This window comes from Streptomyces sp. NPDC001828 (assembly GCF_042892175.1).
In the GTDB taxonomy this organism is placed as follows: Bacteria; Actinomycetota; Actinomycetes; order Streptomycetales; family Streptomycetaceae; genus Streptomyces.
The window spans coordinates 1-55,703 of the sequence record NZ_JBIATV010000002.1 but is presented as its reverse complement, the minus strand read 5'-3'; the positions used below and the strand labels follow the sequence as shown (position 1 = coordinate 55,703).

Annotated in this window: 52 protein-coding genes, 1 tRNA gene and 3 pseudogenes (1 of these 56 running past the window's edge); 33 read left to right on the top strand and 23 right to left on the bottom strand. The window is 71.3% G+C overall.

From position 1 onward, the window contains the following. The 13 genes and pseudogenes from ACFYZA_RS07135 to ACFYZA_RS07075 all read left to right on the top strand — a co-directional run. A protein-coding gene (locus tag ACFYZA_RS07135; RefSeq protein ID WP_388488109.1) for a type IV secretory system conjugative DNA transfer family protein crosses the window boundary here: on the top strand, positions 1–744 show its end. It extends 1,044 nt beyond the left edge of the window; only the last 744 of its 1,788 coding nucleotides appear in the window; its start codon lies beyond the left edge, outside the window; it ends in the stop codon at positions 742–744. Further along, positions 741–1,256, top strand: coding sequence for an XF1762 family protein (locus tag ACFYZA_RS07130; RefSeq protein ID WP_388488108.1), 516 nt, complete (start codon positions 741–743; stop codon positions 1,254–1,256). Before ACFYZA_RS07135 ends, ACFYZA_RS07130 begins: the two co-directional genes overlap by 4 nt. An 8-nt stretch (positions 1,257–1,264) precedes the next feature. Further along, positions 1,265–1,792, top strand: coding sequence for a hypothetical protein (locus ACFYZA_RS07125; RefSeq protein WP_388488106.1), 528 nt, complete (start codon positions 1,265–1,267; stop codon positions 1,790–1,792). Between the two features lie 80 nt (positions 1,793–1,872). After that, positions 1,873–2,334, top strand: coding sequence for a hypothetical protein (locus ACFYZA_RS07120; RefSeq protein ID WP_388488104.1), 462 nt, complete (start codon positions 1,873–1,875; stop codon positions 2,332–2,334). After that, entirely contained in the window at positions 2,331–3,101 is a 771-nt protein-coding gene (locus ACFYZA_RS07115) for a hypothetical protein (protein WP_388488103.1), read from the top strand. The genes ACFYZA_RS07120 and ACFYZA_RS07115 overlap by 4 nt, the downstream gene beginning before the upstream one ends. 106 nt (positions 3,102–3,207) lie before the next feature. Continuing rightward, a complete protein-coding gene (locus tag ACFYZA_RS07110) occupies positions 3,208–3,990 on the top strand; it encodes a hypothetical protein (protein ID WP_388488100.1) in 783 nt (260 codons plus the stop codon). A 102-nt stretch (positions 3,991–4,092) separates the two neighbouring features. Continuing rightward, a complete protein-coding gene (locus tag ACFYZA_RS07105) occupies positions 4,093–4,695 on the top strand; it encodes a hypothetical protein (protein ID WP_388488098.1) in 603 nt (200 codons plus the stop codon). A gap of 90 nt (positions 4,696–4,785) precedes the next feature. Then, positions 4,786–5,526, top strand: a pseudogene (gene trpA / locus ACFYZA_RS07100) (tryptophan synthase subunit alpha); the annotation flags it as partial. After that, positions 5,519–5,986, top strand: a complete 468-nt coding sequence (locus tag ACFYZA_RS07095) for a hypothetical protein (protein ID WP_388488096.1) — start codon at positions 5,519–5,521, stop codon at positions 5,984–5,986. The pseudogene trpA and the gene ACFYZA_RS07095, both read left to right, overlap by 8 nt. Before the next feature lie 184 nt (positions 5,987–6,170). After that, positions 6,171–6,932: a hypothetical protein gene (locus ACFYZA_RS07090; RefSeq protein WP_388488094.1), complete on the top strand. Its 762-nt coding sequence runs from the start codon at positions 6,171–6,173 to the stop codon at positions 6,930–6,932. Beyond that, positions 6,929–8,200, top strand: coding sequence for a DNA cytosine methyltransferase (locus tag ACFYZA_RS07085; protein ID WP_388488092.1), 1,272 nt, complete (start codon positions 6,929–6,931; stop codon positions 8,198–8,200). Before ACFYZA_RS07090 ends, ACFYZA_RS07085 begins: the two co-directional genes overlap by 4 nt. Further along, a complete protein-coding gene (locus tag ACFYZA_RS07080; RefSeq protein WP_388488089.1) occupies positions 8,200–9,309 on the top strand; it encodes a DnaB-like helicase N-terminal domain-containing protein in 1,110 nt (369 codons plus the stop codon). Before ACFYZA_RS07085 ends, ACFYZA_RS07080 begins: the two co-directional genes overlap by 1 nt. Positions 9,310–9,371: 62 nt before the next feature. Then, positions 9,372–10,739 (top strand): DUF317 domain-containing protein, encoded by a 1,368-nt coding sequence (locus ACFYZA_RS07075; protein WP_388488086.1) that lies wholly within the window; start codon positions 9,372–9,374, stop codon positions 10,737–10,739. Positions 10,740–10,914: 175 nt separating this feature from the next. Here the strand turns inward: ACFYZA_RS07075 and ACFYZA_RS07070 are convergent, their stop codons facing one another. Further along, on the bottom strand, positions 10,915–11,811 hold the full coding sequence (locus tag ACFYZA_RS07070) for a DUF5655 domain-containing protein (RefSeq protein WP_388488083.1): 897 nt from the start codon (positions 11,809–11,811) through the stop codon (positions 10,915–10,917). 210 nt (positions 11,812–12,021) lie between these two features. On the opposite strand from ACFYZA_RS07070, the gene ACFYZA_RS07065 reads away from it, so the two are divergent. Further along, positions 12,022–12,094, top strand: a tRNA-Arg gene (locus ACFYZA_RS07065). Between the two features lie 115 nt (positions 12,095–12,209). On the opposite strand, the gene ACFYZA_RS07060 is transcribed toward ACFYZA_RS07065, so the two are convergent. From ACFYZA_RS07060 to ACFYZA_RS07050, 3 genes are all read right to left on the bottom strand, one after another. After that, a complete protein-coding gene (locus ACFYZA_RS07060; RefSeq protein WP_388488082.1) occupies positions 12,210–12,908 on the bottom strand; it encodes a TetR/AcrR family transcriptional regulator in 699 nt (232 codons plus the stop codon). Between the two features lie 112 nt (positions 12,909–13,020). Next, entirely contained in the window at positions 13,021–13,395 is a 375-nt protein-coding gene (locus ACFYZA_RS07055; protein ID WP_388488081.1) for a PPOX class F420-dependent oxidoreductase, read from the bottom strand. A 71-nt stretch (positions 13,396–13,466) separates the two neighbouring features. Continuing rightward, positions 13,467–15,029: a cytochrome bc complex cytochrome b subunit gene (locus ACFYZA_RS07050; protein ID WP_388488079.1), complete on the bottom strand. Its 1,563-nt coding sequence runs from the start codon at positions 15,027–15,029 to the stop codon at positions 13,467–13,469. 331 nt (positions 15,030–15,360) lie between these two features. Here ACFYZA_RS07050 and ACFYZA_RS07045 point away from each other — a divergent pair, with 331 nt between their 5' ends. Further along, positions 15,361–16,632, top strand: a complete 1,272-nt coding sequence (locus tag ACFYZA_RS07045) for an aminotransferase class I/II-fold pyridoxal phosphate-dependent enzyme (RefSeq protein WP_388488077.1) — start codon at positions 15,361–15,363, stop codon at positions 16,630–16,632. A 135-nt stretch (positions 16,633–16,767) separates the two neighbouring features. Here the strand turns inward: ACFYZA_RS07045 and ACFYZA_RS07040 are convergent, their stop codons facing one another. Together ACFYZA_RS07040 and ACFYZA_RS07035 are read right to left on the bottom strand one after the other, a co-directional pair. Then, complete coding sequence (locus tag ACFYZA_RS07040; RefSeq protein WP_388488076.1) at positions 16,768–17,637, bottom strand: ABC transporter permease; 870 nt, start codon at positions 17,635–17,637, stop codon at positions 16,768–16,770. Beyond that, positions 17,634–20,243, bottom strand: coding sequence for an alpha/beta fold hydrolase (locus ACFYZA_RS07035; protein WP_382588574.1), 2,610 nt, complete (start codon positions 20,241–20,243; stop codon positions 17,634–17,636). Before ACFYZA_RS07035 ends, ACFYZA_RS07040 begins: the two co-directional genes overlap by 4 nt. Positions 20,244–20,419: 176 nt before the next feature. Here ACFYZA_RS07035 and ACFYZA_RS07030 point away from each other — a divergent pair, with 176 nt between their 5' ends. After that, complete coding sequence (locus ACFYZA_RS07030; protein WP_388488074.1) at positions 20,420–20,848, top strand: GNAT family N-acetyltransferase; 429 nt, start codon at positions 20,420–20,422, stop codon at positions 20,846–20,848. Positions 20,849–21,015: 167 nt separating this feature from the next. Continuing rightward, positions 21,016–21,876, top strand: a complete 861-nt coding sequence (locus tag ACFYZA_RS07025) for a hypothetical protein (RefSeq protein ID WP_388488071.1) — start codon at positions 21,016–21,018, stop codon at positions 21,874–21,876. 10 nt (positions 21,877–21,886) lie between these two features. Here the strand turns inward: ACFYZA_RS07025 and ACFYZA_RS07020 are convergent, their stop codons facing one another. The 7 genes from ACFYZA_RS07020 to iolC form a co-directional block, all read right to left on the bottom strand. After that, complete coding sequence (locus ACFYZA_RS07020) at positions 21,887–22,660, bottom strand: maleylpyruvate isomerase family mycothiol-dependent enzyme (RefSeq protein ID WP_388488069.1); 774 nt, start codon at positions 22,658–22,660, stop codon at positions 21,887–21,889. 21 nt (positions 22,661–22,681) lie between these two features. Further along, on the bottom strand, positions 22,682–24,079 hold the full coding sequence (locus ACFYZA_RS07015; protein WP_388488067.1) for an APC family permease: 1,398 nt from the start codon (positions 24,077–24,079) through the stop codon (positions 22,682–22,684). A gap of 470 nt (positions 24,080–24,549) precedes the next feature. Then, on the bottom strand, positions 24,550–26,052 hold the full coding sequence (gene mmsA, locus ACFYZA_RS07010) for a CoA-acylating methylmalonate-semialdehyde dehydrogenase (RefSeq protein ID WP_388488065.1): 1,503 nt from the start codon (positions 26,050–26,052) through the stop codon (positions 24,550–24,552). 14 nt (positions 26,053–26,066) lie between these two features. Further along, positions 26,067–27,950, bottom strand: a complete 1,884-nt coding sequence (gene iolD, locus ACFYZA_RS07005) for a 3D-(3,5/4)-trihydroxycyclohexane-1,2-dione acylhydrolase (decyclizing) (RefSeq protein WP_388488063.1) — start codon at positions 27,948–27,950, stop codon at positions 26,067–26,069. After that, complete coding sequence (gene iolB, locus ACFYZA_RS07000; protein ID WP_382588572.1) at positions 27,947–28,762, bottom strand: 5-deoxy-glucuronate isomerase; 816 nt, start codon at positions 28,760–28,762, stop codon at positions 27,947–27,949. The genes iolD and iolB overlap by 4 nt, the downstream gene beginning before the upstream one ends. Before the next feature lie 17 nt (positions 28,763–28,779). Then, entirely contained in the window at positions 28,780–29,667 is an 888-nt protein-coding gene (locus tag ACFYZA_RS06995; protein ID WP_388488061.1) for a deoxyribose-phosphate aldolase, read from the bottom strand. Further along, on the bottom strand, positions 29,664–30,713 hold the full coding sequence (gene iolC / locus ACFYZA_RS06990) for a 5-dehydro-2-deoxygluconokinase (RefSeq protein WP_388488059.1): 1,050 nt from the start codon (positions 30,711–30,713) through the stop codon (positions 29,664–29,666). The genes ACFYZA_RS06995 and iolC overlap by 4 nt, the downstream gene beginning before the upstream one ends. Positions 30,714–30,845: 132 nt before the next feature. Between iolC and ACFYZA_RS06985 the strand changes: the two genes are divergently transcribed. The 5 genes and pseudogenes from ACFYZA_RS06985 to ACFYZA_RS06965 form a co-directional block, all read left to right on the top strand. Next, complete coding sequence (locus ACFYZA_RS06985) at positions 30,846–31,748, top strand: sugar phosphate isomerase/epimerase family protein (protein WP_382588339.1); 903 nt, start codon at positions 30,846–30,848, stop codon at positions 31,746–31,748. Between the two features lies 1 nt (position 31,749). Further along, positions 31,750–32,757 carry a Gfo/Idh/MocA family protein gene (locus ACFYZA_RS06980; protein ID WP_388488057.1) on the top strand — a complete coding sequence of 336 codons (1,008 nt, stop codon included), beginning with the start codon at positions 31,750–31,752 and terminating at the stop codon, positions 32,755–32,757. A 277-nt stretch (positions 32,758–33,034) separates the two neighbouring features. Continuing rightward, on the top strand, positions 33,035–33,235 hold the full coding sequence (locus tag ACFYZA_RS06975; protein ID WP_382588335.1) for a helix-turn-helix transcriptional regulator: 201 nt from the start codon (positions 33,035–33,037) through the stop codon (positions 33,233–33,235). A 180-nt stretch (positions 33,236–33,415) separates the two neighbouring features. Further along, the gene (locus ACFYZA_RS06970; RefSeq protein WP_382588333.1) at positions 33,416–33,727 is read left to right on the top strand and encodes a heavy-metal-associated domain-containing protein; all 312 of its coding nucleotides are present in this window, start codon (positions 33,416–33,418) and stop codon (positions 33,725–33,727) included. 68 nt (positions 33,728–33,795) lie between these two features. Continuing rightward, a pseudogene (locus ACFYZA_RS06965) lies at positions 33,796–34,020 on the top strand (hypothetical protein); the annotation flags it as partial. Positions 34,021–34,442: 422 nt separating this feature from the next. On the opposite strand, the gene ACFYZA_RS06960 reads toward ACFYZA_RS06965, so the two are convergent. Both ACFYZA_RS06960 and ACFYZA_RS06955 read right to left on the bottom strand, forming a co-directional pair. Further along, positions 34,443–35,741 carry a citrate synthase gene (locus tag ACFYZA_RS06960; protein ID WP_100578456.1) on the bottom strand — a complete coding sequence of 433 codons (1,299 nt, stop codon included), beginning with the start codon at positions 35,739–35,741 and terminating at the stop codon, positions 34,443–34,445. Positions 35,742–35,920: 179 nt separating this feature from the next. After that, positions 35,921–38,143 (bottom strand): ATP-dependent RecD-like DNA helicase, encoded by a 2,223-nt coding sequence (locus tag ACFYZA_RS06955; RefSeq protein WP_388488053.1) that lies wholly within the window; start codon positions 38,141–38,143, stop codon positions 35,921–35,923. A gap of 367 nt (positions 38,144–38,510) precedes the next feature. Here ACFYZA_RS06955 and ACFYZA_RS06950 point away from each other — a divergent pair, with 367 nt between their 5' ends. Then, complete coding sequence (locus tag ACFYZA_RS06950) at positions 38,511–39,083, top strand: DUF937 domain-containing protein (protein ID WP_388488051.1); 573 nt, start codon at positions 38,511–38,513, stop codon at positions 39,081–39,083. A gap of 90 nt (positions 39,084–39,173) precedes the next feature. Here ACFYZA_RS06950 and ACFYZA_RS06945 read toward each other — a convergent pair whose 3' ends face one another. Continuing rightward, positions 39,174–39,416, bottom strand: coding sequence for a hypothetical protein (locus ACFYZA_RS06945; RefSeq protein WP_382600425.1), 243 nt, complete (start codon positions 39,414–39,416; stop codon positions 39,174–39,176). A gap of 239 nt (positions 39,417–39,655) precedes the next feature. Between ACFYZA_RS06945 and ACFYZA_RS06940 the strand changes: the two genes are divergently transcribed. After that, on the top strand, positions 39,656–40,798 hold the full coding sequence (locus tag ACFYZA_RS06940) for a CapA family protein (protein ID WP_382600427.1): 1,143 nt from the start codon (positions 39,656–39,658) through the stop codon (positions 40,796–40,798). A 242-nt stretch (positions 40,799–41,040) separates the two neighbouring features. Here the strand turns inward: ACFYZA_RS06940 and ACFYZA_RS06935 are convergent, their stop codons facing one another. After that, a complete protein-coding gene (locus tag ACFYZA_RS06935; RefSeq protein ID WP_388488048.1) occupies positions 41,041–42,084 on the bottom strand; it encodes a LacI family DNA-binding transcriptional regulator in 1,044 nt (347 codons plus the stop codon). A gap of 207 nt (positions 42,085–42,291) precedes the next feature. On the opposite strand from ACFYZA_RS06935, the gene ACFYZA_RS06930 reads away from it, so the two are divergent. The 4 genes and pseudogenes from ACFYZA_RS06930 to ACFYZA_RS06915 all read left to right on the top strand — a co-directional run. After that, the gene (locus tag ACFYZA_RS06930) at positions 42,292–43,446 is read left to right on the top strand and encodes a Gfo/Idh/MocA family protein (RefSeq protein WP_388488046.1); all 1,155 of its coding nucleotides are present in this window, start codon (positions 42,292–42,294) and stop codon (positions 43,444–43,446) included. Next, complete coding sequence (locus ACFYZA_RS06925; protein WP_388488044.1) at positions 43,443–44,597, top strand: dihydrodipicolinate synthase family protein; 1,155 nt, start codon at positions 43,443–43,445, stop codon at positions 44,595–44,597. The genes ACFYZA_RS06930 and ACFYZA_RS06925 overlap by 4 nt, the downstream gene beginning before the upstream one ends. Positions 44,598–44,647: 50 nt before the next feature. Next, positions 44,648–45,445: a sugar phosphate isomerase/epimerase family protein gene (locus ACFYZA_RS06920; RefSeq protein WP_382600435.1), complete on the top strand. Its 798-nt coding sequence runs from the start codon at positions 44,648–44,650 to the stop codon at positions 45,443–45,445. A gap of 241 nt (positions 45,446–45,686) precedes the next feature. Next, positions 45,687–46,355, top strand: a pseudogene (locus tag ACFYZA_RS06915) (sugar phosphate isomerase/epimerase family protein); the annotation flags it as partial. Here ACFYZA_RS06915 and ACFYZA_RS06910 read toward each other — a convergent pair. Continuing rightward, entirely contained in the window at positions 46,318–47,379 is a 1,062-nt protein-coding gene (locus ACFYZA_RS06910; RefSeq protein ID WP_388488041.1) for an EamA family transporter, read from the bottom strand. The pseudogene ACFYZA_RS06915 and the gene ACFYZA_RS06910 sit on opposite strands and share 38 nt — an antisense overlap. A 104-nt stretch (positions 47,380–47,483) precedes the next feature. Between ACFYZA_RS06910 and ACFYZA_RS06905 the strand changes: the two genes are divergently transcribed. Next, positions 47,484–48,389 (top strand): LysR family transcriptional regulator, encoded by a 906-nt coding sequence (locus ACFYZA_RS06905; protein ID WP_382600440.1) that lies wholly within the window; start codon positions 47,484–47,486, stop codon positions 48,387–48,389. 36 nt (positions 48,390–48,425) lie between these two features. Here ACFYZA_RS06905 and ACFYZA_RS06900 read toward each other — a convergent pair whose 3' ends face one another. From ACFYZA_RS06900 to ACFYZA_RS06890, 3 genes are all read right to left on the bottom strand, one after another. Continuing rightward, the gene (locus ACFYZA_RS06900) at positions 48,426–48,821 is read right to left on the bottom strand and encodes a hypothetical protein (RefSeq protein WP_388488039.1); all 396 of its coding nucleotides are present in this window, start codon (positions 48,819–48,821) and stop codon (positions 48,426–48,428) included. Between the two features lie 129 nt (positions 48,822–48,950). Then, positions 48,951–49,238: a DUF397 domain-containing protein gene (locus tag ACFYZA_RS06895; protein ID WP_388488037.1), complete on the bottom strand. Its 288-nt coding sequence runs from the start codon at positions 49,236–49,238 to the stop codon at positions 48,951–48,953. Continuing rightward, positions 49,225–50,049 (bottom strand): Scr1 family TA system antitoxin-like transcriptional regulator, encoded by an 825-nt coding sequence (locus ACFYZA_RS06890; protein WP_388488034.1) that lies wholly within the window; start codon positions 50,047–50,049, stop codon positions 49,225–49,227. Before ACFYZA_RS06890 ends, ACFYZA_RS06895 begins: the two co-directional genes overlap by 14 nt. A 113-nt stretch (positions 50,050–50,162) precedes the next feature. Between ACFYZA_RS06890 and ACFYZA_RS06885 the strand changes: the two genes are divergently transcribed. From ACFYZA_RS06885 to ACFYZA_RS06870, 4 genes are all read left to right on the top strand, one after another. Further along, positions 50,163–50,384 (top strand): hypothetical protein, encoded by a 222-nt coding sequence (locus tag ACFYZA_RS06885; RefSeq protein ID WP_382600448.1) that lies wholly within the window; start codon positions 50,163–50,165, stop codon positions 50,382–50,384. A 179-nt stretch (positions 50,385–50,563) separates the two neighbouring features. Continuing rightward, on the top strand, positions 50,564–51,019 hold the full coding sequence (locus tag ACFYZA_RS06880) for a carboxymuconolactone decarboxylase family protein (protein WP_382600451.1): 456 nt from the start codon (positions 50,564–50,566) through the stop codon (positions 51,017–51,019). 194 nt (positions 51,020–51,213) lie between these two features. After that, positions 51,214–53,049: a glycoside hydrolase family 3 protein gene (locus ACFYZA_RS06875; protein WP_388488031.1), complete on the top strand. Its 1,836-nt coding sequence runs from the start codon at positions 51,214–51,216 to the stop codon at positions 53,047–53,049. Between the two features lie 109 nt (positions 53,050–53,158). Further along, positions 53,159–53,776, top strand: a complete 618-nt coding sequence (locus tag ACFYZA_RS06870) for a hypothetical protein (RefSeq protein ID WP_388488030.1) — start codon at positions 53,159–53,161, stop codon at positions 53,774–53,776. Positions 53,777–53,785: 9 nt separating this feature from the next. On the opposite strand, the gene ACFYZA_RS06865 is transcribed toward ACFYZA_RS06870, so the two are convergent. Together ACFYZA_RS06865 and ACFYZA_RS06860 are read right to left on the bottom strand one after the other, a co-directional pair. Next, the gene (locus ACFYZA_RS06865) at positions 53,786–54,253 is read right to left on the bottom strand and encodes a hypothetical protein (RefSeq protein WP_388488027.1); all 468 of its coding nucleotides are present in this window, start codon (positions 54,251–54,253) and stop codon (positions 53,786–53,788) included. 25 nt (positions 54,254–54,278) lie between these two features. Then, the gene (locus tag ACFYZA_RS06860; RefSeq protein WP_388488025.1) at positions 54,279–55,661 is read right to left on the bottom strand and encodes a hypothetical protein; all 1,383 of its coding nucleotides are present in this window, start codon (positions 55,659–55,661) and stop codon (positions 54,279–54,281) included. Positions 55,662–55,703 lie beyond the last annotated feature (42 nt).

Sequence of the window (55,703 nt, the reverse complement as noted above, 5' to 3'; positions counted from 1 at the left end):
CTGAATGCGGAGATCGCCGCGTGGGTCACCCCGCAGAAGGACGTAGCCGAGTTCCGGCCCGCCGAGTTCGTCACGTCCTCCGACACGCTGTTCCTGCTCAGCAAGGACGGCGGAGGCGGCGCCTCGGCACTGATCGCCGCGTGCGCGGACTCGGTGATGCGAGCCGCGACCGCCCAGGCCGAACGCGCCGGCGGTCGACTCGATCCGCCCATGCTGGCGATCCTCGACGAGGCCGCCAACGTCTGCAAAATCTCGGACTTGCCCGACCTGTACTCCCACCTCGGCAGCCGCGGCATCATCCCGATCACCATCCTCCAGTCCTACCGCCAGGGCCAGAAAGTGTGGGGCGACGCGGGCATGGACGCCATGTGGAGCGCTTCCACCGTCAAGGTGATCGGCTCCGGAATCGATGATCCGGACTTCGCGGACAAGCTCTCCCGCCTGATCGGCGACCACGACGTGGAGACCACGTCCACCTCGCACTCGGAATCCGGCAAGAGCACGTCGGTGTCGATGCGCCAGGAGCGGATCCTGCCCGCCGACGCGATCCGCGCCCTGCCCAAGGGCACCGCGCTCTGCTTCGCCACCGGCATGCGCGCCGCCATGCTCGACCTGCGTCCGTGGTACCGGGAGCCCGGGGCGGAGGAACTGTCCGCGGCATCCGCCCGCGCCTCGAAGGCGATCACCGCCCGTGCCGTGGCGAAGCACACGCCCACGCAGTCCGACTTCGGGAAGGCCGTGTGAGCGACGCCCGGCTGCACTTGGTGCCGGTCCGCTCGCGGGAGGCGAAGGACTTCGTGCGCGCCTGGCACCGCCACCACCCGCCGCCCGCAGGGCAGATCTTTGCCGTCGGCGCCGCCGACGAGAGCGGCACGCTGCGCGCCGTGGCCATCGTCGGCCGGCCGGTGGCCCGTCACTTCGACGACGGCGCCACCCTCGAAGTCACCCGCACCGCCAGCGACGGCACCCGCAACGCCAACTCGCTCCTCTACGGAGCATCGTGGCGCGCGGCGAAGGCCCTCGGATACCGGCGGCTGATCACCTTCACCCAGGAGGGCGAGAGCGGCACCTCCCTGCGCGGCGCGGGCTGGACCCTGATCGCCCGCCGTCCACCGCGAGCCGGATGGCACACCGTTTCCCGGCCTCGGACCGGTCACGGCAACGACCACGTCGCCCGCTTCCTGTGGCAAGCCCCTGCCCCGACGCCGGAAGTCCCCAACGCCCTGCCTCCAGCACAGTCCAACGGCCCGGAGTAGCTCTGCACATGGTCGACTTGACCGAACACACCCGCCTGCTCGGCGAGGTTTACCCCGCTCTGACGAAGCTATCGGCCGAGGCCAGACGTATCCGTGAGGGTGAGATCGCCAAGCCCGTCCGCGAGATCGCGCCCCTCAGCCTGAGGGTTCACGAGCTGGCCGCGCAGTGCACCCAACAGATCCACGACCTGTCGGTCAGCCCATATCCGACGACGGAGGGCGGTGCCGAATCCCTGGCACGCCTTGCCGGCGCCTGCGCACAGATCTCGCTCGCCGCCACCCTGTGCAACCTCGCCATCCACCACCGCACCGAGATCTACCTGTACGAGGACGCCGACCCCACCCCCGCATCCAGCGCCGACCAACTTCGCCGCGCTGAGGACGAGATGCGACGCGCGGCCACTACCTATCGAGCCGTGGCACAGCAGTTGTCCCGCCGCCTCGCATCCTTCACGGCGCGCCCTGAGTTCCTGCACCGCAGGTCAACCCAGGCCACCGCGAAGGCGCCGGCCCCTGCAGCCCGGCGTCGTCCCTGAAAGCGCCCCCGAGCGGGCAAGCGCGGGACCTCACACCTGGAGCCGACCTGCACACCTACGAACCTCACGACCTCGAAGACATGACCACCCGGGATGCCGTGGACGCCGTGGCCTCAGACATACGCGACCACCACATCACCGTGGACGGCACCGGTCTGTTCAACGTCAGGCGACACATCGAGCTGCTGTGCCAGCTCACCGCGCGCATGGCAGGCGACGCCGAGTATCAGCTCGCACCGAACATCACCGACCTCCCGCCCGCCACAGCCCTCAGCGTGAGCGCCGGCCACCTCGGTCAGGCCATCGCCCACTACACCCAGGCCCTGGCCCCACTCCTCACCCTGGCCACCGGCAGGCGGGACACGCTCCAGCACAAGCTCGACGCATTCGGCCACCACAACAGCCTGCGGGTCCACCTTCAGAGTGCCGGCCTGGCCCTGACCGCCGCCCGCACTGCGCTGGAAATCCAGCAACCCCTCCCCACCACAAGCACACCCGCTCCAGCCCCGCGGCAGGACTCGACGGTCCGGCGGCGCGCATGACGACACCGCCTCGGGACGAGGGCCTCCTTTTCGACGTGATCGCCCCGCCGACTCCGATCGAACGGTTGCTGCTGCTCGCCGACCAGTACGTGCAGCACAACGACATGCTCGACCGGTTCTTGCGGGCCGGTTCGCCGCCCGAGCCCGCCGCGCACGTTGCCTCGGCCCGGCACGTCGCCGCCGCGACCCACACCGCCCTCAAGATGGTCACCGACCAACGGCTCTTCGAGAGCCGTGACCTGTCCGACGCAATGGTCCGCCTCCAGCAACTCGCCTTCCTGAGTGATGCCTCCGCGGATCAGAAGCTCCCGATCGCACGCGTTCTGACCGCCTTGGCTCCAGAAGCGTCGATGGAATGTGCGAACACCCTCGCCCACGAGATCCAACGGCGTCGGTCGACCGCGTACCAAGCTCCTGACCAAGCTCTCAGTGCGGCGCACACCACGGCCCTATGGGAAATCGCCGTCGGAAACGTCGTAGCGACCAGCTCCCCGGGACGACAGAACGTCCACTACCGCGACGAACGCGTCCTGATCGGCACCCTGCGGGCGCTAGAGGCGAAGGGACTCGTGGAGCGTGCCCCGAAGTCCGCGCCCTCCGCCTACATCGGCGGGCCACTCCAGGACCGAGTCCGTCTCACGCGCGCGGGCACCACCGCCTTGGCCGCTGCCCTCAGCAGCCCACTCGCCCGCACGGCGCCCGGCACGACACCCGCGCCGACACCGGCACCCATCGCCGCGAAGACGGCCACCCGCAGCCGTACGTGATCCACGGCAACCGCCGGGAGCCCCCACGCCCGCCACCTCGGCTTGCGGCGCTGGCGCCGCGTCCACAGCCGCAATTTTCAAGCCGCAACGAAACCAGTGACCCGCTATGAGCCCGACTTCACCAGCCGAACAACTCCTCTATCTCGGGCGCGACTTCACCCGTCTCAACGATGCCGTAACCCGGCTCCAGCTCAGTCCCTCCACCACCGCGACCGATGTCACCGCCCAGGCCGCCGCGGCACAGGACCTTGCCCGATCGACGCTGGACTTCGTGCACGCCCAGCGGACGCCCCGCAGCCCCACGTCTCGCACCGTATGCGCGCGCATGCTGGACCTTGCCAAGCTGACCAACAGGGCATCCGGCCATCTCCTCACAGCATCGGACATCATCAAGCACCGTCACGCCGGAACACCTGCCCGGGGCCGGCCCGAGCGCCGTTCCCGCCGCGAAGCCCTGAGCACGGTGGACGAGGGCCTCGCGTTCGTTCGGGACATGTCCGCATTCTGCGCCGAGGAGGCACTGAAGGCCGCCGAGCTGCTCGTCGCGGAGCAGCACCGCAGAGGCGTCATCACCCCTCAACGGTCGCCCGCTCTCTCCCTTGTGCAGGAGGCGGCGATGCGGGCCGTCGCGCTGGGCCAGGTGACGATCTGCGGCGGTAGCCCGGTCGTCAGCCAGGCAGACATTCGCGTCGCCTCCAGCACTATCCATGCTCTGGAGGCCCGCGGCTTCGTGGCCCGCGAGGACTGCGTGTCCTGGCTCAGCCGCGAGCGTGCCCATCTCACCGCCGACGGCTGTCACGCCCTGGTCGCCGCTATCGGCCGGCCACGCGCTGCCGCCCAGGCCGCTCCCAGCCGGAGCGCCGCGGCGGTACATCGCACTGCCCGCTGATCTCGCACCGCTTCCCGCCGCTCGCAAGTTCCCGCCTTCAGCCCGACCCGCGAGCCCGCTGTCGCCCTCACGGCCCCCGCTCGCCGAACCTGTTGGATCACCGTGTCAATTCTGGACGTCCCCCACGTATTCATCGGCTCCACCGACGACGGGCACACCTTCGTCATCCTCAACCGCCGTATTCGCGAAGCCGACCAGCTGCTCGCCGAGGCCGGCTTCCGCTCCAGCGACCACTCCGGCCGAACGCTCTACCTGCTGCCACCAGGTGCCGCGCAGGACGTACAGGAACGTGCCGGAGTCGCGATGTACGGGCTACTGGCCCACACCCTCGACCTCGTAGACCTGTCCTGGACGACCCGCTGGAGTCCCGAGCAGCCGGCAGGCGGGCCAGACCTGCTCTTTCAGTTCCGCGACGACAGCGTCTCGGTGACCGCCTCGACCGCCGCCGCAAGGCTTCTGTTGGAGCAGCACGGCTTTGTCCCCACCGCGGACGGCGCGTCCCACCGCCCGCGGCAGGGACTGAGCGAGCGCGCGCTGCTGGGCGCCGTCACGGCTGCCGAATCCCACGCATACGCCGACGGCCTCAACGCCCGTGTCCAGCTGGGCTTCCCCGCACCAGCCGACATCCCCGCCCGTGCCCGGCGTCGCTCCGCTCCCGCCACCGGCCCGCGGCCCATGCCCGCAACGCGTCGCCGAAGTCTCTGATCCCTCTGCTCATCCGTCGCCAACGCTCCAGGAGCTTCTACGCCTTCCGACCCCCTACGCGCCCTCCTCGTACAACCCCGCTGTGCGCTCGGCGTGTTCGTCCCTGCCGGACTGCTTCCACGCCGCGCCGAACACCGCCAGCTCGACGAGCTAGCACGCGCCGGCACCGACCTGTTCGAGATCGGCCTGGCCCATCACGACGCCAGCCTCGACGGACCTGTCATCCAAGCGGCCTACCGCCGCGCCCTGAGCCGCGGCACCGTTCTCGCTCGCACCCTACGCGCGGTCGAGCACGCCGCCAGGCTGCGGCCGACCGTGGTGATGACCTACTGGGAACCCGTCCGCCGCCACGGTCCGGAAACTCTGGCCCGCCTTTTCGCTAACGCCGGCGCCACCGGCGTGATGGTCGTCGATCTGCCCGAGCACGAGTCGGTCCGCTGGCAGGCAGCGGCGCAGGCCGCACACCTCCGTACTCCACGGCTCGTCCCGCGCACCGTGTCCGACGCAGGAATCCCGGCCGCGGTCGCCGATGCGTCCGGGTGGCTCTACGCACCCGCCAGTACAGCTCCCACCGGCTACCAGGGCCCTCTCGACATACCGGCGCTCGCCGACTTCACCGGACGCCTTCGCACCGCGAGTCCACTGCCGGTGGTCTCGGGCGTGGGGATCTCCACCCCCGCTCTCGCAGCACGCGTCGCGCCGCTGGCGGACGCCGTCGTCATCGGCACCCCCATGGTCCGGGCCCTGACCACCACCCCCGACCAGGTGCCGGCCCTGACCGCCGCGTTCGCCCAGTCCCTGAAGCCGAACACCACGGAGACCCGTGCCTGACCGCTTGACCCCGGCCCAGATTCTCGACCGGACCACGACTGACGCGCTCGCTCTGCACTTCACTCTGCGCAATCCCGCTCCCAGCAACGCGGGGGCGCTGACCGCGCGGATCGCCGACGCCCAGCACCTTGCCGCCATCGCTCTACGGCTGTTCCTCGACCTCGACGAGCACACGCCGCAGCCCTCGTCCGCGGATCTGCTGCTCCTCGAACGGATCGCGCAGATCGCCAAGGCCGCCCAGGACGCGGGAGCCGAGCTGGCCGCAGCTCTCGCCCGCTCCGTGGAGAACCAACGGCGCCGAGCCAAAGCGGTGTCAGAGCGAGTCGTCCTCATCGGCCCGTCACCACAGCAGTTCATCGAGTCGGCCACCGACCTTCTCGACCGCATTCCAGCCCTTTGCCACGCCATACATCGCGACCGGCTGCTCCCGCCCAGCACGCCCATAAACCCGTCGCGCTGATGCCAGAAATCCAGGACAGACCATTTCAGATGAGCCTCGATTCCGCGCCCTTTCCCTGGGTGCGGGTGTCCAATCCAGCACCCTCCTCGCCCTGTCGGCCGAAGGAATTCTCCCCAGAGTCGACTACGCGATATTCGCCGACACCGGATGGGAACCCAAAGCGGTTTACACCCACCTTGACCGCATGGAAGAGGAGATAGCCAAGCCCGCCGGAATCCCGATCCTGCGCGTCTCCTCCGGAAATATTCGCAGTGACGCCCTAAACCCAGATCACCGATTCGCATCCATGCCCCTCCACATCCTCAATCAGGACGGACGACCTGGGATGACACGGAGGCAGTGCACAGGTGAATACAAAATCAAGCCGATAAAGCAGAAGGTTCGCGAACTACTCGGGCACCCCTACCCGGCTCGAATTCCAAAGGGCGTGTTCGTCGAGCAGTGGGTGGGAATCTCGACCGACGAGGTCCACCGCGCCAAGGATGCCGACGTCAAGTACATGCACAACCGGCATCCACTTCTGGACATGTCCTGGAGCCGGGCCGACTGCGTCAGCTACCTGACCTCACTCGGGCTTGCCGATACGCCGAAATCCAGCTGTCTCGGATGCCCGTTCCACGGCAACGCGCAGTGGCGGCACATCAGGGACTCCTCTCCTTCCGAGTGGGCGGACGTCGTCGCATTCGACGCGGCCATCCGGAAGGGCAACGCACGCGCCAACGCATCGGGCAACCACCTGCTCGGCGAGGCATTCCTGCACCGCGCCCGCGTCCCTCTGGACCAGGCGCCGATCGACCATGTCACCTCGGCCGAACGACAAGCCCTGCGCATCGGCTCGGATGAGGCCGAGGTGCTGGAAAACGGCGTCGAGGACGGCTGCTCCCCCTGGGCCTGCCGCGGCGACGCCGACACGCTGACCCGGGACGACTTCGGGCTGGCCACTTGATCCTTGACCTCTTCGCCGGCCCCGGTGGTTGGAGCAGCGCTCTGAGCGTGCTCGGCGTACGGGATGTCGGCCTGGAATGGGACGAGTGGGCCTGCAAGACCCGCGCTTCGGCTGGTCAGTTGACGGTGCGGACCGACGTGGCGCGCTATCCCACGTGGCCCTTCCTCGGACGCACCCGCGGACTGATCGCTTCCCCGCCGTGTCAGGCGTGGAGCATGGCCGGCAAACGCCTCGGCCTCCTCGACCAGCCTCTGGTGCACGCGGCGGTCGAGGACCTGGCAGCCGGCCGCGATACCCGCGCACGCCTCCTCGCCGCCTGCCGAGACGAGCGCTCCCTCCTCGCCGCAGAGCCGATGCGCTACCTGTACGCCCTGAACACGGTCGGCGAGCCCGACTGGGTCGCCATGGAGGAAGTACCCGACGTCCTGCCGCTGTGGAAGCAGTACGCGGCCGTCTTGCGCGGGTGGGGATTCTCCGTCTGGTACGGGATCCTCAACGCCGCCGACTTCGGCGTCCCGCAGACCAGGAGAAGGGCGATACTCCTGGCCTCCCGCATCCGCACCGCGCAGCCGCCCACGCCCACGCACGCTCAACACGCCGAACCCGATTCGCTGTTCGGGCCTGGCCGTGCTGGTTGGGTCAGCATGGCCGAGGCACTCGGGTGGGGTGCGACCGACCGCCCCGTCCCCACCGTCTGCGCCGGCGGCGGCCCCGGCGGCGGACCCGAACCCTTCCCCTCGGGCTCCCGCAAGGCGCTGACCGACGCCCGCGAGCGGGGCACCTGGACACCACGGCCGGACGGTGTGGTCCTGCAATCCCGGCGCGAAGGCGCCGGGCGGGCGGCCCGGCACGGTACCCGCGAGAACCGCGACGCGAATGCTCCGGCGCCGACCTTCACCGCCGAGGCCCACCGCTGGTCCTGGTCCCTGCGCAGCAACAACCAGGCCAACGCCACCATCCGCTCCCTTCAGGAGCCGGCGGGCACGCTGTTCTTCGGACACCGGGCAAACGAGTGCACCTGGGTCGCCGAACCGGCCCCGGCATCAACAGCTGCCACGGACGCGCAAGCTGTGCCGGAGCCCATTCGGATCACCGCCCGCGAAGCCGGCCTCCTGCAGACCTTCCCTGCCGACTACCCCTGGGCCGGCAACAAGGGCCAGCAGTTCTCCCAGATCGGCAACGCCGTACCCCCATTGCTCGCCGGCCACCTCCTCGCCCCGCACCTCGGAGTTGCCCTCAACCCCGACGACTTCACCCTCGCCGCCTGATGCCCCCCACCCCGCAACCCGAAGACGACCTCGACGCCATCGCACCGCCACAGCCGGTCTTCCACGTCGAGCAGGCCCTCCTCGGCGCCCTCCTCCTCGAACCGCACCGTCTCGGCGACGTGACCGGCATCGCCGCCGACTCCTTCTCCACCGCCGCACACGCCGCCCTGTACGCCGCGATCAGCGCCCTGCCGCCACCCGACCCCACAGCGCACGCCCAGAACACGGCCTGGCTCGACCGCGTCCTCGCCACAGCGCGCGAGCAGGCGCGCGGACTGACGGCCTCCTACCTGCACACCCTCATCCAAGTCTGCCCGTGGCCCCGCCACGCACCGTCCTACGCCCGCATGGTGGAGGCCGAACACGCACGCCACCGCGTGCAGAAAGCTGCCGAACACCTCATCCAGACCGCCCAGGACACGTCCCTCCCGGACCCTGTCCCATCGGTGCTCGCCGAGGCCGACGCGCTGGGCGCAGTCGTGGACGACATCGCGAACCGCTTCCCACCCCGCGCCGGAGTGCTGCCCCGCACTGCAGTGCCCCCACCGGTTCCGCGCGGCGACGGCGAAGCGGTCGAGGAGGAGCAGCTCCTGCTCGCCACCGCCACGGCCCACCCGGCCAGCATCGAATCCGTGCGGTGGCTGCTCCCCGACGACCTCACCCTGCCCCTGCACTCCGGCCTGTGGCAGTGCCTGACCGCCCTCGACCGCAGACACGAGGCCATCGACCCCGTCACCGTCCTGTGGGAGGCCCAGCAACGCGGCCTGCTCGACGACGGAAGCGACCCCCGCGACGTGATCCGCCTGCTGGCCGAACCGGCCGGCTCCCTGGACTACTGGGGCGAGCGCACCCTGCAGCGCTCCTTGCTGGCCACCGTCGAGCAAGTCGGCCGTCGCATCGAGGCGTACGCCGGCAACCCGGCGTTCCAGCTCGTTGTCGGCGCCCGCCGCTCCCTCGCCGACATCGCCGCCATACGCACCCGCTGGCAGCAAGCCACCGGCCCGGTGCCCACTGCAAGACCTCGACCTACGCCGCCCGCTCGCGCCGGGCCTCCGACCACCACCGCCGCCATCGCGCGCACCGCCCGCGCTCCGCGAGCCACCCGATAGCACCCCGCGTACGCCGGTGGCCGGACCCGAAGGCCCGGCCACCGGCAGAAGAGACGACACCCATGCCACCCACACACGCCATAGACGCCCACGTCCGCCTCGACGAACACCCCACGCACACCAGGGCCGTGATCGCTACCCTGACCGGCGCTCAGGCCCACGTCGCCCACGTGGCACTGGAGGCAGCCGACTGGACCGTCGTAGGGGAGAACATCCTGGCCCTGGTCCGCATCGACGCCGAGGAGCCCTATTGGGCGAAGGACGCAGCGACGCACCTGGCCGCCGAGGGGATCACCGTCGACATCGCCCCTCGCCTCCAGGAGGCCATGGACGAGGAGTGGACCTGGGTCAACTACCCCATGCCCTGGTGCACCCGCAGCGAAGTCCGCGAGGTCTCCAACGAGGCCCAGAAGATCCACGACGACATACGCCACGGCCACCTCCTCATCCACGCGCACGCCCACGACGGCCACACCACCGTCGCCGTCGGCACCTACCTGCACGGCACCGGCAAGTCCGTCTACCTCCACGGCGAAAACCACCTGCGGCAGGTCGCCGACACCTTCGACTCGCCCGCCCAAGCCCTGCTCGCGTTCGAGAAGATCCACGGCGCGCAGATGCGCCCGGGCCCGGCACCCCTGACTGACACGGAGCGCTCCGCCGCCGAAGCCCGCAAGCCTCTCGCTCCCCTCACGGCCGAGCCAGAACCGCCCGCGCCGGAGCCCGTCCCCGTCTACCTGGCCGATGCCGGCGACCACGACGCCCTCCTGGACGGCTTCCTCGACGCGCACGGTGAGTTCGAGAAGTGGCGGACCTGGTCGGATGAGACGACTCACGCCATCCACGAATCCCAGACCCTGCGTATCGAGCGCGTCCACGAAACCCAACCCCGCGACATCGCTTGGACCATCGCCGCGTACGAGACCCCCGTCTCCGAGCGCATGTGGGTCCTCTCCGCGACCGCCGCAACGCCCGCACCGGTGCTGGAGAAACTGCTGAACCACCTTGCCGACGGGGACGGTTGGGACACAGCCGTCAACACTCCCTTGGACGAAAGTGCAGTCACCACCACCGCGCAGCCGCTTGCGGAGGCCGGGTGGCAGCACAACTTGAACGGGCACGGAATCCACTGGACGTCCCCAGACGGGCAGGCAGGCGTCCAGTTCGACAGCTTGACCGCCCAGCACCCTCAGAACCCAGCGACGTGGACTATCTGGTCCGGTCCCGGCCCGGACCGGCCGACCTGGGCCATCACCGCGTCCCCGCACACCCCGAGTTCACTGCTAGCGGGTCTCTCGGAGACCCTCGCCCACGACATCGGCCATCGTCGCCCTCGTGCCGCGGGCGACGGACGCGGGACGGGTTTCGTCACCAGCCCCCTGGCCATACCGGCGGTCGCAGTTAGCCCCGCTGCCAGCCGTTCACGCTGATCACCGGCCGCCGAGAGCGGGGCAACATAGCGCGGGATCGCCGGTTAGCCAAACCGGCGATCCCGCGCATCATTGATAGTCCACCGCCACGTCCCACTCGCACGTCGAAAGGCATGACCCCACGACCTCAGAACTGTCCCGAGGGCCGCGTCACGGTCGAGAGGCCAGCAGGCGATCACGCCGCCGCGTAGCTCGCCAGGAACAGCTCCTGTGCCCGCTCCACGTCCCTCGATGTACGGAGCTGCACCTCCAGATCACCCGTCCCGTGGTGACCGAGCCCGGACACGTCCCGGGTGAATCCCGGAACGAGGTCGATCTCCTTCGGGTCGACCTTCAGGTAGATCAGGAGCTTGGTCCGCTGCGGCGGGCACAGGCAGGCGAAATTCCGCAGCCGCTGATACGCCCGGTACTGCTTGCGCTCCACGCGGTTCACGCCCTCACCGAGCCCGAGCAGGACTTCGTCCACCGCGCCCGCCAGCTCAGCCATCGCCGAGTCCTGGACGTTGGCCGCCGTCGGGACAACAGGATGGCGCCGTGGCCGACGGGACGTCTGCATGCCGCCGCTCACGGAAGCCACGGTCTCAAGACCGAGCAGGTCCCTGCCGAAGAGTCGGTAGCGGACCAGGTCGATCGAGCGCCGGTGCTCGCGCACGGCGTGTACGTCGTAGCGGGTGAAGTCGCCGGCGATGCAGATCAGGCGCGGGCCGCTCCACAGCACCTGGGCCGCGGCCGTCACCCCGAGCCGGTCGCGGACCAAGTGCTCGAACTCGGCACGGTGGTCCATCAACCAGGCCAGGTAGAACAGTCCCTGGTTGATCACGCCGGCATCCGTGCCGCGTTTGTACTCGACGATGACCGGCGATCCGTTCTCGTCCAGGCCGAGCGAGTCGATCCGGCCACCGTGCAGCGGTCCGGTGCCGTACTCGCTCGCCAGGAACCGGACGCCCAGCAGCGTCTCCATGTGCGTCTCGACGAGACGCTGCACGTCGGCCTCGATCTCAGCAAGACGCGGCATGACCTCTGTCATGCCGCTATTCGTCGTGTCTGTGCGGAACAGCTTCAGGCCCGACACCTTCCCCTCCTCGGCTCGGAGATCGTCAACGCCGACAGGGTGCGGGATTGTTTCCACGAGAGGCTTCGGAGGCGTGAAGATAATGTGAGACCCTACGTACGGCTTGGCCGGGGAGCGCTTGCGTCCCCCGATCACCGGGAATCCGCGATTCCCCCATGTGTCCCCCGCGTCCCGGGGGACAGCGCCCGGAAGCTGCGTTTACGCAGGTCAGCCCCCGTAGCTCAGTGGATAGAGCACGTGCCTTCTAAGCGCTTGGCCGCAGGTTCGAGTCCTGCCGGGGGCGCATCCGCGCCGAGCCGATCAGGCCCTCCTTCGGGAGGGCCTTTTTGCTGGTCGGGGCACCCTACTGGGCGGGCGGTAGCAGGGGCGTAAGCGGCGCGGGGGGCTGGCCGGCGGCCTCAGCCCTCCGGGGGCTCCCCGCCCAGTTCCCGGTGGACCCGGGTCGTTTCCTCGGAAGTCAGGGCGCGCTCCGGGAGGGGGCGTTGGGCCGTGGCCCTGAAGCCGTCCAGGAGGAGGGCCAGGGGGCGGCGCCAGGAGCCGGGGCGGACCGACTCGATCGCCGGGAGCGAGGTGCCGAGCGCGCTCAGGGCGAAGAGGAGGTCCTCCGTGACGACGTCCGTGCGCAGTTCGCCGTCCGCCGCGGCCCGGCGCATCAGGTCGCTCAGGGTCGTGTGGTTGTGGACGTGGATCGCGTCCAGGGTCGGGGCGCCCTCGATGCCGGTGGTCATCAGGTCGCCCACGCCCCGGTCCCGGGCCAGCAGCGCGCACACCCCCTCCAGGTACGCTGTGAGCGCCCCCCACGCGTCCTCGGCGCGGCGCGCCCGCTCGCCGGAGGCCATCACCGTCGTGAGGTCCTCGTGGAAGACGGCCTCCACCAGGTCGCCCCGGGTGGGAAAGCGCCGGTACAGCGTCGCGTTGCCCACCCCCGCGCGCTTGGCGATCTCGTCGAGCGGGACGTTCAGACCCTGCTCGGCGAAGAGTTCCCGCGCGGCCGCCACCAGCAGATCCCGGTTGCGCTGGGCGTCCCTGCGCAGGGGCGGGGACTTCTTCGCGGGCAGGGCGTGGTGCTGGTCTTCACGCGGCGGCAGCGGGGACATGGGGGCCGACCCTACAACAGCAACCGTGGAACCCTCCCCGGTTGCCCGCCCCCGCCGACCCGGCCCGCCACACCACCCGCCACACCACCCCAAGCCGACCCCGCCCGCCCCCTCAGTTCAGGCTGTACGACCAGTCCGGCCGCCACGGCGAGCCCACCGGAGCGAGGGCCGCCGCGCCGGTCACCAGGCGGATCCCGACCGTGCCGGCGAGGCCGTGCCGCAGGCGGCTGCGGGCCAGGGCGAGGGCGGCCGGCAGGCCGTACTTGTCGAGGACGGCGATCCGGTACCGGACGCTTCCCTCGGCGTCGAGGAACACCGCCCGCCCCCGCAGGGCGCCGGCCCCCTCGCCGATCAGGATCCGCGACCCCGCGCGCAGCCGGTCCGCGAGCGGCGACCCGGCCGCTATCAGGATGCCGAGGGCGGGCCCGTCCCGTATCACCCACGGCCGGTCGGTCACCGCGGTGCCGTCCGGACCGTACGTCGTCATCAACAGGCGCCTGCCACTTGCCAGTTGAGCCGTACCGGTAGGGGCCGTGCGCACCCCCGTCCCCACCCCGTTCACTCGCCGCCCCGCCCGTGCCCGGCGGTCAGGCTCTCGCGCTCCCGCGGCGTCGCCTTGCGGATCTGGCCGCCCTCGCCGAAGTACGCGCGCGAGAGCCGGGCCCGCAGCGAGCGCCCGTCGGCGAGCGGCTCGGGCTGCTCGTGTGCGGTCAGGGTGTGCAGGCGCTCGGCGGGCAGCGGGTCGTGCACCTCCACGTACTCACCGTGCGGCAGCTTCCTGACGCGGCCGGTCTCCCGCCCGTGCAGCACCAGATCGCGGTCGCGCCGCTGGAGGCCCAGGCACCAGCGGCGGGCGATCTCGAAGACCAGCACCGGCACCACGAAGAAGCCGACCCGCACGGTCCACGTCATCGCGTTCAGGGAGAGGTGGAAGTGCGTGGCGAACAGGTCGTTGCCGCCGCCCACCAGGGTGACCAGATACAGGCTGGTCCACGCGGCGCCGAGGGCGGTGCGCACCGGCGCGTTCCGCGGCCGGTCGAGGAGGTGGTGTTCCCGGCGGTCCTTGGTGATCCACGCCTCGACGAAGGGGTAGACCGCGATCAGCCCGAGGACCGCGGGGAAGAGCAGGAAGGGGATCAGCACGCCGAGGGCCAGGGTGTGGCCCCAGGCGTTGACCTCCCAGCCGGGCATCACCCGGATCAGGCCTTCGGCGAAGCCCATGTACCAGTCGGGCTGGGCGCCGGTGGAGACCTGGTCGGGCCGGTAGGGGCCGAACGCCCAGATCGGGTTGATCGAAGCGATCGCGGCGACCGCCGCGAGCACGCCGAACGTCAGGAAGAAGAAGCCGCCCGCCTTCGCCAGATAGACCGGCAGGAGCGGCATGCCCACCACGTTCTTCTCGGTGCGGCCCGGCCCGGCGAACTGGGTGTGCTTGTGGAAGAAGACCAGGATCAGATGCGCCACGAGCAGGCCCAGCATGATCCCCGGGATGAGCAGGACATGGAGGCTGTAGAAGCGCGGAATGATGTCCGTCCCCGGGAACTCCCCGCCGAACAGGAACATTTGGACGTACGTTCCGACCACCGGCACCGACAGGATGACGCCCTCGATGAAGCGGATGCCCGTGCCGGACAGCAGGTCGTCGGGGAGCGAGTAGCCGAAGAATCCGTCCAGCATGCCGAGGAACAGCAGGCCGAAGCCGAACAGCCAGTTGACCTCACGGGGCTTGCGGAACGCTCCGGTGAAGAACACCCGCATCATGTGCACGAACATCGCCGCGATGAAGACCAGCGCCGCCCAGTGGTGGAGCTGCCGGATCAGCAGCCCGCCGCGCACCTCGAAGCTGATGTGCATCGTGGAGTCGAAGGCCTCGGAGACCCGCTGCCCGTTGAGCGGCACGTACGAGCCGTCGTAGACGACCTCGGCCATGCTCGGCTTGAAGAACAGGGTCAGCCACACGCCGGTCAGGATGATCACGACGAAGCTGTACAGGCAGATCTCGCCCAGCATGAACGACCAGTGGTCCGGAAAGATCTTGCGCATATTGCTCTTGGCGAGCCGGTAGATCCCCACCCGCCCGTCCGCCCAGTCGGCGACCCGCTCTCCACGACGCCCCGCCATCGCAAACCCCCTCGCTCAGCATCCGCATGCCGTCGGCCCGGCGCCCGACAAGCGGCAGCCGACGGCCGACCTTCCGACGTCCGCATACTAACTGGGGAGTATTCCCCAGTTCTGCTCGACCCCGGTCCGCACCCCACGCGGGGCCCACGCGGGGCCCACCCGGGGCACTCGCGGCCCCAGTCCGGGCCCCACCCCCGGCCCCCTGCCGGGGTTCGGGTCCGTCCGGCCGGGCAGGCGGTCGTCCGGGGTTCAGGGGGCTCTTTGTAAGCTCGTCACGGCGCACCCACCCCATGCCGTTCCACGCCCGCGCGGCCCCGCGAGAGGAAACACCATGACCACCGAGTTGAGCTCCGACGCCCTGGCCGGGCTGCTCGGCCAGGCCCGGCAGGACTACGAGGCGCTTGCGGCCCGCGGCCTCAAGCTCGACCTCACCCGGGGCAAGCCCGCGCCCGAGCAGCTCGACCTCTCCGAGGACCTGCTCAGCCTGCCCGGCGGCCGCTGGACCTCCGCCGACGGCACGGACGTCCGCAACTACGGCGGCCTTCAGGGTCTCGCCGAGCTCCGCGAGATATTCGCCGAGGTGCTCCAGGTGCCGGCCGGGCAGCTGCTCGCCGCGGGCAACTCAAGCCTGGAGCTCATGCACGACTGCCTGGTGCACGCGATGCTGAGCCGCCTCCCCGGCGCCGAGTCCCACTGGGTCGACCAGGAGCGCCTCGCGTTCCTGTGCCCGGTGCCCGGCTACGACCGGCACTTCGCGCTGTGCGAGCGGTTCGGCATCGAGATGATCCCGGTGACGATGAACGAAGCGGGCCCGGACATGGACGTCGTGGAGCGCCTGGTCGCCGAGGACGCGGGCATCAAGGGCATCTGGTGCGTGCCGAAGTACAGCAACCCGAGCGGCATCAGCTACAGCGACGAGACGGTGGCGCGGCTGGCCCGCATGGAGACCGCGGCCCCCGACTTCCGGATCTTCTGGGACAACGCCTACGCCGCCCACCACCTCACCGACGAGCCCGAGGAGATCGCCGACCTGCTCGGCGCCTGCGCTGACGCCGGTCACGCGGACCGGGCGTTCGTCTTCGGCTCCACCTCGAAGATCACGGCAGCGGGCGCGGGCGTCGCCTTCTTCGGCTCCTCGCCCGCCAACGTGCAGTGGCTGCTCGCCAACAACTCCAAGCGCTCGATCGGCCCGGACAAGGTCAACCAGCTGCGGCACGTCCTGTTCCTGCGGGACGCGGAGGGCGTACGGGCCCACATGGAGCGCCAGCGCGCACTGCTCCAGCCCAAGTTCGAGATCGTCCAGCGGATCCTGGAGAGCGAGCTGGGCGGCACCGGCCTCGCGAGCTGGACGCTCCCCAAGGGCGGCTACTTCGTGACCCTCGAAGTGCCGGAGGGCTGCGCGAAGGAGGTCGTGGCGCGGGCCGGCCAGGCCGGTGTCGTGCTGACCCCGGCCGGTGCGACGCACCCGTACGGCAACGACCCGAAGGACGCCGTCATCCGCATCGCGCCCAGCTACCCGGGCCTCGCGGAGCTGGAGCAGGCGATCCTCGGCCTCACGGCCTGTGTGCGGCTCGTCGGGTACGAGAAGCTCCTCGCCGCCTGATCCGGGCCGGGGGCCGTCCGGCGGATCCCGTCCGGACGCCCGGCCCCGGCCCGGCACAGCGCACCGGCCGCCTTCGAGCACCCCCGTCGGGGGCTCGGAGGCGGCCGGTGCGCGTCCATGGCTACGGCTTGGCGCCTACGACACGATGTCCTTGCGGGCGAAGCCGCGGAAGGCGAGCGCGAACAGGACCAGGGCGTAGGCGACCGAGACCGCCGAGCCCTTCAGCATGCCGCCCCACTCCAGGTGCGGCTGGAGCGCGTCGGCCCAGGCGAACTGCCAGTGCGCGGGCAGGAAGTCCCGCCAGTCGCCGAGCGCCGTCACCGCGTCCAGTACGTTGCCGACGATGGTCAGGCCCACCGCGCCGCCGACCGCGCCGAGCGGGGCGTCGGTGCGGGTGGAGAGCCAGAACGCGAGTGCCGCGGTGACCAGTTGGGACACGAAGACGAAGGCGACCGCGAGGGCGAGGCGCGGTATGGCCTGCCCGGCGCCGAGCGAGCCGCCGGTCGGGATCTCCAGGGGCCCCCAGCCGTACACCGCCGTGCCCGCCGCGAGGGCCACCACGGGCAGCAGCACGATCGCCGCCGCGCTGAACCCGAGCGCCACCGCCAGCTTCGACCACAGCAGCCGGGCCCGGGGCACCGGCGCCGCGAGCAGATAGCGCAGCGAGGACCAGCTCGCCTCGGAGGCCACGGTGTCGCCGCAGAACAGCGCCACGGGCACCACGAGCAGGAAGCCCGCCGACACGAACAGACAGGTCGCGGCGAAGTTGGCGCCGGACGCGGTCGCCGTGTCCATCAGCGTGATGCGGCCGTTGCGGCTGCTCGGGCTGCCGCCGATGGCGAAGGCGACGATGAGGACGAACGGCAGCGCGCCGAGCACCGCGCCCATGACGAGCGTCCGGCGGCGCTTCAGCTGCCGTAGCGCCTCGACGCGCAGCGGCAGGGTGTGCCGGGCCCGGTAGCCGGGGGCCGTCTCGCCCGCCGGGGTCTCCATCAGGGTGCTCATGCGGAACCTCCGATCAGGGTGAGGAAGGCGTCCTCCAGGCGGCGGTGCGGGCCGACGCCGGTCAACTGCACTTCCAGGCGCAGGAGTTCGGCGATGAGCTCGGTGGTGGTGGCTCCTTCGAGCCGGACCAGGAGGCCCTCGTCGGTGCGCAGCGCCGAGCCGATGCCGGGCAGCGCGGCCACCTTGTCGACGACGGCCTCGGCGACCGGCTCGACGGTCGTGACGAGCAGGGTGTCGCTCCCGCCGGTGATCTCGGCGACCGGGCCCGCCTGGACGAGCCGGCCCCGGTCCATCACCACCAGATGCGTACAGGACTGCTCGACCTCGGAGAGCAGATGGCTGGAGACGATCACGGTGCGGCCGCCCTCGGCGTACCGGATCATCACGTCCCGCATCTCGCGGATCTGCGGCGGGTCGAGGCCGTTGGTCGGCTCGTCGAGGATCAGGAGGTCCGGCATGCCGAGCATGGCCTGGGCGATGGCGAGGCGCTGGCGCATGCCCTGCGAGTACGTCCGTACCGCGCGCTGGAGGGCGTCGCCCAGGCCCGCGATCTCCAGGGCCTCCTCGATGCGGGAGTCCCCGGCGGGGCGGCCGGTCGCCGCCCAGTACAGCTCCAGGTTCTCGCGGCCCGACAGGTGCGGCAGGAAGCCGGCGCCCTCGACGAACGCGCCGACCCGGGACAGGACCGGCGAGCCCGGCCGGATGGCGTGGCCGAACACCCGGATCTCGCCGCCGTCGGGCCGGATGAGGCCCATGAGCATGCGCAGGGTGGTGGTCTTGCCCGCGCCGTTGGGTCCGAGCAGGCCGAGCACCTGGCCCTTCTCGACGCGGAAGGACAGCTCCCGCACGGCATACCGGTCGCTGGACTTGGCGTACTTCTTGGTCAAGCCGGTGATCTGGAGCGGCACTTCGGCGAGCCCGGGATCGGGCGCGGGGGTGTGCGTGCGCCGGGTGATCAGGAGCGCGGCGCCGACGAGGGCACCGATCAGCGGCAGCCCCCACACCCACCAGGCGAGCCCGGCCGATGCGGTCCGCGCGGCGGGCACGGTGGGCACGGCCAGGCCGCCGCCGTCGAGGGAGACGGTGTACGTGGCGGGCGCGGCCGGGGAGGCGAAGCCGAGGTCGGTGGCGGCCACGACCAGGCGCAGGCGGTGGCCCGCCTCGATGGTGTGGTCGACGGCGGGCAGCGTCAGCTCGACCGACTTGCCGTCCTTGGCGCCCAGGACCCGGACGGGGGCGACGAGTTGGGACGGCAGCACCTGCTGCTTGCCGTCGGGGCCGACGTCGTACACCTTCCCGAAGAGCACCGCGTCGTCGCCGCTGGACTTCACCTTGAGCCCGACGGTCGGCGAGCCGGTGACGTGGAGCCCTGTGGCCAGGGGCGCCGAGTCGAACTTGGCGTACTGGCCGGGGAAGTCGAGGGAGAGGCCGACGCCGAGGGAGGACAGGCCCGACAGGCCCGCGCCGAGGCCTGGCACCGCCGAGATCGCGGGCGGCGCGCCGCCCGGCGGGTTGTCGAAGCTCTGCTCGCGGCCGGTCAGCGCGACGGTGTGCCGCCCGCTCTCCAGACCGGGGTACGTCCCACTGCTCGCGCCCCTCAACTGGGCTGCCCCATCGGTGGAGTTGACCCCTCCGGTGCGGGTGACGCGGAAGGCGGGGCCGGTGTCGGCGCCCTTGTCGTCCTTCAGGTACCGGTCGAACCACTGGGTGACGCGGGCCTGGGTGCGGCCGGTCTCGCGGTCGCCGCCGTCGTGTCCGCCCGCGACCCAGTCCACCGAGACCGGGGCGCCGTTGGCGGCGATGCGCTTCGCCATGGCGTCGGCCTGGCCGAGCGGGAACAACGAGTCGGTCTGGCCCTGCATGATCAGCGCGGGCACCTTGATCCGGTCGCCCACGGCGGAGGGGCTCTTGGACTCCAGGAGCTTCTCGGCCGCCGTGTCCGGCTGTCCGGCGGTCGCGACCCGGTTGTACATGGCGCAGATCTCCGGCTCGAACTTCTGGCAGCCGCCCGCCGTGGAGACGAAGATCCCCGCCCAGAGCTTCTTGTACACCCCGTCGGGGAAGAAGACGTCCGACAGGTTCCAGTACGTCATCTCCGGGGCGATCGCGTCGACCCTCTTGTCGTAACCGGCGGCGAGCAGCGAGATCGCCCCGCCGTAGGACACCCCGGTCACGCCGACGCGCGGGTCGCCCGCGCCGTCGAGCCGCACCTCGGGCCTCTTGGCGAGCCAGTCGATGAGCCGCGAGACGTCCTTGACCTCGGACCCGGGGTCGTTGAGCCCGATCCGCCCGGTCGACTTGCCGAAGCCGCGGGCGGACCACGTCATGACGGCGTACCCGTCGCGCGCGAGCTGCTCGGCCTGGTCCTTCACCTCGCTCTTACTGCCGCCGAAGCCGTGTCCGATCAGCACGGCGGGCCGCTTGTCCGAGGGGCTGCCCGCGGTGAAGAACGAGGTGTCGATCTTCGCTCCGGGCATGTCGAGCACCCGGTCCTGCCGGTGCACGGCGGGGGCACCCGAGGCGCCGGCGGCACTCCAGACGCCGGCGCCGGCCAGGGCGACGAGGGCGCCCGCGCCCGCGGCCACCCGCCATCGGCGTCTGCGCATGCTGATCTCCATCCCCCAACGGTATGCGCCCGCGCCGGCAACCGACGCTGCCCCAGGGTGGAAGTGCGCGCTGTACCCGGGGAGTACGGTCGCACCGTCCCGTACCGCAGCGGGAGTAGTCGGCCGGCCCCGCACCCACCGCCCGGGCCGGGCCCGCACGAGAGGGAGCGTCCGCCGTGGAGAGTCCGTACGAGATCCGCCGCGCCACCACCACGGCCGAACTGACCGCGGCGCAGCACCTGTACGACGGCCCCGCCCGCGAGGAGTGGGCGGCGCGCTTCCTCGCCGCGCCGGGCCATCTGATGCTCATCGCGTACGCCGCCGGCGCTCCGGTGGGCTTCGTGTCCGGCATCGAGATGCTCCACCCGGACAAGGGCGGCGAGATGTGCCTGTACCAACTGGCCGTGGCCGGGGAGCACCGCCGCCGGGGCGTCGGCCGCGCCCTGGTCGACGCGCTGGCCGCCGTCGCGCGGGACCGCGGCTGCTACGACATGTGGGTGGGCGTGGACACCGACAACGATCCGGCGCTCGCCACCTACCGCTCGGCGGGCGCGCGGGACGACGGCCCCTTCTCGATGCTGACGTGGCGGTGGAGCCGGGCCTGACCCGGCCCAGCGCCGGGCTTGAGCCTGCCCTTCGCCCGGTCCGCCCGGTCCGCCCGGTCCGCCCGGGGACTGTCGGTGCCGTTCGATAAAGTCCCCTCTTCGCGTCGTAGAACTGACGCGCGGTGCCGAGCAGCGGTACCGAGTCGCAGGACCTAGGGGTGGGGACGATGGGCAAGCGTTGCGCAGGGGTGTGGGTGACCGGGGCCGTGGCCGTGGTGGTCGGGGTGACCGGCTGTTCGGCGGGGGCGGCGGCCGTGGACACCGGCAAGAAGGCGGCCGGGGTGGCCGACCAGGCGAACAGCATGGTGCTGGCCGCGCTGACCAGGGCGGGCGACCGCTCGCAGAAGGCCGGTTCGGCCGAGATGTCGATCACGACCCAGCTCAAGGGGCAGCCGGCCCCGACCGCCATGTCGGGCGTCTACTCGTGGGGCGAGGGCGTGGCGTTCGAGGTGGAGGTGGACGCCAGGAGCGCGGGGATGCAGAAGCTCGTCTCGGACGGGTCGATGACGATGCGCTATGTGAAGGGCGCCTACTACTACGGCGTCGACGCCCAGCCCCGCGGCCCCCTCAAGGGCAAGCACTGGATGAAGATCGACGCCTCGGTCCTCCTCGGCGAGCAGGGCGTGGCGGCCGTCGCGAGCAGCGGCGACCCGACGGCGGGCCTGCGCTCCCTGCGGTACTCCAGGAACGTGACCGAGGTCGGCAAGGAGACCGTCCTGGGCCGGGCGACCACGCACTACAAGGCGGTCCTGTCGAAGGGCGACCTCGGGCAGAGCGCCAAGGCCCTGTCCGGCGAGGACGGCAACGGCCTGATGGAGCAGTTCACCGGCGGCGTCGACCAGCTCACCTTCGAGGTGTGGCTGGACGGGAACGACCTGCCGGTGCGGGTGGACGAGCGGTTCGGCCAGGCCAGGGTGTCCATGGACTTCAAGAAGTTCGGGGCCGCCAAGCCGGTCCAGGTGCCGCCCGCCTCGGACACGGCGGACATGACCGAGGCGGTCAGGAGGCAGGGCGCCCAGGCCGGCTGACGGGCCGGGTTCAGCCGAAGGAGGCCGTGGTCAGCCACTGGTCGAGCACGGCCGCGTCGCCGATGACCTCGACGGCCGGGGTGTCGGCGGGCAGCCGGCGGTAGAAGACGCGCAGCACGTCCGCGAGGGGGCCGCGCACCGCCACCGTCGCCTTCTCGTGGGCGTGGCGCCAGGTGAAGCCCTCGTCGCCGATCTCGATGAACCACTCGGCGTCGGGGGCGTCCGTGGCGTGCAGGTGCAGGGACTGGCCGGGCTCGCCGAGCGGGGTCCCGGTCTTCTTGAACTTCTGGACGAAGGTGACGAGGCCGAGCCACTCGTCGAGGGCGTCGGCCGCCACGTCGGCGGGCAGCGTGTAGGGCGCGCCCACGGTGCCGGCCGCGTCCGCGCGGTGCACGGCGGTCTCGTGGGTCATCCGGCGCGACCAGAACGAGGCGGTCGTGTCGCCGGCCCAGGACCACACCGCGAGGTCGGGCCCGGCCTCGCGCAGGGCCGCGGCGCAGAGCTCGGCACCCTCGGCGAGCCAGGCGTCCAGGACGGCCGCGTCCTCGCTCTCGGGCCCGCCCGCGCCGGGCACGTACTTCGGCTCGACCATGCCCGTGGCGCGGGTGCGCACGATGTGGTCGACCCAGCGGTGCGCCTCGCCCACGTGCAGGACCAGCTTCCGCAGCGTCCAGTCCGGGCAGGTGGGCACGGTCGCCGAGAGGTCGACGCCGGACAGGTGGCCCCTCAACTCGGTTGTCTGGCGGACGAGTTCGTCGCAGTAGACGGCGTGTTCAAGAGTCATGGCGCCACCCTAGGCAACGACTCAGACGTGGCTGTCCTCGGGGATGCTGACCAGCCAGCGTGTCTCGCGGCGCGGCCGCAGGTACAGCGCCCAGTACAGGGTGGCGACGGCGGTGATGCCGCCGGTCCACAGCAGGTACTCGGTGTCCTGCTGGGTCAGGATGTAGGCGAGTACGGCGATCAGCAGGACCGGCACCGCCGGCCACAGCGGCATCCGCCAGGCGGCGACGTGCTTGTGCGAGCCGCGCCGGCACAGCAGGGCGGCGACGGCGACCAGCAGGTACATCGCGGTCACGGAGACGCCGGTGACGCCGTAGAGGGTGTCGAGCTTGACGAAGCAGAGGGCCGCGCCGGGGACGCCGACGAGCAGGGTGGCCACCCACGGGGAGCCGAACCGGCCGAGCCGGGACAGGCCCCGGTTGACGGGCTCGGGCCAGGCCTTGTCGCGGGCGGAGGCGAACAGGACCCGGGAGTTCTGGATGACCATGACGATGCCCGCGTTGATGATGGCGAGGGCGACGCAGAGGCTGACGAACGTGCCGACCGCCGAGTTGGACCAGGCGGTGACCATCTCGCTGAGGTTGCCACTGGTGAGGGCGGCGAGGTCGGGGGCGCCGAGGGTGATGGCGACAACGGGCACCAGGATCACGGCGGTTGAGATGGCGAGGGTGGCGAGCACGGTACGGGCGACGTTGCGCCTCGGGTGCTCCAGCTCCTCCGAGAGGTAGACCGCGGTCGAGAAGCCCTGGGTGATGAAGAGGGCGATGGCGAGGCCCGAGATCACCATCATCGCGGTGACCGTCGAGGGCGCTCCGCCGTCACCGGCGACCGAGCCGTGCACCAGGGCCGAGGCGCCGCGCTCGCTGTGGGCGAAGCCGAGCACCGCGACCACTCCGGCCGCGATGACCTCCAGGACGAGGAAGATTCCGGTGATCCAGGCGTTGGCCCGCAGGTCGAGCAGGCCGGCCAGGGTGGCGAGCAGCATGACGCCGGCGCCCGCCAGCGGGGCCGGTATGTGCACGATCGGCGCGAGGTAGTCGGCGGTGCCCATCGCGATGACGGGCGGCACGATCATCACGACGAGCAGCGAGAGCACGAACACCAGCCAGCCCGCGAGCCGTCCCGCCATCGTCGACACCATGGCGTACTCGCCGCCCGCACTCGGGATGAGCGTGCCCAGCTCCGAGTAGCAGAAGGCGACGCCGATACAGAGCAGCGAGCCGATCGCGATGGTGAGGGCGGTGTAGGTGCCGAGGGTGGCGAAGAGGTCGGGCACGACGACGAAGAGGGTGGAGGCCGGCGTCACGCAGGACAGCGTGAGGAGGGTGCCGCCCACGACGCCGATGGAACGCTTGAGCTTCTGCGGGGTGGGGCCGGTCGCGGGGGCGAGCGCCTGGGGGGCGCTGAGCGTTTCCGTCATCGTGCGGTTCCGATCGACTGGTGCGGTTCCGATGCGCGGGAGCGGTATCGCCTCCGTAGGCGGGGATGGTGAATATTCGGCGGCTCCCGGGTGCCGATATGCAATCCTTCGGAGAACCGCAGGTCAATAGGGGGTTACCTGCGGAATCCGAAGATCCGGCACGGCCGGGCACCGGCATTCGGCGTTAAGGGCGCGTCAAGGCACCACGATCGGGGTGTGCGGGAACCGCAGCGTCCGCGCCGAAGTTTGTCCGTAACTTTCCGCAGTACGGACGTTCCCGGCCGAGACGACGCCGCCCCGCCGCGTCCGGCGGCGTCCGCGGGGCTCGGACAGGTCGACGATGCCGATGCGCCCGGAACGGGAAGCCAGGCCCCGGCCAGGGGGCGCCGAGGCGCCGCGCACGGGGCCCGGGCTGGGGCAAGCCGAACCCCCGCCGGCCGGGGGCCGACGGGGGCAGGGGCGGGGCGTGGTCAGTGGTTGCGGGGGAAGCCCAGGTCGACGCCCGAGGGGCCGTCCGCCGGGTCGGGCCAGCGGGTGGTGACGACCTTGCCCCGGGTGTAGAAGTGCGTGCCGTCGTTGCCGTAGATGTGGTGGTCGCCGAAGAGCGAGTCCTTCCAGCCACCGAAGGAGTGGTAGCCCACCGGCACCGGGATCGGCACGTTCACGCCGACCATGCCGGCCTCGACCTCCAGCTGGAAGCGGCGGGCCGCGCCGCCGTCGCGGGTGAAGATCGCGGTGCCGTTGCCGAAGGGGGACGCGTTGATCAGCGCCAGGCCCTCCTCGTACGTCTCGGCGCGCAGCACGCACAGGACCGGGCCGAAGATCTCGTCGCGGTAGGCGTCGGCCGAGGTCGGGACGTGGTCCAGGAGGGACAGGCCGATCCAGTGGCCGTTCTCGAAGCCCTCGACCGTGTAGCCGGTGCCGTCCAGGACGACCTCGCAGCCCTGCGCGGCGGCGCCCTTCACGTAGGAGGCGACCTTGTCGCGGTGGGCCGCGGTGATCAGCGGGCCCATCTCGGAGGACGGGTCGTTGCCGGGGCCGATCTTGATCTTCTCGGCGCGCTCACGGATCTTCTCCACCAGCTCGTCGCCGATCGCGCCCACCGCGACGACCGCGGAGATCGCCATGCAGCGCTCGCCCGCCGAGCCGTAGGCGGCCGAGACGGCGGCGTCGGCGGCCGCGTCCAGGTCGGCGTCCGGCAGCACCAGCATGTGGTTCTTGGCGCCGCCAAGGGCCTGCACCCGCTTGCCGTTGGCGGAGGCGGTGGTGTGGATGTGCCGGGCGATGGGAGTGGAGCCGACGAAGGAGACGGCGGCCACGTCCGGGTGGGCCAGCAGCCCGTCGACGGCGACCTTGTCGCCGTGCAGGACGGTGAAGACACCCTCGGGAAGCCCCGCCTCGGCGAGCAGCTCGGCGATCTTCATCGAGGCCGAAGGGTCCTTCTCCGACGGCTTCAGGATGAAGGTGTTGCCGCACGCGATGGCGAGCGGGAACATCCACATCGGCACCATCGCCGGGAAGTTGAACGGGGTGATGCCCGCGACCACGCCGAGCGACTGGCGGATGGAGGCCACGTCCACCCGGCTGGAGACCTGGGTGGACAGCTCACCCTTGAGCTGGGTGGTGATGCCGCAGGCCAGGTCGACGATCTCCAGGCCGCGGGCGACCTCGCCGAGCGCGTCCGAGTGCACCTTGCCGTGCTCGGCGGTGATCAGCTCGGCGATGGCGTCCCGGTTGGCGTCGAGCAGTGCCCGGAACTTGAAGAGCACGGTGGTGCGCTGGGCCAGCGAGGACGTGCCCCAGGTCGCGTACGCCGCCTTGGCGATGGCGACGGCCTGGTCCACCTCCTCGGCCGAGGCGAAGGCGACCTGCGTGGTGACCGCGCCGGTCGCGGGGTCGGTCACCGGGCCGAAGCTGCCCGACGTGCCTTCGACGGTCTTGCCACCGATCCAGTGGTGGACGGTCTTCGTCATGTCCAAGTGCTCCTTCACAGATGGCGGCGTCGGGCGGTGACGTGCCGTTCGTACTCCTCGCGGGCCGTGACCGCCGACGTGCGGGTCGCGGTCTCGGCCACGGGCACATCCCACCACGCCTGGGCCGGGGGCGGGCCCGACACTGTGTCGGGCGTTTCGGTCTCCACGTAGACACATGTAGGCACGTCCGAGCGGCGCGCCTGCGCGAGGGCTTCTCGCAGGTCACGCACGGTTTCGGCGCGCAGTACGCGCATCCCGAGCGAGGCCGCGTTGGCCGCCAGGTCGACCGGCAGCGGCGCACCGCCGTAGCCGCCGTCCGGCGCGCGGAACCGGTACGCCGTGCCGAACCGCTCACCCCCCACCGCGTCCGAGAGCCCGCCGATCGAGGCGTACCCATGGTTTTGGAGGATCACCACCTTGATGGGGATGTTCTCCTGCACCGCGGTGACGATTTCGGTGGGGTTCATCAGATACGTACCGTCGCCGACCAGCGCCCAGACGGGCCGGCCGGGCGCCGCGAGGCCGACTCCGATGGCCGCGGGGATCTCGTAGCCCATGCAGGAGTAGCCGTATTCGACGTGGTACTGGTCGCGCGAGCGGGTCCGCCACAGCTTGTGCAGGTCGCCGGGGAGCGAGCCGGCGGCGTTGATCAGGATGTCGTCCCCGGTGACCAAGGTGTCGAGTGCGCCGAGGACTTGGGCCTGTGTGGGGCGTGCTTCGTCCGGTGCGGGAGCGTAGGCGGCGCTCACCCGGGCCTCCCACGCGGCCTTCAGGCGCGCGCACTCGGCCTCGTGGCCGGCGGGTACCCGATGGCCCTTCAGGGCGTCGCGCAGTGCGGCGAGACCGGTGCGGGCGTCGCCGACCAGTTGGCGCCCGCCCATCTTGTGCGCGTCGGCGGGGCGGACGTTGAGGCTGACGAAGCGGACGTCCGGGTTCTGGAAGAGGGTGGACGAGGCGGTGGTGAAGTCGGTCCAGCGGGTGCCGACGCCGAGCACCACATCGGCGGTCCTGGCCAGCTCGTCGGCGGCCGCGGTGCCGGTGTGGCCGATGCCGCCGACGTCCTGGGGGTGGTCGTGCGGCAGCGCGCCCTTCCCTGCCTGGGTGCTCGCGACCGGGATGCCGGTGTCCTCGGCGAACGCGCCGAGGACGTCCTGGGCACGGGCGTGCCGCACCCCGCCGCCCGCGACGATCAGCGGCCGCCCGGCCGACCGCAACTCGCTTACGGCGAGGGTCAGTTCATCGGGGTCGACGGCGGGGGACCGAATCTGCCATACCCGCTCCCGGAAGAACTCCTGCGGCCAGTCGTACGCCTCGGCCTGGACGTCCTGCGGCAGCGCGAGCGTGACCGCGCCCGTGTTCGCCGGGTCGGTCAGGACGCTCATCGCGTTCAGGGCGGCCGTGATCAGGGCTTCGGGCCGGGTGATCCGGTCGAAGTAGCGGGAGACCGGGCGCAGACAGTCGTTGACCGACACATCGCCCGCGTACGGGACTTCGAGCTGCTGGAGCACCGGGTCGGCGGGTCGGGCGGCGAAGGTGTCGCCGGGCAGCAGCAGTACCGGCAGGTGGTTGACGGTGGCCAGGGCCGCGCCGGTGACGAGGTTGGTGGCGCCCGGCCCGATGGAGGTGGTCACCGCGTGCGTGGAGAGCCGGCCCGACTGGCGCGCGTATCCGACGGCGGCGTGCACCATGGCCTGCTCGTTGCGGCCCTGGTGGAAGGGCATGGCCTCCGGCCCGGATTCGAGCAGCGCCTGCCCGATCCCGGCGACGTTCCCGTGCCCGAAGATGCCCCAAGTCGCCGCGATCAGGCGGTGGTTGACGCCGTCGCACGCGGTGTACTGGCGGGCCAGGAAGGCGACCAGGGCCTGGGCGGTGGTGAGGCGGCGCGTCGTACCGGTCACTGGTATCCCTCCATGTGGTCGGGATGGAAGGAGATCTTCCACTCCCGGTCCCGGCCCGGGCCCGCCATCACGTTCAGGTAGTACATGGCGTTGCCCGGCTGGGCGATCGACGGCCCGTGCCAGCCGTCCGGCACGAGCACCGCGTCGCCGGAGCGGACCTCGGCGAGCAGCTCGGCGCCGCCGTCGCGGGACGGCGCGATCCGCTGGTAGCCGTAGCCGCCCGGGCGCTCGAACTCGAAGTAGTAGATCTCCTCCAGCTCGCTCTCCCGGCCCGGCAGGTGCTCGTCGTGCTTGTGCGGCGGGTACGAGGACCAGTTGCCGCCGGGCGTGACGACCTCCACGGCGATCAGCCGGTCGCAGGCGAAGGCGTCCGCGGCGGCGAAGTTGCGTACCGTACGGGCACAGTCGCCCGAGCCACGGGCCTCGACGGGGACCTGGGGCGCGGGGCCGAGGCGAGCGGGAAGCCGTCGCTCGCAGCGCGCTCCCGCCAGGGCGAACCGGCCTCCCGCGCCGGAGGTGATCCGGGCGTCCGCGTCCCGCGGGACGTAGGCGAAGTCGGTGGGCCCCTCGAACACGCCCTTGCGGCCGCTCAGTTCGAGGTCGAGGCCCTCGGTGCGCACGACGCACCCGCCGGCGAGCGGCACCACGAGCCACTCGCTGTCCCCGGTGGCCAGCAGGTGCGAGCCGCCGGGCGGCAGGTCGAGCACCCGCAGGGACGAGTAGCCCCAGCCGGCGCGTGCGGGGTCGATGTCGAGGGCGTACGCGTCACGGGCCGAGACCCCGGCCCGCACGAGCAGTTCCTGGCGTTCCATCATCCGTTCCCTGCCTCCTACAGCAGCCCGACGGCGGTGTCGACGGCGGCCGCGACGTCGCCGTCGGCCGGATAGAGCAGTGAGCGCCCCGCGACGAGGCCCTGCACGGTGGGCAGTTGCAGGGCCCCGCGCCACTTCTCGAAGGCGGCGTCCTGATCGTCCCCTATGTCCCCACCGAGCAGCACCGCCGGGAGCGTGCTGGCGGCCATGACGCGGGCCATGTCGTCGGGGTTCTCGGTGACGGGCACCTTCAGCCAGGTGTACGCGGAGGTGCCGCCGAGCCCGGAGGCGATGGCGATGGACCGGGTGACGGCCTCGGCGGAGAGGTCGTTGCGGACCTCGCCGTCGCGCCGGTGACAGATGAACGGCTCGATGAACAGGGGCAGTTGACGCTCCGCCATGTCGTCGACGGCCCGGGCTGCGGCGTGCAGGGTGGTGAGCGAGGCCGGGTCCTGGTAGTCGATCCGCAGCAGCAGCTTGCCCGCGTCGAAGCCGAGCCGGTCCAGGTCCTGGGCGCGGTGACCGGTGAAGCGGTCGTCGAGCTCGAACGCGGCGCCGGCGAGGCCGCCGCGGTTCATGGAGCCGATGACGACCTTGTCATCGAGGGCGCCGAGCAGCAGCAGGTCCTCCAGGACGTCGGCCCCGGCGAGCACGCCGTCGACGCCGGGCCGCGACAGGGCGAGGCGGAGCCGGTCCAGGAGGTCGCCCCGGTCGGCCATGGCGAGCCGGTCGGCGCCGACGCCGAGCGCGCCGCGGGCCGGATGGTCGGCGGCGATCACCATCAGCCGCCCGCCGTCGTCCCGCAGCAGCGGCCGGCGCACCCGGCGGGCGGCGGCCTCGGCGACGGCCTCGGGGCGGCGGGCCCGGATCCGCGCGAGCCCGCCGGGACCGAGGTCGCCGCTCACGCCCGGCCGCCTTCCAGGACGCGCTCGACCTCGGCGGGGAACGGCATGGCGGCGGAACAGGCGAGCCGGGACGCGACGATGGCCCCGGCGGCGTTGGCGTACCGCATGACGCGTTCGAGCTCCCATCCGGCGAGCAGTCCGTGGCAGAGCGCTCCGCCGAACGCGTCCCCCGCACCGAGCCCGTTGACCACGTCGACGGGCACCGGCGGCACCTCGACGGCGGTCCCGCCCCGGTGTACGGCGAGCACCCCCTTGGGCCCCTGCTTGACGACGGCGAGCTCCACCCCGGCGGCGAGCAGCGCGTCGGCGGCGGCCCGGGGTTCGCGCTCGCCCGTGGCCACCTCGCATTCGTCGATGTTGCCGACGGCGACGGTGGCGTGGGAGAGGGCGGCACGGTAGTGGGGCCGGGCCTCGTCCGGCTCGGCGCCGGCTGCGTCCTTCCAGAACATGGGCCGCCAGTCGAGGTCGAAGACCGTGAAGCGGCCGGGTCCCGCCACGGCCCCCGGGAGACCCGTGGCGGAGCCGCCGAGCGGCGCGGCGGGAAGGGGCGGGGTGGAGGAGGAATCCCCCCTGACCCCGAGCGCGGCCAGCGTCGCCGCCCGGCTGGGCTCCGCGCACAGGCCCGTGCCGGTGACCCAGAAGATCCTGGCCGCCCGGATCGCCGCGAGGTCCAACTCGGCCTCGCGCAGCTCCAGATCGGGCGTCTTGGGCAGCCGGTAGAAGTACAGCGGGAAGTCGTCCGGCGGGAACAGCTCGCAGAAGGTGACCGGCGTGGGCAGCCCGTCCACGGGGGTGGCCCAGCGCGCGTCCACCCCGAAGTCGCCCAGCTCGGCGCGGAGGTAGGTGCCGAACGGATCGCGCCCGGTGCGGGTGATGACGGCGGTGCGGCGGCCGAGCCGGGACGCGGCGACCGCCACGTTGGAGGGCGAGCCGCCGAGGAACTTCCCGAACGAGCCGACCTCCGAGAGCGGCACCCCGGTCTGCAACGGGTAGAGGTCGACCCCGATCCGGCCCATCGTGATCAGGTCATACGGAACCTCGTCCATGCACGTCCCCTCGGGTCGCCGGATCGCCGGTGACCCCAGGTCTAGCCGCCGACTCCCACCCCTGTCAATCTTTTGTCCTTACATTCGGACGTGGCCTTGACACTCCTCCCGGACCCCCGGAAGGCTGGCCCCATGACGACGGCGAAGACCCGCATCCGGATCGGTTCGGCCCCCGACTCCTGGGGCGTCTGGTTCCCCGACGACCCTCGCCAAGTCCCCTGGCAGCGCTTCCTCGACGAGGTCGCGGGCGCGGGCTACCGGTGGATCGAACTCGGACCGTACGGCTATCTGCCCACCGACCCCGCGCGCCTCGCCGAGGAGACCGCCGCCCGCGATCTGCGCGTCTCGGCCGGGACGGTCTTCACGGGGCTGCACCACGGCCCGGCCGTGTGGGAGAAGACCTGGGCGCACGTCTCGGAGGTGGCCGCGCTGGCCGAGGCCACCGGCGCCCGCCACCTCGTCGTCATCCCGTCCTTCTGGCGCGACGACAAGACCGGCGAGGTCCTGGAGAGCAGCACGCTCACCGCCGCGCAGTGGCGTGATCTCGCCGGTCAGACCGAGCGCCTGGCCCGCGAGGTACGGGACCGCCACGGCCTGCGCGTGGTCGTGCACCCGCACGCCGACACCCACATCGACAGCGAGGAGAACGTGGCCCGCTTCCTGCACGCCACCGACTCCGACCTGGTCTCGCTGTGCCTGGACACCGGGCACTACGCGTACTGCGGCGGCGACAGCGTCAAGCTGATCGAGACGTACGGGGAGCGGATCGGCTATCTCCACCTCAAGCAGGTGGACCCGGAGGTACTGGCCCAAGTGCGCGCCGAGGGAACGCCGTTCGGGCCCGCCGTCGCGCGGGGCGTGATGTGCGAGCCGCCGCACGGCGTGCCCGCGCTCGAACCGGTCCTGGCCGCGGCGCAGGCCCTGGACGTCGACCTCTTCGCGATCGTCGAGCAGGACATGTACCCGTGCGATCCGGACAAGCCGCTGCCCATCGCCGAGCGCACCCGCGCCTTCCTCCGCTCCTGCGGGGCCTGACATGACCCTGGGCATCGCCGTCATCGGCACCGGCCGCATGGGCGCCGACCACGTGCGCCGCGTCGACTCCGTCACCGGCGGCGCCCGCGTCGCCGCCGTGGCCGACCTGGACGCGGAGCGCGCGGCCGCGGCGGCCGCCGGCATCGAGGACTGCTCCGTGCACACCGACCCGGCCGCCGCGATGGACGCGCCCGGCGTCGAGGCCGTCCTCATCGCCTCATCGGGCCCGGCCCACGAGGCGGCCCTGCTCGAAGCCTTCGCGCGCGGCCTGCCCGTCCTGTGCGAGAAGCCGCTCACCCCCGACCCGGCCGGCACCCTGCGCGTCATGGAGGCCGAACAGCGCCTGGGCCACCGCCTGGTCACGGTGGGCTTCATGCGCCGCTACGACCGCGAGTACCAGGATCTCCAACACACGCTCAACCAGGGCGAGTTGGGGCGCACCCTGATGCTGCACTGCCGCCACCGCAACGCGGCCTCGCCGTCCTTCTTCACCACCGGGATGCTGATCCGCGACTCGGTGGTGCACGAGGCGGACGCGACCCGCTGGCTGCTCGGCCAGGAGATCACCGCCGTACAGGTGCTGCGCCCGCGCCCCTCCTCGTACGCCCCGCACGGCCTCGGCGATCCCCAGCTGGTCCTGTTCGAGACGTCCGGCGGCGCGGTGGTCGACGTCGAGATCTTCGTGAACTGCGGCTTCGGCTACGAGGTGCGCTGCGAGGCGGTCTGCGAGCGCGGCACCGCCTCGATCGGCGGGGGCGGCGGGCTCCTCACCCGGACCGCGGGCCGCGCGGGCCACGCCGTCCCGCAGGACTTCACGGTCCGCTTCGCCGAGGCCTACGACCGCGAGGTGCAGGCGTGGGTGGACGCGACCCGGCAGGGCCGCGCCGCGGGCGCGAGCACCTGGGACGGTTACGCCGCCGCACTGGTCTGCGAGGCGGGCGTACGGGCGCAGGAGTCCGGCGAGCGCGTCGAGGTGGCCCTGCCGGAGCGCCCGCCGCTGTACAAGTAGCCCGCACCCGGGCGGGGCCGACGGCCCGCGCACCACGGGGAGCGTTCACCCATTTGCCTCAACCGCCCTTTACGTCACCCGCGTTACAAGGATCTCCCTCCCGTCACACATGTCTCGATTACGCGGGTCTTGCGTCACAGGCGGTCGACAGGAGCCCCCCTGGCCTCACTCTCTGTCGTTCAACGGGCACAGGCTGAGTGATCGCCAAGCGTTCGCGCCGCAGCTCCCCCGACGACCTTCCGGCCGCCGCTGCGGCGTACGCAGGGAGGTGCCTTACATGACCGACCGAAGGCTCTGGTCCTACAAGGAAATCGCCGCGCACATCCGGGTGCAGCCCGACACCGTGCGCTCCTACCGCAAGCACGGACTCCTTCCGGCGCCGGACCTCGTGGAGAACGGCAAACCCTTCTGGTTCGCGGACACGATCCGCGCCTGGGTCGCCCGCCGGCCCGGAAACCGCGGCCGCCGCGCCGATTGACGGGGATGCGCACCGGGGGCGGCGCTCGCGTCGTTATCACCACGAAACGCCCCCGGCCGCGGCCACATCGGTCGCGTCATACCCCCTAGGGGTATAACCTGGGGAACGTGAGGGCGCCCCGGTCTCCCCGTGGGCCCCTCGTGCACCATGGATCCGTACGCCCGTGAAGAGGAGAACGCCATGACCGCCGAGACCGAGACCACCGTCGCCGCGACCGGTTCCTGCTGCTCGCCCGCCGGCAGCTGCCACAGCGACGGGGCCGCCGACGTCCAGGTGGGCGCCGTCACCACCGTCTACAAGGTCTCCGGCATGACCTGCGGCCACTGCGAGGGCGCCGTGTCCGGCGAGATCTCCGAGATCGCGGGCGTCGGCTCGGTGAAGGCCGTGGCCGCCACCGGCGAGGTCACCGTCGTCTCGGCCGCCCCGCTCGACGAGGAGGCGGTACGCGCGGCCGTCGACGAGGCGGGCTACGAACTGGTCGGCCGCGCCTGACCCGGCGCGCCTCCCCTCGGCCGGCCCTCCGCCGGCCCCGTGCGGCCCTGCCCGCTTTCCGGAGCCCCACGCGCGTACGGGGTGACCTGCGGGTTTCCGCGGATGCCGGCCGATGGGCCCGGCGCGCCCCGGCCACCATCAAAGGCAGCCTTTTCCGGGCATTCGGCTACAACGCGGCCGCGGTCCCGCCGGCCGCCGCCGCCCTGTTGAATCCGATGATCGCGGGCGCGGCTATGGCGCTCTCCTCCGTGTTCGTGGTAACCAACAGCCTACGGTTGCGTTCCTTCACCTGACCTCCACAAAGAGATCTAGATCACAGAGGTTTTGAGGTAACCATCGGGAGGGGTCGGGAGTCTAAGTGGGCGATGCCACGGATGTCTTGGGGGACGTCCATGGAATGTCTTGGGGGACGTTCCAGGCAACGCGTTGGCCGGGGCACGTACGTCGGGAGCTTTGAGCGGCCCACCCGACAGGTACGTACCCCGGCAGACCGCCTAGACCCCCGGCCGGATCCCGTGGGGGGAATCCGCACCGGGAAACAGGGAAGCGCCCCGACTGCCAACCCGTGGGGGGATTGGCAGCGGGGCGCTTTCCGACTTTCGGAAGCTTTCTGAAGGCCTCGGGTCAGCGACCCTCGACCGGCACGAAGTCGCGCAGGACCTCGCCCGTACTGTGCTGGCCCGGGGGACGACCCCCGGACCCCCAGCAGTCCGGGTCAGCGACCCTCGACCGGCACGAAGTCGCGCAGCACTTCACCCGTGTAGATCTGACGCGGGCGGCCGATGCGGGAGCCGGGCTCCTTGATCATCTCGTGCCACTGGGCGATCCAGCCCGGCAGGCGGCCGAGGGCGAAGAGGACCGTGAACATCTCGGTCGGGAAGCCCATGGCGCGGTAGATCAGACCCGTGTAGAAGTCCACGTTCGGGTACAGGTTGCGCGAGACGAAGTAGTCGTCGCTCAGCGCGTGCTCTTCCAGCTTCAGCGCGATGTCGAGCAGCTCGTCGGACTTGCCGAGGGCCGAGAGGACATCGTGCGCGGCGGCCTTGATGATCTTCGCGCGCGGGTCGAACGACTTGTACACCCGGTGGCCGAAGCCCATCAGGCGGACGCCGTCCTCCTTGTTCTTCACCTTGCGGATGAAGGAGTCCACATCGCCGCCGTTGGCCTGGATGCCTTCCAGCATCTCCAGGACCGACTGGTTGGCGCCACCGTGCAGGGGGCCCCACAGGGCGCTGATGCCGGCGGAGATCGAGGCGAACATGTTCGCCTGCGAGGAGCCGACCAGCCGCACGGTGGAGGTCGAACAGTTCTGCTCGTGGTCCGCGTGCAGGATGAGCAGCTTGTCCAGCGCCGAGACGACGACCGGGTCCAGCTCGTACTCCTGGGCCGGCACCGAGAACGTCATGCGCAGGAAGTTCTCGACGTAGCCGAGGTCGTTGCGCGGGTAGACGAAGGGGTGGCCGATCGACTTCTTGTACGCGTACGCCGCGATCGTCGGCAGCTTGGCGAGCAGCCGGATCGTGGAGAGGTGGCGCTGCTTCTCGTCGAACGGGTTGTGGCTGTCCTGGTAGAACGTGGACAGCGCGGAGACCACCGAGGACAGCATCGCCATCGGGTGGGCGTCACGCGGGAAGCCGTCGAAGAACCGCTTCACGTCCTCGTGGAGCAGCGTGTGCCCGGTGATCTCGCTCTTGAAGCTGGAGAGCTCGTCGACGGTCGGAAGCTCGCCGTTGATCAGCAGGTACGCGACCTCGACGAAGGTCGAGCGCTCCGCCAGCTGCTCGATCGGGTACCCGCGGTAGCGCAGGATGCCCTGCTCGCCGTCCAGGTAGGTAATGGCGGATTTATAGGCGGCGGTATTGCCGTATCCGCTGTCGAGGGTGACCAGTCCGGTCTGGGCTCGGAGCTTCCCGATGTCGAAGCCCTTGTCGCCGACGGTGCTGTCGATCACCGGGTAGGTGTACTCGCCATCGCCGAACCGCAGTACTACAGCGTTGTTCGCGTTCTCGCTCACGTCATCCCTCACCGACGTAGTGCCTCTTCTTCGAGGTGCCCTGACTGTCTCTACCATCCCCCATTTGGCTCAGCAGAGTGCACTCGGGGTCGCCCATTGGGCTTATTCACGGCACTCAGTGCCGTCAACCTGCTCATCCTGCCCCCTTCGCCCCGGTTAGGAAAGTCCGGGGTGGGGTTTCACACCAAAGTGCCCCCTGCCAGCCTGTGAGCGAGTGCGGTAAAGCGCCTGCCTGCGGAAACGGTACGGACCGCCTGACCGATCGCCTTGCGGGACCCCACCAGGACGACGAGCTTCTTGGCGCGGGTCACCGCCGTGTAGAGCAGATTGCGCTGGAGCATCATCCAGGCGCTGGTGGTGACCGGGATGACGACGGCCGGGTACTCGCTGCCCTGGGAGCGGTGGATCGTCACGGCGTAGGCGTGGGACAGCTCGTCCAGCTCGTCGAAGTCGTACGGCACCTCCTCGTCCTCGTCCGTCAGGACCGTCAGCCGCTGGTCGTCGACGTTGAGCGCGGTGACCACGCCGACGGTGCCGTTGAAGACGCCGTTCTGGCCCTTCTCGTAATTGTTGCGAATCTGGGTGACCTTGTCGCCGACGCGGAACACCCTTCCACCGAACCTTTTCTCCGGCAGGTCGGGCCGGCCGGGTGTGATCGCCTGCTGGAGAAGGCCGTTGAGGGTGCCGGCGCCCGCCGGGCCGCGGTGCATCGGGGCGAGCACCTGGATGTCGCGGCGCGGGTCGAGCCCGAACTTCGCCGGGATGCGCCGGGCCACGACGTCGACGGTGAGCCGGCCCGCGTCCTCCGTCTCGTCCTCGACGAACAGGAAGAAGTCGTCGAGGCCCGAAGTGATGGGCGGGAAGCCGGAGTTGATGCGGTGGGCGTTGGTGACGACGCCGGACTTCTGTGCCTGCCGGAAGATCCGGGTAAGACGCACGCTGGGGACGGGACCGCCCTCGGCGAGCAGATCGCGCAGCACCTCGCCGGCGCCGACCGAAGGCAGCTGGTCGACGTCACCCACCATCAGCAGATGGGCGCCCGGGGCCACCGCCTTGACCAGCTTGTTGGCGAGCAGCAGGTCGAGCATGGAGGCCTCGTCGACGACGACCAGGTCCGCGTCCAGCGGCCGGTCCTTGTCGTACGCCGCGTCGCCGCCCGGCTTCAGTTCGAGCAGGCGGTGCACGGTGGAGGCCTCGGCGCCGGTCAGCTCCGCCAGGCGCTTTGCGGCCCGGCCGGTCGGCGCGGCCAGTACGACCTTGGCCTTCTTGGCGCGGGCCAGCTCCACCACGGAGCGGACCGTGAAGGACTTGCCGCAGCCCGGGCCGCCGGTGAGCACGGCGACCTTGCTGGTCAGGGCCAGCTTCACGGCTTCCTGCTGCTCGGGCGCGAGCTCCGCGCCGGTACGCCCCGCGAGCCAGCCGAGCGCCTTGTCCCAGTCGACCCCGGCGAATCCGGGCATCCGGTCCTCACCGGTCCGCAGCAGCCGGCCGACCTGGGCGGCGAGTGAGAGCTCGGCGCGGTGGAACGGCACGAGGTAGACGGCGGCGACGGGCTCGCCCCCGTCGGGCCCCGGCACCTTCTCGCGCACGGCCCCCTCCTCGGCGATGAGCTCGGCGAGGCATTCGATGACGAGCCCGGTGTCGACCTGGAGGAGTTTCACCGCGTCCGCGATCAGGCGCTCCTCGGGCAGGAAGCAGTGCCCCTGGTCGGTGGACTGGGACAGCGCGTACTGCAGGCCCGCCTTCACGCGCTCCGGGCTGTCGTGCGGGATGCCGACGGCCTGGGCGATCTTGTCGGCGGTGAGGAACCCGATGCCCCAGACGTCGGCGGCCAGCCGGTAGGGCTGGTTCTTCACGACCGAGATCGAGGCGTCCTCGTACTTCTTGTAGATGCGCACGGCGATCGAGGTGGAGACCCCGACCCCCTGGAGGAAGACCATGACCTCCTTGATCGCCTTCTGTTCCTCCCACGCGGCGGCGATCTTCTTGGTGCGCTTGGGCCCGAGGCCCGGAACCTCGATCAGACGCTTCGGATCACGCTCGATGATGTCGAGCGTGTCCGCGCCGAAGTGCTGGGTGATGCGGTCGGCGAAGACCGGGCCGATGCCCTTGATCAGGCCGGAGCCGAGGTAGCGGCGGATGCCCTGGATGGTGGCGGGCAGGACCGTCGTGTAGTTCTCGACGGTGAACTGCTTGCCGTACTGGGGGTGGGAGCCCCAACGGCCCTCCATCCGCAGCGACTCCCCCGGCTGCGCGCCGAGCAGCGAGCCGACCACGGTGAGGAGGTCGTTGCCGCCCCGGCCGGTGTCGACCCGCGCGACGGTGTATCCGCTCTCCTCGTTGGCGTACGTGATCCGCTCGAGGACCCCCTCGACCACCGCCGCACCCGTGAGACTGGACATCCCCCGACGCTACCGCCCCGCACTGACAACCCGGACAACACGGTTGCGTACCAAGGGAGTCGGGGTGGAGGCAGGAGCTGATCGAGGGGGCTCAGAGGGGCCCGCGACGCCTCGGCGGGGCCGATGGGGACCCGTTCCGGCCAGTTCAAGGGGGCCCGGTCCGTCGACCGGGCCCCTCGATTTCCCTCCCCGCCAGCGCTTCCCGAAATCCCCCCGGATCCCTCCCCTGAAGCACTGACGCCCCTTAGACCACCGTCACCCCGAAAGGGTTGCACGACTGCGAGCGGTAATTTTTCCGGAAGCCCGGCGTACGCTCACGGCCCGCCTCGACATGCCGACGAAGCGGGCCGAACGTAGCGTTTGCGGCATGAGCGACAATCCCTCCCCCACCCCTGACGGCGCCCCCTCGCAGCAGTCCTTCCACCAGGACGTCATGGACGAGCTGGGCGACGACGGACTCCAGCGGATCGCCGGACTGCTCGGCACGGACGCGGCGGGCGCGCAGGACGTGGTCGGTACGACGATGTCCGCGCTGTCGGGCGGACTGCCCCCGGACACCAAGGAGGAGGTCCGTCAGGCGGTCGCGGACGCCCCGCCCGAGGAGGCCCCCTTGCAGGGCGTGGCCACGCTGGGCGGCGGGCTCGGCGGCATGCTGAGCGGTGGTCTGGCGGCCGGCGTCCTGGCCAAGGTGGCCCGCCCGGTGGCGAACGCGGTGGCCAAGAAGACGGGTCTGCCGCCGGCCACGGTGGCGAAGGCGCTGGAGGTACTGCTTCCGGTCGCGCTGGCCGTGCTGACGAAGCGGGCGGCATCGAGGCCGACGGCGTCGGGCGCGGCGCCGGGTGCGTCCCCCGGCCAGGCGGGCGGTCCCGCCGCCGGGACGGGCGCGGGCGGCCTCGGCGACATCCTGGGCCAGATCCTGGGCGGAGCGGGCAAGAAGTAGCGGCCGGAAGGGGGCGGCTTCAGCGGCAACGGCTCCGCCCCGGGCCGCCGCGGCCGAAGTGGCGCGGCGGGCCCGGGGCGGAACCGGTGGTCAGCCCGTCGTCCCGTGCAGGAACGCGTCGCCGTGGGCGGCGATGTGTGCCTCCAGGGCCGCGAGGGCCAACTGCGTGTCGGCCGGTGTGCCGCCGGTGTGCCGCTCGGCGTAGTAGGCCGCGCCGAGCCGCTTCAGCAGGTCGTTGCCGGCCCGCTGCTGCTGGACCTCGTCCACCTTCTGCTTGCCCTGGTTGAGCGCGCTCTGCGCCTGCTCCTTGGCCCGGTCGAGAAAACCTGCCATGACCGCCTCCGTTCGTGATCGTGCCCCGTCACCGCATCCCTTCCCCCATCCTCCCCACTTCCCACGTCCCCCGTCACCCGGGCGCCACTGGCGTACCTCGCCGAGCACCTCCCGGAGCCGGGCGGCGTGGGTCTGTGGCGGTTCCCGTCGAGGGCGTCCCGGCGGGGTTTCTGCCGGGGGCGGCCGCGTAGCCCACCCCCGGCCCGGGCCCGCACACCCGCGCGAATACCCTGACGCGCATGCCCGCCCCCGCCCGCCCCAGGGCTCACTCGCGTCACACCGCCGCCGCCAAGGCATCCGCCCTGGCCCTCGGCGTCCTGCTGGCGTCCGCCGCGTGCTCCGGGTCGCCATCGGCCGCACCCGTAGCCGTTCAGTCCGCCCCGGCGAGCCCCGAGGCGGCGGTCGCCGTCACGGCCCAGCCCACGCCGGACCTGCCGCCCGGCACGATCACCCTCGCGTTCGGCGGCGACGTCCACTTCACCGAGCGGACCGCGCCCCGCCTGAACTCCACCCCGGCGGACCCGGCCCTCGGCCCGCTGTCCAAGACCGTCGCGGCCGCGGACTTCGCGATGGTCAACCTGGAGACCGCGATCACGACGCGGGGCGCGGCGGAGCCGAAGCTCTACCACTTCCGCACCCCGCCCAGCGCCCTGACCGCGCTCCAGGAGTCGGGCGTGGACGCGGTGTCGATGGCCAACAACCACGCCGTCGACTACGGCCCCGCCGGCCTGGCCGACACCCTCGACGCCGTCCACCACGCCCCCATACCGGTGCTCGGCATAGGCGCGAACGAGGCCGAGGCGTACAAGCCGTACGTCAAGAACATCCGTGGGGTGCGGCTCGCCGTCGTCGCGGCGAGCCAGGTGATGGACCTGACGAACGACAAGTTCCGCGCCGGTCCGAAGAAGCCGGGCATAGCGTCCGCGCTGGACCAGACGAAGCTGATCGCGGCGGTGAAGCGGGCGAAGGCGGAGGCGGACGTCGTCGTGGTGTATCTGCACTGGGGCACCGAGGGGCAGTCCTGCCCCGGACCCGAGCAGAAGTCCATCGCCGCGAAGCTGTCGGCGGCGGGGGCGACGGCGGTGGTGGGTACGCACGCGCACGTGATGCTGGGCTCCGGGATGCTGGGCAAGTCGTACGTCAACTACGGCCTGGGGAACCTGCTTTGGTACGGGACGTCGCCGTATCCCCGCTCCAACGACAGCGGGATCGCGACGCTGACGATCGCGCACGGCAAGGTCGTGAAGCAGGCCTTCGCTCCTGCGGTGGTGGACGGGCGGGGGGTGCCCATGCCCCAGTCGGGGGCGGCGGCGAAGTCCGTCACCGACCGGCTGGCCTCCCTACGGGGATGCACGGCGCTGGCCCCGGGGCCACGGGGCTGATCCCTGGGGGCTCCGCCCCCAGACCCCCGTTCGCGCCTGAACGGCGCTCGTCCTCGAACTCCCCCAAGGCCTCAAGGGCCAGGGGGGACCCCCATGACGGGCTGGGTATGCCTGCACTGGCCCGCACCAATGCCTTTAGGGGCGCGGGGAACTGCGCGACCGGCCACGCACGGCCCGCAGCCGAACCCATGGGGCCCGGGGCGGAACCCCGGGACGTCGGCCCGCGGCCCGGGAGGCGGGCCTCAAAGAATGCGCGGACCCGCCGTGGACCCCCGCACCATCAACTCCCCGTGGACCGTGGCGATCCCGCCCGGCGGGGCCGGTTCGAGGCCGAGGGCGAGGCGGCCCGCCCGGGCCCCCGCCTCGTACAGCGGCAACCGCACCGTCGTCAGCGCCGGCACCGCGTCCGCGCTGAACGGCAGGTCCACGAACCCGGCCACCGACACGTCTCCGGGGACGGAGAGCCCACGGTCCCGCAGCGCCGCGCACGCCCCCAGCGCAACCGTGTCGTTGGCGGCCACCACGGCCGTCAACTCCGGCTCCCGACGCAGGAGTTCGAGCGCCGCGTCGTACCCGGACCTGCGGTCGTAGGACCCGTGCACCACCAGCGGGTCGAGCGCGAGGCCCGCCGCCTCCAGGGCGGCCCGGTGGCCCTCCAGGCGGTGCCGCGTCGTGGTGCGTTCCGTGGGCCCGGCGACGTAACCGATCCGGCGGTGGCCGAGGCCGATGAGGTGCTCGGTCAGGCGCCTGCCGCCGCCCCGGTTGTCGAAGGCGAGCGTCGCGGTGACGCTGTCGCCGGGCAGCGGCGGCCGTCCGCACAGCACGATCCGGGTGCCCGCGTCCGCGAGCCGCGCGAGCTTCGCACCCACGGCCGCCTGGTGCGCCGGGTCCTCAAGGGCCCCGCCCGTCACGATCACGGCGGCCGCGCGCTGGCGCTGGAGCAGTGTCAGATAGGTGAGTTCGCGCTCCGGCGAGCCCCCCGTGTTGCAGATGACGGAGAGCTTCTCGCGCGCTCCGCGCTCCTCGCCGATCGCCGCCTGGGCGGCGCCGGCCATGATGCCGAAGAACGGGTCGGCGATGTCGTTGACGAGGATGCCGACCAGGTCGGAGGTGGCCGCGGCGAGTGAACTCGCGGGCCCGTTCAGGACGTAGTCCAGCTCGTCGACCGCGCGCAGCACCCGCTCCCGGGTGGCCGCGGCCACCGGGTAGTTGCCGTTGAGGACGCGCGAGACCGTCGCCGGGGACACCTGGGCCCGGGCCGCCACATCCGCCAGGGTCGCTGTCATCTCTGCCTCCGCACCGGTCGGACCGCGTTCGCGCCGTTCAAGCTTTCGGCCTCTTGTCCGAGGCGCTGTGCGCAGGCTAGCGTCCTGCCCAGTAGAAAGCGCTTGCTATCAGCATTCTCCCAGGTTCCGGGCGCTTTCCGCACAGCCGTGCCCGCCCGCGCACCACCGGGCACACACCCCGTACCAGCTCGCCCCCGGAGGGATCACATGACGGAACGCAGGACCGTGCGGATCGCCATGAACGGCGTCACCGGACGCATGGGTTACCGCCAGCACCTCGTACGTTCCCTCCTCGCGATCCGCGAGCAGGGCGGCCTCGGCCTCGGCGGGGGCACCACGCTGTGGCCCGAGCCGGTCCTGGTCGGCCGGCGCGAGCACGCGCTGAAGGCGATGGCCGACCAGCACGGCCTGACCGAGTATTCGACCGATCTGGACGCGGTCCTCGCCGACCCGGGCATCGACATCTACTTCGACGCCCAGGTGACGTCGGCGCGCGAGGAGGCGCTCGGCAAGGCCATAGCGGCGGGCAAGCACATCTACACCGAGAAGCCCACGGCCACCGGCCTGTCCGGCGCGCTGGGCCTGGCCCGGCTCGCGCGCGACGCCGGCGTCAAGCACGGCGTCGTGCAGGACAAGCTCTTCCTGCCGGGGCTGCTGAAGCTGAAGCGCCTGATCGACGGCGGGTTCTTCGGCCGGATCCTGTCCGTGCGGGGCGAGTTCGGCTACTGGGTCTTCGAGGGCGACTGGCAGTCCGCGCAGCGCCCGTCGTGGAACTACCGCCGCGAGGACGGCGGCGGCATCGTCGTGGACATGTTCCCGCACTGGGAGTACGTCCTGCACGAGCTGTTCGGCCGGGTCACCTCGGTGACCGCGCACGCCGCCACCCACGTCCCACGCCGCTGGGACGAACAGGGCGAGGCCTACCCGGCGACCGCCGACGACGCCGCGTACGGGATCTTCCAGCTCGAGGGCGGCGCGGTCGCGCAGATCAACTCCTCCTGGGCGGTACGGGTCAACCGCGACGAGCTCGTCGAGTTCCAGGTGGACGGCACCGAGGGCTCGGCGGTGGCGGGCCTGCGCAACTGCCGTGTCCAGCACCGCAGTTCGACCCCGAAGCCGGTCTGGAACCCGGATCTCCCGGCCACCGAGCGATTCCGTGAGCAGTGGCAGGAAGTGCCGGACAACGACACGTTCGACAACGGGTTCAAGGCGCAGTGGGAGCTGTTCCTGCGGCACGTCGTGCTCGACGAGCCGTACCACTGGGACCTGCTCGCCGGGGCGCGCGGCGTCCAGCTCGCCGAGCTGGGCCTGCGCTCCAGCGCGGAGGGCCGCCGCCTCGACGTCCCGGAGGTCACGCTGTGACGCTGCGGCTCCCGTCCCCGGACGGCACGACGAGGCGGTACGAGCCGCGCTCGACGCCGCTTTCCCTCTCCCCCGGCCCAACTCCCCTCTCCCGTACGGTCTTCTCGGCGGCGCACATCGTGGCGGACCCGTACGCGGACGTCTCCCCGGACTCCCCCGCCGCCATCGACTGGGAGGCGACGCTCGCCTTCCGCCGCCACCTGTGGGCGCACGGTCTCGGGGTCGCCGAGGCGATGGACACCGCCCAGCGCGGCATGGGCCTGGACTGGCCCGCGGCGGCAGAGCTGATCAGGCGAAGTGCCGCCGAGGCCAGGGCGGTTGGCGGCCGGATCGCGTGCGGGGTGGGCACGGATCAGCTCACCTCCGCAGGCGATGCGGCCCAGGTGCGGTCGGCCTACGAGGAGCAGCTCGCCCTGGTCGAGGACGCGGGGGCCCAGCCGGTCCTGATGGCCTCGCGGGCCCTGGCGGCGGCGGCCCGCTCCCCCGAGGACTACGTGGCGGTCTACGCCGACCTCCTGCGCCAGGCGTCCGGACCGGTGATCCTGCACTGGCTGGGCCCGATGTTCGACCCGGCGCTCGACGGCTACTGGGGCTCGTCCGACCTGGACGCGGCGACGGAGACCTTCCTGGAGGTCATCGCCGCGCGGCCCGACAAGGTCGACGGCATCAAGGTGTCCCTCCTGGACGCCCGCCGCGAGGTCGAGCTGAGGCGCCGCCTGCCGGACGGCGTACGGTGCTACACGGGCGACGACTTCAATTATCCCGAACTGATCGCGGGTGACGAACAGGGCTTCAGTCACGCCCTGTTGGGCATCTTCGACCCGCTTGGCCCGCTGGCGGCGGAAGCGGTACGCGTTCTGGACAAGGGGGACACGGCCGCCTTCCGCGCCCTCCTCGACCCGACCGTCGAGCTGTCCCGCCATCTGTTCGCGGCCCCGACCCGCTTCTACAAGACGGGAGTTGTGTTCCTGGCGTGGCTGTCGGGCCACCAGTCGCACTTCACGATGGTCGGCGGCCTCCAGTCGGCGCGGTCGCTGCCTCACCTGGCGCGGGCGTACGAACTGGCCGACGGGATCGGCCTGTTCCCCGATCCCGCGCTGGCCGCAGCCCGCATGGCATCCCTTCTGAACGTATCCGGAGTCCCCCAATGACCCCTTCGGCTTCGACGCAGCCGCCGTCATCGCGCTTCAGCATCAACCAGATGACGGTGAGGCAGCTCTCCCTGCCGGAGCTGGTGGACGCGTGTGTACGGCTCGGGGTGCGCGGGGTCGGCCTGTGGCGGGAGCCGGTGGCGGCGTACGGGCTCGAAGCGTCGGCGAAGCTGGTGCGGGACGCGGGGCTCGACGTCACCACGCTGTGCCGAGGGGGCTTCCTCACCGCCGTCGAGCCGGCTGCCCGCGCCGCCGCCCTCGCCGACAACCGCGCCGCGATCGACGAGGCGGCAACGCTGGGCACGGACACCCTGGTCCTGGTGTCGGGCGGGCTCCCGGCCGGATCCAAGGACCTCGCGGGCGCGCGGGAGCGGGTGGCCGAGGCGCTGGCCTCGCTCGGGCCGTACGCGGCGGCGCGGGGGGTGCGGCTGGCGATCGAGCCCCTGCATCCGATGTTCGCCTCGGACCGCTGCGTGGTGTCCACCCTGAACCAGGCGCTCGACCTGGCGTCGGCGTTTCCCCCTTCCCAGGTGGGAGTCGTGGTCGACACGTACCACGTGTGGTGGGACGACGCGGCGCCGGGAGCGGTGGTGCGGGCCGGGGCGGCCGGGCGCATCCATTCCTTCCAACTCGCTGACTGGGTAACGCCGTTGCCCGCGGGCGTACTGAACGGCCGGGGTCAGTTGGGGACGGGGTCCATCGACCTGGCGTGGTGGGCGTCGCTCGTGGAGCTTGCGGGGTATTCCGGGCCGGTGGAGGTCGAGCTGTTCAGCGACGCCTTGTGGGCGGAGGACGGGGTCGCCCTGCTGGCCGACACGGCGTCCCGCTTCACGGAGCTCCTGGGATAGCCCCTGGCCCCGCCGGGGCTCCGCCCCGGACCGCGTTCACGCCTTAGGGATGCTCGTGCCGGCCCGCACCCGATCCTGCTAGGGGCGCGGGGAACCGCGCGACCAGCCACGCACGGTCCGCAGACGAGCCAGGGGACCCGGGGCGCAGCCCCGGAAGTCCCATCCCACCCCTCATCCACCCCCGGAGGGTCTCGGGAAGGGGCGGGGTGGGGAAAAAATCCCCCCAGCAGAAAGGACCCCCATGCCCCCCAAAATCGCCCTCTCCACCCTCGGCCTCCCCCGCATGCCCATGCCGGACGTGGCCCGCCTCACCGCCGCCACCGGATACCAGGGCGTCGAACTACGGGCCCACCCCGAGGAACCCGTACACCCCGGCATCGGGATGCGTGAACGGGCCGCCACCAGAAGGGAGTTCGAGGCCCACGGCATCGAGATCCTCACCATCGCGGGCTACGCGAAGGTCACCCACCCCCTGGCCCCCCACGAGCTGCCCGAGCTCGTAACGCTCGCCCACGACCTGGGCGCGAGCTGCGTCCGCGTGTTCCCCGGCGGCGACGGCACCGCGGAGGCCGAGGACAGGGCCGTACAACAGCTCACCGAGGCAGCCCAGTTGGCGGAGGACAGCAGCGTACGGATCCTCCTGGAGACCCACGACTCCCACCGCACCGGCGCAGCCGCGGCGGCCCTCCTGGACCGCGTGAACAGGAAGGGCGTCGGCGCCCTCTGGGACGTCATGCACACCTGGCTCGGCGGCGAGACCCCCGCCGAGTCGTTCGCCCATCTCGCGCCCCACCTCGGCTACACCCAGGTGAAGGACATCGCCTCCGCCGAGGACACCACTCCCCTCCCCCTCGGCACCGGCGTACTCCCCCTCACCGAGTGCGTCGCCCTGCTCCCGCCGGACGGCTGGCTGTGCTGGGAGTACGAGAAGCGCTGGTACCCGGATGCCGCCGCCCTCCCGGAGCTGCTCGCGGCGGGCCGGGCGTACCTGACGGGGCTGACCGGGGCGTAGGCAGCCCCTGCCCGCGCGCAGCGTCGCGGCGGCGTCCAGCCGCCGTCCACGCCGCCCGCCCCGGCCCCCCTGGCCGCACCAGCGACGTGAGCGCCACCCCGCCCACCAGCAGCGCCGCCGCACCCCACCGCAGCGGCGTCACCGGCTCTCCCAGCAGGACCGCCGCCGAGGACATGCCGAACACCGGGACCAGGAGGCTGAACGGTGCCACCGAGGAGGCCGGGTAGCGGCGGAGCAGCATCCCCCACGCCCCGAAGCCGAACACCGTGCTGATCCACGCCACGTACACCAGCGCCCCCGCCCCGCTCCAGTCGAACCCGGCCAGCGCCTCGGCGTCCCGCTCCGGTCCCTCGAAGAGGAGGGAGAGCGCGAGCAGCGGGAGTACGGGGACGACGGAGACCCACACCATGAAGTTCAGCGCGTCGGGCGGGGCCGCCCTGCGCGTCAGGACGTTCGAAACGCCCCAGCACGCCGCCGCGCCCACCGTCAGCGCGAAGCCGAGCAGCGGCCCGCCCGAGCCCTCGTCCACCCCCGCCACCACGATCCCCGCGAGCGCCACGGCCATCCCCAACAACCGCACGCCGCGCAGCCGTTCACCCAGCACGGCCATCGCCACGACGGCCGTGAACACCGCCTGCACCTGAAGCACGAGCGACGAGAGACCGGCCGGCATCCCCTGGCTCATCCCGATGAACAGCAGCCCGAACTTCGCGACCCCGAGCACCAGGCCCACCGCCACGATCCACTTCCACGCGACTTTGGGCCGCCCGACGAAGAACACGGCGGGCAGCGCCGCGACCAGGAAGCGCAGGGCTGAGAACAGCAGCGGCGGGAAGTGGCCGAGGCCCACGTCGATGACGACGAAGTTGACCCCCCAGACGGCGGCGACGAGCACGGCGAGGGCGATGTGTACGGGACGCATGCGTCGAGGATCACGGCCCACGACCATTCAGCACCAGCGCGGATTCGTTGATGATGGCCGGAAGCACTGCTTAATCGTCATCGCCACGACACCCGGGAGGACCCGTGCTCGACCTCGCCCGGCTGCGCGCACTGCACGCGGTCCACGTGCACGGCTCGGTCGCCGCCGCCGCCGTAGCGCTCGGCTACACCCCGTCCGCGATCTCCCAGCAGATCACCAAGCTGGAGCGCGAGACCCGTACGACGCTGCTCGAACGCCGGGGCCGTGGCATCGCGCTGACCGACGCCGCACTGCATCTCGCCGCAGCGGCACGGGAGTTGATGGACGTCATCGAGCGTACGGAGACCACGCTCGAAGAGCGGCGCGGGCAGCCCACCGGGGTGCTCACGGTCGGCGCGTTCGCCACGGCCGCGCGCGGACTCCTCCCGCCGGCCCTCGCCGCCCTCGCCCGCGAACACCCCACTCTGGAAACCCGGTTGTCCGAAGTCGAACCGCACCTCTCGGTCGACCTCGTGGCCAAGGGCGTCATCGACCTCGCCGTCGCCCACGACTGGGACATCGCCCCGCTGCCCGCTCCCGAGGGCGTCGAGTGCGCGGTCATCGGCGACGACCACTGCGACGTACTGGTCCCGGCGGACCACCCCCTCGCGTCCCGCCCCGCGATCCACCGCGCCGACCTCGCCCACGAACCCTGGATCTGCCAGCCTCCGGGCTCGGTCTGCCACGACTGGCTCGTCCGCACCCTGCGCGCCGACGGCCACGAGCCGTACCTGCGCCACCGGGCAGCCGAGTACCACACCCAACTCGCGTTGGTAGCAGCCGGTTTGGGTATCGCCCTGATACCGCGCCTCGGCCGTGGCCCCCTCCCCGAGGGCGTCGTGGCCCTCCCCCTCGACCCGGTCCCGACCCGCCGCCTCTACGCCCTGTGGCGCACGGGCGCGGCCCGCCGCCCCGCGATCACCACCACGATCCACGCCCTCCACGAGGCGTGGGCCCGGCTCAGCGACTGAGCGCGCCGCACCATCGCAGGAACGCCCCTGACCTGCTCAGTTACCGTCATCGAGCGGGCGCACCGGAAGTTGCAGTGGCTGTCGCCAGTCGCCCAGCCTGGTGAGGAGGAAGCGTCGGGCGAGGGACCGTATGTCTCCCCACGCGGGATCTGTGACCAAGGCATCGCCCCAGAAACCGAGTCGGCCAACGGCATCGATCCCGCCCAGACGACGGCCTATCTCCTGAAGGTTGCGCAGATCATCGGGCTCGTAGAGTCCGCGTTCCGCGAGTTCTTCGGAAACGCCGCAGTACAACTCGGCGTCCTCAACGACGTCTTTCGTCTCCAGCTCACGCTCACCCAACCAGGCAAGTTGATCTCGCGTGTCGGCTGCCAGGAGGGCCATGAGGTGCAGCGTCTGGGTGCGGATGCTTACGTCGCCAAGATGATTCACGCATGCACCATCGCACACGTATCGCTCACCGCCCGCCGAGTTCCATCGCACCCAGACGCCGGGTGCCCCCGCGACTTCTCGGGACCCCCTCTCCCCGGCGCCCCGCGCTCAGGGCGACGGTCCACGTCCTCAGCGGCCGAGCGCGCCGCCCTTGACCGCGCCGACGAACTCCGTCCAGGCCGTCGGCCCGAACACGACGGCCGGCCCGGTCGGGTTCTTGCTGTCCCGCACGGGGACGCACGCGGAGCAGGCGTCGCTGAACTCCAGGCACTCGCCGCTGGTACCGCCGCTGTACGTGGACTTCCGCCAGGCGTCGCTGACTTCGAGGCAATCGCCGCTCGTTCCGCCGCTGTAGCTGGACTTCCGCCAAGCGGGCAGGACGGAGGCATCAGGGATGCTGTGCTCATTGCGCTTCATGCTCATAATCCTCCGCTATGGACTTGATCAGCGCCAGGGACTTCCTGTGCGACAGCGCGTCTCCCAGTGCGTGCTCGTAGGCCACCTGACACTCGCGCACTACGGACGGAAGCTCCCAAACCCTGCCCGTCCGCAGGCCTTCCACGTACGCAATCGGAGGGAGGTCCTCGAACCACATGAGCGAAACGATGCCTTCCAACAGCGAGTGGGCGCCGACCTCGAAGGGGAGGACGTGCAGCCGGACTCGACGCTGTTCGCCCAAAGCTGCAATGTGCAGCAGCTGATGACACATCACTGCGGGTCCGCCGATTGGGCGACGCAGGACCGCCTCGTCCAGCAGTGACCACACCACGGGCGAATGGAAGTCTTCGAGAACGCGGGCGCGAGCCAAGCGCGTGCTCAGTAGCCTGTCACGTTCTTCGTCGCTCTTCGGCCTGGCTCCGGAGGCAAGCACCTCACGTGCGTAGGCCTCCGTCTGGAGGATTCCCGGCACCAGTTTCGCCGCGTAGTCGTGAATCACGGTCGCCTGGCCCTCGAACTCCAACGCCTCCGCGAAGTGCTCCGCAACCTTCCGCCCGTCCAACGTCGGCAGGAACCGCTCAAAGAACCCCCCAGTCCCCAGCACCGAATCGAGCCGCCGCGCATCGGCGGGGTCCGGGCGGCGCCTCCCCGCCTCGATGTGGGCGATGTGCGTGCGCGACATCACCGCACGTTGGCTGAGCTCCTCCTGCGTGAACCCGGCCGCCTCCCGCTTGGCCCGGAGTTCCTCGCCGTACTTGGTACGGGACTCGGGGTTGTCCTCGATGGCCATGGCATCAACTCCCCTTCTTGCAGGCTCCGTTGTCACCCTCGGTGCACTTTTCAGCGTACGGAACGCGACCCCACGCTGTGAGCGGAATGACACACACAGTGAGAGGCAGTGCGATGGGAGCCCACGACGTGGGGGCGTACGTCGCCCACACCGGGACGGACGTGTACGGGCCCGGCAAGGTGATCGGCACGGACGGTGACTGGCGGCGCGTCCGGTTCGTGTACTTCGTCGCGACGATCGCCGCGCGTGATCTGCGCACCGCCTCCGCACAGGAGGAGGGAGAGGTACGCGCATGGCTGACGGAGAAGGCGGTCCGGCATGGGGGGCGCTGGTAGCGGGGCCGGCGCTCGCGTTGCGGGTGTCGCAGGACGGCGGGCGGACGTGGGAGCCGTACGTCATGCCGCGCCTCGCGCCGGAAAGAATTTCGGCGAGGCTGTCACATTTCGCGGCGCCACTCGGTCAGTGCGGTGAAGGCGAGCGCAAACGCCACCCACTACACACAGGAGTCACCGCCATGCAGGCACGTATGACGAACCCCGTCCAGGTCCTCCCCAACGCCCTGCCCGCCGTCCTCGGCGTGCTCAAGGCCGCCAAGGAGGGCGGGGTGGACGAGTCCACGCTGGAGCTGGTGCATCTGCGGGCCAGCCAGATCAACGGGTGCGCCCCGTGCATCGACCAGGGGGTCAAGCAGGCCCGCAAGGGCGGGGTGAGCGAGGACAAGCTGGCCACGGTCGTCGCGTGGCGGGAGGCGCCGTACTTCACGGACGCCGAGCGCGCGGCCCTCGCCCTGACCGAGGCCTCGACTCGCCTCGCCGACCGCCCGGACGCGGTGTCCGACGAGGTCTGGGACGAGGCCGCCCGGCACTACGACGAGAAGGGGCTCGCCTCGCTGGTGCTCATGATCGGCGTGACCAACCTCTTCAACCGGCTCAACGCCACCACCCGGCAGGTCGCGGGGGCGGCCTGGTAGCCCGGGGCAGCATGGGGCGATGCGCGCCACGGGGGTGTGCCGCATCGCCCGCCCCACCCCCGACGCCCGCCCCCACGCCCCGACGCGGCTCGCGCACATAGCCTTGACTGACAATAACTTTCCGGATATCGGTTCAGTTTGGAAGTTTCTTCCACTTCCTGGTTCGCCGGGTACCACCGCCGGAAGGAGCGCACGTGCAACAGCAGCACCGCACCTCAAGACGCAGCCTCCTGAGCACCACCGCCGCCGTGGCGGCCGCCACCGTGTTCGGCGCCCCGCACCCCGCCCGCGCGGCGGACGCCGCCGCGGACGGCAGCCGCACCGACCGCCGTCTTCGCTCGCTCATCGCCCGCATGACGGTCGAGGAGAAGATCGGGCAGCTCTTCGTCATGCGGGTCTACGGGCACTCCGCGACCGCCCCCGACCAGGCGGACATCGACGCCAACCTGCGCGAGCTGGGCGTGCGCGACGCGGCCGAGCTGATCGCCAAGTACCACGTCGGCGGCATCATCTACTTCACGTGGGCGCACAACACCCGCGACCCGCACCAGATCGCGGACCTGTCCAACGGCATCCAGGCCGCCGGGCTCGCCCAGCGCGTTCCGCTGCCGCTGCTGATCGCCACCGACCAGGAGCACGGCGCGGTCTGCCGGGTCGGCGCGCCGGCCACGCTCTTCCCGGGGGCGATGGCCCTCGGCGCGGGCGGTTCGACGGGAGACGCCCGCACGCTCGGCCGCATCTCGGGTGCCGAACTCTCGGCGATCGGCATCCGGCAGGACTACTCCCCCGACGCCGACGTGAACATCAACCCGGCCAACCCGGTCATCGGTGTAAGGTCCTTCGGCGCGGATCCCGCCGCCGTGGCCCGCATGGTCGCGGCCGAGGTGCGCGGCTACCAGGACTCCTCGGTCGCGGCCACCGCCAAGCACTTCCCCGGGCACGGCGACACCAGCGTCGACAGCCACACCGGCATCCCGGTGATCACTCACACCCGGGAGCAGTGGGACCGCCTCGACGCGCCGCCGTTCCGGGCCGCGATCGCCGCCGGGATCGACGCGATCATGACGGCACACATCCAGTTCCCCGCGCTCGACCCGAGCAACGACCCGGCCACCCTCTCGCGCCCCATCCTCACCGGCATCCTGCGCGAGCAGCTCGGCTTCGACGGGGTGGTCATCACGGACTCCCTCGGCATGAAGGGCGTGCGCGACAAGTACGGGGACGACCGGGTGCCGGTGCTCGCCCTGAAGGCGGGCGTCGACCAGCTCCTCGACCCGCCCAGGCTGGACGTGGCGTTCGACGGGGTGCGTTCGGCGGTGGCGAGCGGCGAGTTGAGCGAGGCCCGCCTCGACGAGTCGCTCCTGCGGATCCTGCGGCTCAAGGAGCGCCGGGGACTGTTCGCCCGGCCGTACGTCAGCGCTCGGGGCGTGGACCGGACGGTGGGGGTCCGGGCGCATCTGGCCGCCGCCGACGACATCGCCGAGCGGACCACGACGCTGCTCGCCAACCCGCACGGGCTGCTCCCGCTGTCCCGGCGCAGCCACCGCCGGCTCCTGATCGTGGGCGCCGACCCCGACTCCCCCTCCGGCACCACCGGCCCGCCCACCCGGGTCATGGCCCGCGCCCTCACCGAACTCGGCTTCCGCACCTCGGTGTTGAGCACGGGCACGCTGCCGTCCCAGACGCAGATCGACGCGGCGGTACGGGCGGCCTCCGCCGGGCAGGACGCGGTGCTCGTCGGCACGTACAACGCGGGGGCGGGCGGCGCGCAGAGCAGGCTGGTGGCCGCGCTCGGCGCGAGCGGGGTGCCGGTGATCCACCTCGCGATCCGCAACCCGTACGACATCGCGTACCTGAGCGGGTACGCGGCTTCGCTCGCCACGTACTCCTGGACGGATGTCGAACTCCGGGCGGCCGTAAGGGTGTTGGCGGGCCGGGCCCGGCCGCGCGGCCGCCTCCCGGTGGCCGTGCCACGGGCCGACGACCCTACGCAAGATCTCTACCCGATCGGTCACGGCCTGACGTACTAGGCGTACGCCGCAGACCCGGCGCACCACCCCCAAGTGACCCAAACCCCCCTGTACGCCTGGCGCGCACCCGCTCCACGGGGTCAAGCTTGAGCGGTATCCGGGGGGACGTATGCGTACGTACGGTTCGGGCTGGTTGGTGTGTCTGGTCTGCCTGGTCGCCCTCGTGGCGGCGGGGGCGGCGGGGTGCCGGGATGGTGGATCGGGAACGGCGGCGCAGGTCACCCTGACGACGGCTCCGACGCCGAGCCCCACGCCGACGTTCCTCGCCACCGGCGGGTGCGCCGCCCGCGAGGGGGTGGAGAGCGCGCCGTCCTTCCACGAGGTGCCCTGCACGAGCGAGCGCGCGGGGGCGAGGGTGGTGGTCCGCCGGGCGGGCCCGGTCGCGGCGGGGGCGGCCGTCGACTGCCCCCTCGCCACGGACTTCGTCCTCTACGTGTCCGAGGGGGCCCCGGTGGCCCGGGGCTACGCCTGCATGCGGAACCTGGAGCCCCCGCACCCCGGGGATGCCGGGGCCGGGGGCGGGCCCTTCACGGTGGTGGGCGACTGTGTGTACGCGACGGGTTCCGACCAGGTGCGGGAGACGCCGTGCGACGGGTCCGGGGCACATGCGCCCCAGCACAGAGTGGCGTCGGCGGTCGCCCGCAGGGCGCTGTGCCCACCGTCCACCACCCTGTACGTCACCCTGACCGGCCCCCAGCCCCCGGTGGGCTGCGCCCGGCGGGTCTAGCCTGCGGCGTTATCCGTTTTCTACTCGGTGCGACAAGTGCAGCGTGAGTTCGGCGTTGGCGAGCATCCTGACGATTTCGATCGGGAGCTCCCTGAACTCCACCATCACCACGTCCGCAGGATCCACTCGGTAGACGTTCCCGTCCAAACCCCGGGCTTCGACAACGTAGCGGAACGCGACAACCCCACTGGGATCGTCCACGACTTGCCACGTCGCACGATGGCGGCGGATGAGAACATCCGCGAGGTACGAGGTCAGGTCACTGTGAAGCGTCGCCCAGTCCGACTGTTCGAAATCACCCAAGGGAAGCCGAGACACATAGTTCTGAAGTGCCGGAATGAGGCTCAGCGGGTCGTGCGTGTACGTCTGATATGGAATGCCCAGCATGTCGGCCAGTTCAAGGACATTTTGCTGCCCACCCTCCGCCCACTGCCGAAGCGCCGATTGAGGATCCTGATCCTCTCCCCGCTGATTCATGAGATGCATTCCTTTATGTGCGAGTTCACTTCATTTTCGGGGCAGGGCCGTACTCGACGAATATGATACGTGCCTCTGTCAGATACTTTCGCAGCTCGGCGGACGGTCCGGCATGGGTGAACACCCACCGGGGATCGAACGTCGGGTCGGCCCGCCGCAGAGCCAGATCCTTGTGGATCTGTTCCCTGATGTGTTTGCTCAGCGGGACCTCCACTTTGACCGTCTGATGACCTCCTCCGTCAAGCGTGAGCGTCCGATATTCCTGATACGTCTTCACTTCCAGGGCCAACGTCCGCCCGTCGGGGAGATCGACCGGGACGTCGACTTTTCGACCACCGGTGGTCTCGACGGGATAGAGGGGATGGCTGTTGGTGGGTACGGGATAGTGCCGTTCGGCACCACCACCGTGCATTTGCCGGAAGTAGTCCTCCGCAGCGGACCACCGCGTGCGCTTGTCGCGCAGCCGTCGTAGTTGGTCGAGACTCAGGTGAGCCTGCCCGGGAGGCAGGGCAGACCTCGTGTAGTCGGGTCCCTCACTCAGCGGCTCAGCGGGGTGATCTGCGCGTACGGAGTCCGCCTCGCCTTCATGACCGGGGTGGGAACCATCACCACTTGGCTCGGCCGGCCCATGGCCACGCGCTTCGTCACCTGAGCTTCCGGAACGGTGGTCGTCATGGTGAGCAACCCCCTCCCGCCCATCCGCCGGGCGGCCTGACGCACCCGAGTCGTGAACGGGTGTGCTCCGAGGGCCCGTTGGAGGCTCGGCACGGTCCGCTCCCCCGTGAGATGCGGTCGGCCCCCGACCCCAATTCTCCGCCCTCTCATGAGACATGTGATCGCCAGAGGTACTGGGACTACCGGCCCCTGGTCCTGCGTCGTGTCCCGCCGTGTGTTCTCCCGGCTGCCCGCCGGCCATCGCGGGTTCCTGGTGGGGGAGGTGGTTGTCCAGCAACGTCCGGTCGGCCGCGCTGAGTTCGAGGGGGGCCGGGGCGGTGGTGCCGTCGGGGTGGGTGACGGTGAACTCGCCGTCCGCGTAGGTGAGTCTGCTGCCGTCGGACCATTCGATGTGGGGGCCGGTCAGGTGGGCCCCGTCCGTGAAGGGGGCGGCGGGCAGGCCCTTCAGGGTCTTGAAGAGGTCCAGGACCTTGACCGTGCCGAAGCCGCCCGCCTTGAACACGTACGTCATGGGGTCGACCGCCCGGCCCGCCTTGCCCAGGGCCGAGACGGTCCTGGCGACCGCTCCGCCCTTGGCCGCCGTGCCCGTACCGCCGGTGAACACGGTCGTCAGGACGTTGAAGGCGACCCCGCCCGCCGCACGGGCCGGGTTCTTGCCCCACTCGTCGTAGGCGATCAGCGCCTTGCCGGTCTCCTTCAGCGCGGTACGCGAATCGCGGAGCCACTTGGGCATCGTGCCGGCGGGCGCGGTCAGGAAGAGACCGCCGACGCCCGG

Bases quoted from the DNA above. Each gene is read 5' to 3' on its own strand.
- ACFYZA_RS07125 (WP_388488106.1), top strand. From the start codon at position 1,265: ATGGTCGACTTGACCGAACACACCCGCCTGCTCGGCGAGGTTTACCCC.
- ACFYZA_RS07120 (WP_388488104.1), top strand. From the start codon at position 1,873: ATGACCACCCGGGATGCCGTGGACGCCGTGGCCTCAGACATACGCGAC.
- ACFYZA_RS07115 (WP_388488103.1), top strand. From the start codon at position 2,331: ATGACGACACCGCCTCGGGACGAGGGCCTCCTTTTCGACGTGATCGCC.
- ACFYZA_RS07110 (WP_388488100.1), top strand. From the start codon at position 3,208: ATGAGCCCGACTTCACCAGCCGAACAACTCCTCTATCTCGGGCGCGAC.
- ACFYZA_RS07090 (WP_388488094.1), top strand. From the start codon at position 6,171: ATGGAAGAGGAGATAGCCAAGCCCGCCGGAATCCCGATCCTGCGCGTC.
- ACFYZA_RS07080 (WP_388488089.1), top strand. From the start codon at position 8,200: ATGCCCCCCACCCCGCAACCCGAAGACGACCTCGACGCCATCGCACCG.
- ACFYZA_RS07075 (WP_388488086.1), top strand. From the start codon at position 9,372: ATGCCACCCACACACGCCATAGACGCCCACGTCCGCCTCGACGAACAC.
- ACFYZA_RS07060 (WP_388488082.1), bottom strand. From the start codon at position 12,908: ATGTCCCCGCTGCCGCCGCGTGAAGACCAGCACCACGCCCTGCCCGCG.
- ACFYZA_RS07055 (WP_388488081.1), bottom strand. From the start codon at position 13,395: ATGACGACGTACGGTCCGGACGGCACCGCGGTGACCGACCGGCCGTGG.
- ACFYZA_RS07050 (WP_388488079.1), bottom strand. From the start codon at position 15,029: ATGGCGGGGCGTCGTGGAGAGCGGGTCGCCGACTGGGCGGACGGGCGG.
- ACFYZA_RS07045 (WP_388488077.1), top strand. From the start codon at position 15,361: ATGACCACCGAGTTGAGCTCCGACGCCCTGGCCGGGCTGCTCGGCCAG.
- ACFYZA_RS07040 (WP_388488076.1), bottom strand. From the start codon at position 17,637: ATGAGCACCCTGATGGAGACCCCGGCGGGCGAGACGGCCCCCGGCTAC.
- ACFYZA_RS07035 (WP_382588574.1), bottom strand. From the start codon at position 20,243: ATGCGCAGACGCCGATGGCGGGTGGCCGCGGGCGCGGGCGCCCTCGTC.
- ACFYZA_RS07025 (WP_388488071.1), top strand. From the start codon at position 21,016: ATGGGCAAGCGTTGCGCAGGGGTGTGGGTGACCGGGGCCGTGGCCGTG.
- ACFYZA_RS07020 (WP_388488069.1), bottom strand. From the start codon at position 22,660: ATGACTCTTGAACACGCCGTCTACTGCGACGAACTCGTCCGCCAGACA.
- ACFYZA_RS07015 (WP_388488067.1), bottom strand. From the start codon at position 24,079: ATGACGGAAACGCTCAGCGCCCCCCAGGCGCTCGCCCCCGCGACCGGC.
- mmsA (WP_388488065.1), bottom strand. From the start codon at position 26,052: ATGACGAAGACCGTCCACCACTGGATCGGTGGCAAGACCGTCGAAGGC.
- iolB (WP_382588572.1), bottom strand. From the start codon at position 28,762: ATGGAACGCCAGGAACTGCTCGTGCGGGCCGGGGTCTCGGCCCGTGAC.
- iolC (WP_388488059.1), bottom strand. From the start codon at position 30,713: ATGGACGAGGTTCCGTATGACCTGATCACGATGGGCCGGATCGGGGTC.
- ACFYZA_RS06985 (WP_382588339.1), top strand. From the start codon at position 30,846: ATGACGACGGCGAAGACCCGCATCCGGATCGGTTCGGCCCCCGACTCC.
- ACFYZA_RS06980 (WP_388488057.1), top strand. From the start codon at position 31,750: ATGACCCTGGGCATCGCCGTCATCGGCACCGGCCGCATGGGCGCCGAC.
- ACFYZA_RS06975 (WP_382588335.1), top strand. From the start codon at position 33,035: ATGACCGACCGAAGGCTCTGGTCCTACAAGGAAATCGCCGCGCACATC.
- ACFYZA_RS06970 (WP_382588333.1), top strand. From the start codon at position 33,416: ATGACCGCCGAGACCGAGACCACCGTCGCCGCGACCGGTTCCTGCTGC.
- ACFYZA_RS06955 (WP_388488053.1), bottom strand. From the start codon at position 38,143: ATGTCCAGTCTCACGGGTGCGGCGGTGGTCGAGGGGGTCCTCGAGCGG.
- ACFYZA_RS06950 (WP_388488051.1), top strand. From the start codon at position 38,511: ATGAGCGACAATCCCTCCCCCACCCCTGACGGCGCCCCCTCGCAGCAG.
- ACFYZA_RS06945 (WP_382600425.1), bottom strand. From the start codon at position 39,416: ATGGCAGGTTTTCTCGACCGGGCCAAGGAGCAGGCGCAGAGCGCGCTC.
- ACFYZA_RS06940 (WP_382600427.1), top strand. From the start codon at position 39,656: ATGCCCGCCCCCGCCCGCCCCAGGGCTCACTCGCGTCACACCGCCGCC.
- ACFYZA_RS06935 (WP_388488048.1), bottom strand. From the start codon at position 42,084: ATGACAGCGACCCTGGCGGATGTGGCGGCCCGGGCCCAGGTGTCCCCG.
- ACFYZA_RS06930 (WP_388488046.1), top strand. From the start codon at position 42,292: ATGACGGAACGCAGGACCGTGCGGATCGCCATGAACGGCGTCACCGGA.
- ACFYZA_RS06920 (WP_382600435.1), top strand. From the start codon at position 44,648: ATGACGGTGAGGCAGCTCTCCCTGCCGGAGCTGGTGGACGCGTGTGTA.
- ACFYZA_RS06910 (WP_388488041.1), bottom strand. From the start codon at position 47,379: ATGCGTCCCGTACACATCGCCCTCGCCGTGCTCGTCGCCGCCGTCTGG.
- ACFYZA_RS06895 (WP_388488037.1), bottom strand. From the start codon at position 49,238: ATGAAGCGCAATGAGCACAGCATCCCTGATGCCTCCGTCCTGCCCGCT.
- ACFYZA_RS06890 (WP_388488034.1), bottom strand. From the start codon at position 50,049: ATGGCCATCGAGGACAACCCCGAGTCCCGTACCAAGTACGGCGAGGAA.
- ACFYZA_RS06885 (WP_382600448.1), top strand. From the start codon at position 50,163: ATGGGAGCCCACGACGTGGGGGCGTACGTCGCCCACACCGGGACGGAC.
- ACFYZA_RS06880 (WP_382600451.1), top strand. From the start codon at position 50,564: ATGCAGGCACGTATGACGAACCCCGTCCAGGTCCTCCCCAACGCCCTG.
- ACFYZA_RS06870 (WP_388488030.1), top strand. From the start codon at position 53,159: ATGCGTACGTACGGTTCGGGCTGGTTGGTGTGTCTGGTCTGCCTGGTC.
- ACFYZA_RS06865 (WP_388488027.1), bottom strand. From the start codon at position 54,253: ATGAATCAGCGGGGAGAGGATCAGGATCCTCAATCGGCGCTTCGGCAG.
- ACFYZA_RS06860 (WP_388488025.1), bottom strand. From the start codon at position 55,661: ATGCCCAAGTGGCTCCGCGATTCGCGTACCGCGCTGAAGGAGACCGGC.